Source organism: Humibacter antri (assembly GCF_054777235.1).
Map to the genome: position 1 here is coordinate 226,873 of NZ_BAAHAW010000002.1, position 57,533 is coordinate 284,405.

52 protein-coding genes are annotated in these 57,533 nt (G+C 68.3%); 39 read left to right on the forward strand and 13 right to left on the reverse strand.

The genetic code is table 11. The features are described 5' to 3' along the window. Nucleotides 1-211: 211 nt before the first annotated feature. The 5 genes from ACYVDK_RS01790 (at nt 212) to ACYVDK_RS01810 (ending at nt 6,907) form a co-directional block, all read left to right on the forward strand. Entirely contained in the window at nt 212-1,183 is a 972-nt protein-coding gene (locus ACYVDK_RS01790) for a carbohydrate ABC transporter permease (protein WP_460517366.1), read from the forward strand. Beyond that, the gene (locus ACYVDK_RS01795) at nt 1,180-2,151 is read left to right on the forward strand and encodes a carbohydrate ABC transporter permease (protein WP_460517056.1); all 972 of its coding nucleotides are present in this window, start codon (nt 1,180-1,182) and stop codon (nt 2,149-2,151) included. The genes ACYVDK_RS01790 and ACYVDK_RS01795 overlap by 4 nt, the downstream gene beginning before the upstream one ends. A 121-nt stretch (nt 2,152-2,272) precedes the next feature. Beyond that, the gene (locus tag ACYVDK_RS01800) at nt 2,273-3,622 is read left to right on the forward strand and encodes an ABC transporter substrate-binding protein (RefSeq protein ID WP_460517059.1); all 1,350 of its coding nucleotides are present in this window, start codon (nt 2,273-2,275) and stop codon (nt 3,620-3,622) included. A 254-nt stretch (nt 3,623-3,876) separates the two neighbouring features. Continuing rightward, nucleotides 3,877-5,667, forward strand: a complete 1,791-nt coding sequence (locus tag ACYVDK_RS01805; RefSeq protein ID WP_460517062.1) for a glycoside hydrolase family 35 protein — start codon at nt 3,877-3,879, stop codon at nt 5,665-5,667. 388 nt (nt 5,668-6,055) lie between these two features. Further along, complete coding sequence (locus ACYVDK_RS01810; RefSeq protein ID WP_460517066.1) at nt 6,056-6,907, forward strand: alpha/beta fold hydrolase; 852 nt, start codon at nt 6,056-6,058, stop codon at nt 6,905-6,907. A gap of 47 nt (nt 6,908-6,954) precedes the next feature. On the opposite strand, the gene ACYVDK_RS01815 is transcribed toward ACYVDK_RS01810, so the two are convergent. Next, complete coding sequence (locus ACYVDK_RS01815; RefSeq protein ID WP_460517069.1) at nt 6,955-7,551, reverse strand: MerR family transcriptional regulator; 597 nt, start codon at nt 7,549-7,551, stop codon at nt 6,955-6,957. 24 nt (nt 7,552-7,575) lie between these two features. Between ACYVDK_RS01815 and ACYVDK_RS01820 the strand changes: the two genes are divergently transcribed. From ACYVDK_RS01820 to ACYVDK_RS01840, 5 genes are all read left to right on the forward strand, one after another. Further along, a complete protein-coding gene (locus tag ACYVDK_RS01820) occupies nt 7,576-9,318 on the forward strand; it encodes an MFS transporter (protein WP_460517072.1) in 1,743 nt (580 codons plus the stop codon). A 118-nt stretch (nt 9,319-9,436) separates the two neighbouring features. Continuing rightward, entirely contained in the window at nt 9,437-9,634 is a 198-nt protein-coding gene (locus ACYVDK_RS01825) for a hypothetical protein (protein WP_460517075.1), read from the forward strand. A gap of 272 nt (nt 9,635-9,906) precedes the next feature. Further along, nucleotides 9,907-10,683 carry a thioesterase family protein gene (locus tag ACYVDK_RS01830; RefSeq protein ID WP_460517078.1) on the forward strand — a complete coding sequence of 259 codons (777 nt, stop codon included), beginning with the start codon at nt 9,907-9,909 and terminating at the stop codon, nt 10,681-10,683. Between the two features lie 151 nt (nt 10,684-10,834). Then, the gene (locus ACYVDK_RS01835) at nt 10,835-11,485 is read left to right on the forward strand and encodes a GrpB family protein (RefSeq protein ID WP_460517081.1); all 651 of its coding nucleotides are present in this window, start codon (nt 10,835-10,837) and stop codon (nt 11,483-11,485) included. Nucleotides 11,486-11,553: 68 nt separating this feature from the next. Then, nucleotides 11,554-12,798 (forward strand): alpha/beta hydrolase family protein, encoded by a 1,245-nt coding sequence (locus ACYVDK_RS01840; protein ID WP_460517084.1) that lies wholly within the window; start codon nt 11,554-11,556, stop codon nt 12,796-12,798. Nucleotides 12,799-13,014: 216 nt separating this feature from the next. On the opposite strand, the gene ACYVDK_RS01845 is transcribed toward ACYVDK_RS01840, so the two are convergent. Continuing rightward, nucleotides 13,015-14,283: a CynX/NimT family MFS transporter gene (locus ACYVDK_RS01845; protein ID WP_460517087.1), complete on the reverse strand. Its 1,269-nt coding sequence runs from the start codon at nt 14,281-14,283 to the stop codon at nt 13,015-13,017. A gap of 390 nt (nt 14,284-14,673) precedes the next feature. Then, nucleotides 14,674-16,572, reverse strand: coding sequence for a dihydroxy-acid dehydratase (gene ilvD, locus ACYVDK_RS01850; protein WP_460517090.1), 1,899 nt, complete (start codon nt 16,570-16,572; stop codon nt 14,674-14,676). Nucleotides 16,573-16,690: 118 nt separating this feature from the next. On the opposite strand from ilvD, the gene ACYVDK_RS01855 reads away from it, so the two are divergent. The 4 genes from ACYVDK_RS01855 to ACYVDK_RS01870 all read left to right on the forward strand — a co-directional run bounded on the left by ACYVDK_RS01855 (nt 16,691) and on the right by ACYVDK_RS01870 (nt 19,984). Then, complete coding sequence (locus tag ACYVDK_RS01855) at nt 16,691-17,485, forward strand: helix-turn-helix transcriptional regulator (protein ID WP_460517369.1); 795 nt, start codon at nt 16,691-16,693, stop codon at nt 17,483-17,485. A gap of 352 nt (nt 17,486-17,837) precedes the next feature. Next, nucleotides 17,838-18,818, forward strand: coding sequence for a class I SAM-dependent methyltransferase (locus ACYVDK_RS01860; RefSeq protein WP_460517093.1), 981 nt, complete (start codon nt 17,838-17,840; stop codon nt 18,816-18,818). Nucleotides 18,819-19,004: 186 nt separating this feature from the next. Next, the gene (locus tag ACYVDK_RS01865; RefSeq protein ID WP_460517095.1) at nt 19,005-19,655 is read left to right on the forward strand and encodes an HdeD family acid-resistance protein; all 651 of its coding nucleotides are present in this window, start codon (nt 19,005-19,007) and stop codon (nt 19,653-19,655) included. Next, on the forward strand, nt 19,652-19,984 hold the full coding sequence (locus ACYVDK_RS01870) for a hypothetical protein (protein ID WP_460517097.1): 333 nt from the start codon (nt 19,652-19,654) through the stop codon (nt 19,982-19,984). Before ACYVDK_RS01865 ends, ACYVDK_RS01870 begins: the two co-directional genes overlap by 4 nt. A gap of 155 nt (nt 19,985-20,139) precedes the next feature. Here ACYVDK_RS01870 and purB read toward each other — a convergent pair whose 3' ends face one another. Together purB and ACYVDK_RS01880 are read right to left on the reverse strand one after the other, a co-directional pair. Continuing rightward, nucleotides 20,140-21,525 carry an adenylosuccinate lyase gene (gene purB / locus ACYVDK_RS01875; protein ID WP_460517100.1) on the reverse strand — a complete coding sequence of 462 codons (1,386 nt, stop codon included), beginning with the start codon at nt 21,523-21,525 and terminating at the stop codon, nt 20,140-20,142. Continuing rightward, on the reverse strand, nt 21,522-21,980 hold the full coding sequence (locus ACYVDK_RS01880) for a low molecular weight protein-tyrosine-phosphatase (RefSeq protein ID WP_460517103.1): 459 nt from the start codon (nt 21,978-21,980) through the stop codon (nt 21,522-21,524). The genes purB and ACYVDK_RS01880 overlap by 4 nt, the downstream gene beginning before the upstream one ends. 266 nt (nt 21,981-22,246) lie before the next feature. On the opposite strand from ACYVDK_RS01880, the gene ACYVDK_RS01885 reads away from it, so the two are divergent. Beyond that, entirely contained in the window at nt 22,247-22,489 is a 243-nt protein-coding gene (locus ACYVDK_RS01885; RefSeq protein ID WP_460517106.1) for a hypothetical protein, read from the forward strand. A 5-nt stretch (nt 22,490-22,494) separates the two neighbouring features. Beyond that, nucleotides 22,495-23,979 (forward strand): hypothetical protein, encoded by a 1,485-nt coding sequence (locus ACYVDK_RS01890; protein ID WP_460517108.1) that lies wholly within the window; start codon nt 22,495-22,497, stop codon nt 23,977-23,979. Nucleotides 23,980-24,059: 80 nt separating this feature from the next. Here the strand turns inward: ACYVDK_RS01890 and ACYVDK_RS01895 are convergent, their stop codons facing one another. Beyond that, nucleotides 24,060-24,452 (reverse strand): phage holin family protein, encoded by a 393-nt coding sequence (locus ACYVDK_RS01895; RefSeq protein WP_460517111.1) that lies wholly within the window; start codon nt 24,450-24,452, stop codon nt 24,060-24,062. Between the two features lie 94 nt (nt 24,453-24,546). Here ACYVDK_RS01895 and ACYVDK_RS01900 point away from each other — a divergent pair, with 94 nt between their 5' ends. The 6 genes from ACYVDK_RS01900 (at nt 24,547) to ACYVDK_RS01925 (ending at nt 30,145) form a co-directional block, all read left to right on the forward strand. Beyond that, nucleotides 24,547-25,653 carry a histidinol-phosphate transaminase gene (locus ACYVDK_RS01900; RefSeq protein ID WP_460517114.1) on the forward strand — a complete coding sequence of 369 codons (1,107 nt, stop codon included), beginning with the start codon at nt 24,547-24,549 and terminating at the stop codon, nt 25,651-25,653. A 5-nt stretch (nt 25,654-25,658) separates the two neighbouring features. Then, nucleotides 25,659-26,846 (forward strand): thiamine pyrophosphate-dependent dehydrogenase E1 component subunit alpha, encoded by a 1,188-nt coding sequence (gene pdhA, locus ACYVDK_RS01905; RefSeq protein ID WP_460517117.1) that lies wholly within the window; start codon nt 25,659-25,661, stop codon nt 26,844-26,846. A gap of 89 nt (nt 26,847-26,935) precedes the next feature. Further along, on the forward strand, nt 26,936-27,895 hold the full coding sequence (locus tag ACYVDK_RS01910; protein WP_460517372.1) for an alpha-ketoacid dehydrogenase subunit beta: 960 nt from the start codon (nt 26,936-26,938) through the stop codon (nt 27,893-27,895). A 69-nt stretch (nt 27,896-27,964) separates the two neighbouring features. Next, nucleotides 27,965-29,347, forward strand: a complete 1,383-nt coding sequence (locus ACYVDK_RS01915; protein ID WP_460517120.1) for a dihydrolipoamide acetyltransferase family protein — start codon at nt 27,965-27,967, stop codon at nt 29,345-29,347. Between the two features lie 181 nt (nt 29,348-29,528). Next, complete coding sequence (locus tag ACYVDK_RS01920) at nt 29,529-29,753, forward strand: type II toxin-antitoxin system Phd/YefM family antitoxin (RefSeq protein ID WP_460517123.1); 225 nt, start codon at nt 29,529-29,531, stop codon at nt 29,751-29,753. A gap of 2 nt (nt 29,754-29,755) precedes the next feature. Next, entirely contained in the window at nt 29,756-30,145 is a 390-nt protein-coding gene (locus tag ACYVDK_RS01925) for a type II toxin-antitoxin system VapC family toxin (protein WP_460517126.1), read from the forward strand. Between the two features lie 23 nt (nt 30,146-30,168). On the opposite strand, the gene ACYVDK_RS01930 is transcribed toward ACYVDK_RS01925, so the two are convergent. Beyond that, nucleotides 30,169-30,690, reverse strand: a complete 522-nt coding sequence (locus ACYVDK_RS01930; RefSeq protein ID WP_460517129.1) for an EXLDI protein — start codon at nt 30,688-30,690, stop codon at nt 30,169-30,171. Nucleotides 30,691-31,178: 488 nt separating this feature from the next. Between ACYVDK_RS01930 and ACYVDK_RS01935 the strand changes: the two genes are divergently transcribed. From ACYVDK_RS01935 to ACYVDK_RS01950, 4 genes are read left to right on the forward strand one after another with little or no spacing between them, the layout of a single operon-like run. After that, nucleotides 31,179-32,978 carry an ABC transporter substrate-binding protein gene (locus ACYVDK_RS01935; RefSeq protein ID WP_460517131.1) on the forward strand — a complete coding sequence of 600 codons (1,800 nt, stop codon included), beginning with the start codon at nt 31,179-31,181 and terminating at the stop codon, nt 32,976-32,978. A gap of 50 nt (nt 32,979-33,028) precedes the next feature. After that, nucleotides 33,029-33,973, forward strand: a complete 945-nt coding sequence (locus ACYVDK_RS01940; RefSeq protein ID WP_460517133.1) for an ABC transporter permease — start codon at nt 33,029-33,031, stop codon at nt 33,971-33,973. Continuing rightward, nucleotides 33,970-34,902 (forward strand): ABC transporter permease, encoded by a 933-nt coding sequence (locus tag ACYVDK_RS01945; RefSeq protein ID WP_460517136.1) that lies wholly within the window; start codon nt 33,970-33,972, stop codon nt 34,900-34,902. The genes ACYVDK_RS01940 and ACYVDK_RS01945 overlap by 4 nt, the downstream gene beginning before the upstream one ends. 28 nt (nt 34,903-34,930) lie before the next feature. Further along, complete coding sequence (locus ACYVDK_RS01950) at nt 34,931-37,129, forward strand: ABC transporter ATP-binding protein (RefSeq protein ID WP_460517138.1); 2,199 nt, start codon at nt 34,931-34,933, stop codon at nt 37,127-37,129. 133 nt (nt 37,130-37,262) lie between these two features. Here the strand turns inward: ACYVDK_RS01950 and ACYVDK_RS01955 are convergent, their stop codons facing one another. Continuing rightward, a complete protein-coding gene (locus tag ACYVDK_RS01955; RefSeq protein WP_460517141.1) occupies nt 37,263-38,213 on the reverse strand; it encodes a 5'-3' exonuclease in 951 nt (316 codons plus the stop codon). 298 nt (nt 38,214-38,511) lie between these two features. On the opposite strand from ACYVDK_RS01955, the gene ACYVDK_RS01960 reads away from it, so the two are divergent. The 12 genes from ACYVDK_RS01960 (at nt 38,512) to ACYVDK_RS02015 (ending at nt 50,188) form a co-directional block, all read left to right on the forward strand. Then, nucleotides 38,512-39,510: a metal ABC transporter solute-binding protein, Zn/Mn family gene (locus tag ACYVDK_RS01960; protein WP_460517144.1), complete on the forward strand. Its 999-nt coding sequence runs from the start codon at nt 38,512-38,514 to the stop codon at nt 39,508-39,510. A gap of 77 nt (nt 39,511-39,587) precedes the next feature. Continuing rightward, nucleotides 39,588-40,469 carry a metal ABC transporter ATP-binding protein gene (locus tag ACYVDK_RS01965; RefSeq protein ID WP_460517375.1) on the forward strand — a complete coding sequence of 294 codons (882 nt, stop codon included), beginning with the start codon at nt 39,588-39,590 and terminating at the stop codon, nt 40,467-40,469. Continuing rightward, on the forward strand, nt 40,466-41,386 hold the full coding sequence (locus ACYVDK_RS01970; protein WP_460517147.1) for a metal ABC transporter permease: 921 nt from the start codon (nt 40,466-40,468) through the stop codon (nt 41,384-41,386). Before ACYVDK_RS01965 ends, ACYVDK_RS01970 begins: the two co-directional genes overlap by 4 nt. 34 nt (nt 41,387-41,420) lie before the next feature. Further along, complete coding sequence (locus tag ACYVDK_RS01975) at nt 41,421-41,819, forward strand: Fur family transcriptional regulator (protein ID WP_460517150.1); 399 nt, start codon at nt 41,421-41,423, stop codon at nt 41,817-41,819. A gap of 536 nt (nt 41,820-42,355) precedes the next feature. Next, complete coding sequence (gene rpmB, locus ACYVDK_RS01980; protein WP_460517153.1) at nt 42,356-42,592, forward strand: large ribosomal subunit protein bL28; 237 nt, start codon at nt 42,356-42,358, stop codon at nt 42,590-42,592. Beyond that, entirely contained in the window at nt 42,592-42,759 is a 168-nt protein-coding gene (gene rpmG, locus ACYVDK_RS01985) for a 50S ribosomal protein L33 (RefSeq protein WP_146321261.1), read from the forward strand. The genes rpmB and rpmG overlap by 1 nt, the downstream gene beginning before the upstream one ends. 3 nt (nt 42,760-42,762) lie before the next feature. Further along, nucleotides 42,763-43,068, forward strand: coding sequence for an uS14 family ribosomal protein (gene rpsN, locus ACYVDK_RS01990; RefSeq protein WP_460517157.1), 306 nt, complete (start codon nt 42,763-42,765; stop codon nt 43,066-43,068). Nucleotides 43,069-43,634: 566 nt separating this feature from the next. Next, nucleotides 43,635-43,922: an HU family DNA-binding protein gene (locus ACYVDK_RS01995; RefSeq protein WP_146321257.1), complete on the forward strand. Its 288-nt coding sequence runs from the start codon at nt 43,635-43,637 to the stop codon at nt 43,920-43,922. Between the two features lie 506 nt (nt 43,923-44,428). Beyond that, nucleotides 44,429-46,462, forward strand: coding sequence for a cytochrome c oxidase assembly protein (locus ACYVDK_RS02000; protein WP_460517160.1), 2,034 nt, complete (start codon nt 44,429-44,431; stop codon nt 46,460-46,462). Then, nucleotides 46,459-47,775, forward strand: coding sequence for an ATP-dependent DNA helicase (locus ACYVDK_RS02005; RefSeq protein ID WP_460517163.1), 1,317 nt, complete (start codon nt 46,459-46,461; stop codon nt 47,773-47,775). The genes ACYVDK_RS02000 and ACYVDK_RS02005 overlap by 4 nt, the downstream gene beginning before the upstream one ends. Before the next feature lie 413 nt (nt 47,776-48,188). After that, a complete protein-coding gene (locus ACYVDK_RS02010) occupies nt 48,189-49,547 on the forward strand; it encodes a serine hydrolase domain-containing protein (protein ID WP_460517166.1) in 1,359 nt (452 codons plus the stop codon). 110 nt (nt 49,548-49,657) lie between these two features. Next, the gene (locus tag ACYVDK_RS02015) at nt 49,658-50,188 is read left to right on the forward strand and encodes a DinB family protein (protein WP_460517169.1); all 531 of its coding nucleotides are present in this window, start codon (nt 49,658-49,660) and stop codon (nt 50,186-50,188) included. A 97-nt stretch (nt 50,189-50,285) separates the two neighbouring features. Here the strand turns inward: ACYVDK_RS02015 and ACYVDK_RS02020 are convergent, their stop codons facing one another. The 4 genes from ACYVDK_RS02020 to ACYVDK_RS02035 all read right to left on the reverse strand — a co-directional run bounded on the left by ACYVDK_RS02020 (nt 50,286) and on the right by ACYVDK_RS02035 (nt 53,890). Further along, nucleotides 50,286-51,470, reverse strand: a complete 1,185-nt coding sequence (locus ACYVDK_RS02020) for an OmpA family protein (protein WP_460517172.1) — start codon at nt 51,468-51,470, stop codon at nt 50,286-50,288. A gap of 316 nt (nt 51,471-51,786) precedes the next feature. Continuing rightward, nucleotides 51,787-52,623: a hypothetical protein gene (locus ACYVDK_RS02025; protein WP_460517175.1), complete on the reverse strand. Its 837-nt coding sequence runs from the start codon at nt 52,621-52,623 to the stop codon at nt 51,787-51,789. 25 nt (nt 52,624-52,648) lie between these two features. Beyond that, entirely contained in the window at nt 52,649-53,053 is a 405-nt protein-coding gene (locus ACYVDK_RS02030) for a hypothetical protein (protein WP_460517178.1), read from the reverse strand. A 102-nt stretch (nt 53,054-53,155) separates the two neighbouring features. After that, a complete protein-coding gene (locus tag ACYVDK_RS02035; protein WP_460517181.1) occupies nt 53,156-53,890 on the reverse strand; it encodes a hypothetical protein in 735 nt (244 codons plus the stop codon). Nucleotides 53,891-54,187: 297 nt separating this feature from the next. On the opposite strand from ACYVDK_RS02035, the gene ACYVDK_RS02040 reads away from it, so the two are divergent. Next, on the forward strand, nt 54,188-54,763 hold the full coding sequence (locus tag ACYVDK_RS02040) for a hypothetical protein (RefSeq protein WP_460517184.1): 576 nt from the start codon (nt 54,188-54,190) through the stop codon (nt 54,761-54,763). Nucleotides 54,764-54,935: 172 nt separating this feature from the next. Here ACYVDK_RS02040 and ACYVDK_RS02045 read toward each other — a convergent pair whose 3' ends face one another. Further along, on the reverse strand, nt 54,936-57,404 hold the full coding sequence (locus ACYVDK_RS02045; RefSeq protein WP_460517187.1) for an HAD-IC family P-type ATPase: 2,469 nt from the start codon (nt 57,402-57,404) through the stop codon (nt 54,936-54,938). Nucleotides 57,405-57,533 lie beyond the last annotated feature (129 nt).

Sequence of the window (57,533 nt, forward strand, 5' to 3'; positions counted from 1 at the left end):
CGTATCCGCTCGCGAAAACAGGACATCGGGCCGAGAACAGGACGATTCGGCCTGTTCCCGACGGGGAGGCGCTTTCCTGCCTGTTCCCGGGTTGTGTGCCCATCGGGTGGACGCACCGCGTTCTGCAGACCGTTCCGCCGGATACCCATCAAATGTATGTTAACGTAAACATGTTTACGTGAACATCGATCGTTCCCAACGAAGGCAACTCGTGTCATCCCTCACCACTTCGTCTCCCAGGCGAAACTCGGCCGCCCCCGCCGGGGGTCAGCCGCGCGCCACTCCGCCCCCCGCCCGCCGCAAGCGCTCGACGCTCCAACGTCGCGTCTCGCTGGCCGGCGTCGGCTTCGTCACGCCATTCATGATCGGCCTCGCGCTGTTCATCGTCGCCCCGATCGTCTACGCGCTTGCCCTGAGCGTCTTCCGCACTCAGCTCGTCGGGGGCACCGCCTTCGTGGGCCTGGGCAACTACATCACGCTCTTCCAAGACGCGAAGTTCTGGGAGTCGTTCCTGCGCGTTCTGCTGTTCCTCGTCGTGCAGGTGCCGATCATGCTGGTGCTCTCGCTCGTCGCGGCACTCGCGCTCGACAGCGCCCGGCTGCACGGCGCCGGGTTCTTTCGCATCGCGATCTTCCTGCCGTACGCCGTTCCCGGTGTGGTCGCCGCGCTCATCTGGGGCTTCATCTACGGCGACCAGTTCGGCCTCACCGCCGCCGTGAACGACGCGTTCGGCTGGCACCTGGCGCCACTGGCCAAGTCGTGGATCCTCGGCTCGATCGGCAACATCGTCACCTGGGAGTTCATGGGCTACAACATGCTCATCTTCTACTCGGCGCTCAGGGTCATCTCCCCCGACCTGTACGAGGCCGCCGAGCTCGACGGCGCAGGCGCCTGGCGGACGATGTTCAACATCAAGCTGCCGGCCATCCGCGGATCCCTCGTGATCGCCGTCATCTTCTCGATCATCGGGAGCTTCCAGCTCTTCAACGAGCCCAACCTGCTGCAACCGCTCGCCCCGAACGCCATCAGCAGCAACTTCACACCGAACATGTACGCCTACAACCTGTCGTTCGCCGGCCAGCAGTTCAACTACTCGGCAGCCGTCGCGATCGTGATGGGCCTCATCACGGCCGTCATCGCCTACGTGGTGCAGGTGCGCGGAACAAGGGCGGAGAACCGATGACCAGCACGGCCACGACCACGCAGAAGGATGCCCGCACTCGGCAGACGGATGCCCGCGCGAGCCGGGCAGGCGGCATCCGTCGGCCCGCCACCGCGGTGCGTCGACGCCGGCCGGCGACCGCCGCTCGCCCGCGTCGCAACATCGTGCTCACCATCGTGATGGCACTCTTCGTCGTCTACTCCTTCGTGCCGCTGGCCTGGCTGCTGATCAACGCCACGAAGACGCAGGGCGACCTGTTCTCCACGTTCGGCCTCGGCTTCGGGCACCACTTCGCGCTGTTCCAGAACATCGCCGAGACCTTCGCCTACAAGGACGGCATCTTCCTGCACTGGTTCGGCAACACGCTGCTCTACGTCGTGGTCGGCGCGGGCGGCGCCACCCTGCTGGCGACGCTGGCCGGGTACGGACTCGCGAAGTTCGCCTTCCGCGGCCGTAAGGCCGTGTTCGCGGTGGTGCTCGGCGCGATTGCCGTACCCGGAACCGCGCTGGCCGTGCCGACCTTCCTGCTGTTCAGCCAGCTGGGGCTGACGAACACGCCGTGGGCGATCATCCTGCCCTCGCTGATCAGTCCCTTCGGCCTCTACCTGATCTGGACGTTCGCAATCGACGCCGTTCCCACCGAGGTGCTCGAGGCGGCTCGCATGGACGGCGCGAGCGAGTTGCGCACGTTCTGCACGATCTCGCTGAAGCTGCTCGCGCCCGGCATCGTCACGGTGCTGCTGTTCGCGATCGTCGCCACCTGGAACAACTACTTCCTGCCGCTGATCATGCTGAGCGACCCCACGTGGTACCCGCTCACCGTCGGCCTCAGCCAGTGGAGCGCGCAGGCGACCGGTGTGGGTGCGCAGCCCATCTTCAACCTGGTCATCACCGGAAGCCTGCTCACCATCGTGCCGATCGTCGTGGCCTTCCTGTTCCTGCAGCGCTACTGGCAGTCGGGACTGGCCGCCGGAAGCGTCAAGTCCTGAGCGGCGCGGGCATCCGCCGCCATCGGCACGCAGAGCCCACACCCGCCCATCCCGACGCAGAACTCCTACCCCATACCGAAGCAGAACCCCTACCCCATCCCGATGAAGTGAAAGGCATGAAATGAATCACAGCACGCGATCGTCGGCGCTCCGCCGGCTCGCATCCGTGGCGGCCGCCGGTGCGGTCGTCGCTGCCGCCCTGGTCGGATGCTCGTCATCCGGCAACGGGTCGGGCGCCGGATCGACGGACGCGGCCGCGGCACTCAAGCAGGGTGGCACCATCACGTACTGGACGTGGACCCCCGCCGCCAAGGCGCAGGTGGCCGCGTTCGAGAAGGCGTACCCGAAGGTGCACGTCAAGCTCGTGAACGCCGGTACCAACACCACGGAGTACACGAAGCTGCAGAACGCAGTGAAGGCCGGCAAGGGCGCACCGGATGTCGCCCAGGTCGAGTACTACGCGCTGCCGCAGTTCGCCCTCAGCGACTCCCTCGTCGACCTGACGCAGTTCGGCTTCGACAAGCTGAAGAAGGACTTCTCCGTCGGCCCGTGGAACAACGTCAACGTGCAGGGCAAGCTCGTCGGTCTGCCGCAGGACTCGGGCCCGATGGCGATGTTCTACAACAAGACCGAGTTCGCCAAGTACGGCATTCAGGTGCCGACCACATGGGCCGAGTACGTGGATGCCGCCAAGAAGCTGCACGCCGCGAACCCGAACGCCTACATCACCTCCGACAGCGGCGACCCCGGGTTCGCGACCAGCATGATCTGGCAGGCGGGCGGGCATCCGTTCCAGGTGAACGGCACGAAGGTGACGATCAACCTGCAGGACTCGGGAACCAAGAAGTTCACGTCCGTCTGGAACGAGCTCGTCGAGAACAAGCTCCTCTCCCAGACGCCCGGCTGGACGGACGACTGGTACAAGGGCCTCGGCAACGGCGACATCGCGACGCTGATCACCGGTGCCTGGATGCCCGGCGTGCTCGAGTCCTCGGTGCCGCAGGCATCCGGTCAGTGGGCCGTCGCGCCCATTCCGACCTACGACGGCAAGGCAGTGAACGCCGAGAACGGCGGCAGCTCCGAGGTCGTCATGAAACAGAGCAAGAACCAGGCGCTCGCCGCCGGATTCCTCAAATGGCTGAACGACAGCAAGCAGAGCGTCGACATCTTCGTGAAGAGCGGCGGAGGATTCCCGTCCACGGTCGCCGACCAGAACTCCGACTCGTTCCTGAACCAGGCACCGGAGTACTTCGCCGGGCAGAAGATCAACAAGGTGCTGGTCGAAGGTGCGAAGAATGTGCAGCCCGGCTGGCAGTACCTGCCGTACGAGGTGTACGCGAACAGCATCTTCGCCGACACGGTGGGCCAGTCCTACAGCAGCGCGACCTCGCTGGACACCGGTCTCGAGGCATGGCAGAAGCAACTGATCAGCTACGGCAACCAGCAGGGCTTCACGGTCAAGGCCGGCTAGCCCCGCCCCGCACCGCTGGTCGAGCTCGGCCCTGCCTCTGGTCGAGCGTGTCCGCACCGCTTCGAGCGTGTCCGCACCGCTGGTCGAGCGTGTCCTACCGCTGGTCGCGCTTGTCCGTACCGCTGGCTGAGCTCGTCCGTACCGCTGGTTGAGCTCGTCCTACCGCTGGTTGAGCTTGTCGAAACCCGCCTGCCCGGCTTGGTTTCGACAAGCTCAACCGGCGGTCTCCGCACCACAACCTGGAGTTCTCACCCATGGGTCGTTTCGAGATCGGATCGGACGCCTTCCTGCTCGATTCAGCGCCGTACCGCGTCATCTCGGGAGCGCTGCACTACTTCCGCGTGCATCCCGCGCACTGGCGCGATCGCATCCGTCTTGCCCGTGCCATGGGGCTCAACACCATCGAGACGTACGTTCCGTGGAACGAGCACGAGCCGTTGCCCGGCGCCTTCGTCGTGGATGACCCGCGACTCGACCTCGGTCGCTTTCTGGAGATCGTCGCCGAGGAAGGAATGTTCGCGATCGTGCGCCCGGGCCCGTACATCTGCGCGGAATGGGACGGCGGCGGCCTTCCCGGATGGCTGCTCGCCGACCCCGACGTGCGCATGCGCAGCACGGATGCCCGCTTCCTCGACCCTGCCAGACGCTACCTGCGTCACGTGCTCGGCGTCGTCGCCCCTCTGCAGGTGGACGAGGGTGGCCCGGTCATCCTCGTGCAGGTCGAGAACGAGTACGGCGCGTACGGCTCCGACAAGGAGTACCTGCGGGAGCTTACGGAGGCGACGCGGGCATCCGGAATCACCGTTCCGCTCATCACCGTGGACCAGCCGAGCGGGTCGATGATCGCGGACGGCAGCCTGCCCGAGCTGCACAAGACAGCGTCGTTCGGGTCGCACGCGGCAGAACGGCTTGCGCACTTGCGGCTTCAGCAGCCGACCGGGCCGCTGATGTGCGGCGAGTTCTGGTGCGGCTGGTTCGACCACTGGGGCGCGCACCACCACACCACCCCGGCACGGGCATCCGCCGCGGAGCTCGATGCGTTGCTGGCGGCGGGCGCGTCGGTGAACGTCTACATGGTGCACGGCGGTACGAACTTCGGCTTCACCAACGGGGCGAACGACAAGGGCGTCTACCAGCCGATCACGACGTCGTACGACTACGACGCCCCCATCGACGAGGCCGGGCGCCCGACCGAGAAGTTCTGGGCGTTCCGCGAGGTGATCGCCAAGTACGCGCCGGTGCCCGAGTTCGAGCGCGTCCCGGTCGCGGCTGCGCCGACGTTCGAGGTACTGCTCGAGCCTGCCGTCGGGCTTCTGGATGCCGCGGCATCCGACTGCTCCTGGGCCTCACACGATGGTCTGCCGGCGATGGAGGATCTCGGGGTGTACCGCGGGTTGGTCGCGTACCGAACAGCTCTGCCGAACCGGTCGCCGGCGGTGCTCGCGTTCGGCGAGGTGCGCGATCGTGCCATCGCTGTCGTGGACGGTGTGCGGGTCGGCGTGCTCGGTCGCGAGAGGCACGAGCGAGCGGTCGTGGTGCCCGGCGGAGACGAGCTTCTCATCATCGTGGAAGACGAAGGACGCGTCGACTACGGCCCCCGCATCGGCGAGCGCAAGGGTCTGATCGGCACCGCGACCATCGACGGCGTGCCACTCGAGCGGTGGGAGACGCTGCGGCTGGACGCGGATGCGCTCGCGTGCACGGTCGCTGCCGCGGCTGCCGTGGCGAGTGCAGTTGGAGCGCGCGACACCGTTGCGGGCGGCCGCAGCGACCCGTCGCTGCCCGCGTTCCACCGCGCCCTGTTCGAACTCGAGGAATCCGCCGACCTCTTCCTCGACACGGCTACCTGGGGCAAGGGTGCCGCCTGGGTGAACGGATTCCCGCTCGGACGGTACTGGAGCGCCGGCCCTCAGCGCACGCTCTACGTGCCCGCGGGCGCGACTCGGGCAGGCGAGAACGAGCTGGTCGTGCTCGAACTGGATGCGATGTCGTCGTCGACCGCGCGCTTCGTGTCCGCGCTGGGCCTGGGCCACACCGAGGTGTAGACGAACGCGGGTCGTGACATCCGATCGTCAGTCGATCTCGAGGAGTCGTCGCCTGTCGAGTGAGCGGGTTTCGTCGAGTGGGCAGGGTGCGGGCGAGTGGGCACGGTGTGGTCCTAGCGAGCGGGTGTGGTCGAGTGAGCACGGGAGCGACGAGCCGCCACGTTCTCGACGAGCGGGCACGCGAGCGACGAGCCACCATGAGGTGGACGTCCGGTCCGTGGTGGCTCGCCGCTCCCGTGGTGGCTGGTCCGTTCGGTGGTGGCTGCACCGTCCCTGCTCGGTGGTCCGCTTCGCGGTGCGTGGCGTGCTTCGGGCTCGCGGTGCGATCCGCGCCCAGTGCTGGGCGGATGCATGCACCCCACATAGCCGCGTGACTTACCGTGGGATCGTGCTCGGTCTACAACGTGGTGCGGTGCCGGGGCACGGCGCCGACGCGCCGCCACGCCTCGGACTCGACAAGTCGCCTGTCGGCCCCACCACCTGGCAGCACACGGTGGGCGACCTCCACGTCGAGGTGCGCGGCTCCGGTGCGCCGCTGCTGCTCATCCACGGCAACTCGGGCGATCTGCACTTCTTCGACCGCAACGTCCCGCTGCTCGCCGAGCACCGCCGCGTCGTGGCGATGGACTGCCGCGGCCAGGGTCTCTCGGCCCGCGGCAGCGGTCCGCTAACGCTGTCGCGCATGGCCGACGACGCCGCGCGGGTGATCCGTGCGCTCGGCGCCGGAACGGAGGCCGCGCCCGAGCCGTTCGACGTGATCGGCTTCTCCGACGGCGCGAATGTGGCGATGCTGCTGGCGGTGCGGCATCCGCAGCTCGTCCGCTCCCTCGTGCTCGCCTCCGGCAACCTCGGCGCGGGCGGTCTGCGGTTCGGCGCTCGCTGGGGAATGCGGATGCTCCACCTCGCCGCGATCCTGACCCCCGGCCCGTCCGCGGCCCGCGCTCGCAAGCTCGCGCTGCTGCGTCTCATGCTCGATCCGCCCGGCATCGGCATGCGCGATCTGCATCGCATCTCCGCGCCCGCGCTCGTGCTGGCAGGCCAGCACGATCTCATCCGCCGCGGGCACACTCGGATGCTCGCACGCAGCATCCCGCACGCCCGCCTGCTCATCGTGCGCGGCGGTTCGCACACCGTGCTGCGCGATCACGCCGAGTCGGTGACACCGCTGGTCGTCGAGTTCCTCACGAGCCGCCCGCCAACCCGTTCACGTCGCGAAGTCGGCCCTTTTGAGGCCGGATAAGGGCCGACTTCGCGACTCGAATGGAGAGCCTGGCCGAACGGGTGTCGCTACCGCGGTGCCCACAGCCGATCCGCTTCGCCGGCGGCGAGGCTTCCGCGATAGACGGCGATCTTGTGGTCGATGGTCTGCAGGTTCTCCTGCACCTCGGCGAGCTTCTCCAGCACGCTTGCGCGGTGTGCTTCCAAAAGTTCGAGCCGTTCCTGCTCGTTGCCCGGCCCGGCGGCCACGAGCTCCGCGTACTTGCGGATGCCCTTGATCGGCATCCCGGTGGCCCGCAGCTTGGTGCAGATCACGATCCACTTGAGGTCGATGTGGTGGTAGCGGCGGCTGCCACCGCTCGTGCGATCGACCGGTGAGACGACCAGGCCGGCTCGCTCGTAGTAGCGCAGTGTGTGGGCGCTCACACCGGTGCGACGGGTCGCCTCCGCGATGGTCACCCCGCTCTCGGGGAGGTCGCGCTCGTCCTTCGGGGGGCGAGCGGGATGCTTCGGGCGCGGAGAATCCGCCGAGCCGGCGGGATATGTCGGGCGCCGGGGACCAGTCTCGCCAACGGTCGGCTCCGGGCGCCGGGCATCCGCCTCGACGACGGTCGACTTCTGGCGAGTCGGATGCTTCGGTGCAGGCACCGTCTTGACTTCGAGCACGCTCTAAATCCTACGTTCGAAACCATGCGAGTCCCCACCCCGAATCCGTCAGCCGGCAGCCCGACCCCACCCATCGCCCCGGATGCTGCATCGCCGACTGCGGCAGCCGAGGCAACCGTGCACGCCACGGCAACCGCACTGCCCGCGCCGCAGTCTGCGATAACCGCCGCCTCGCCCGCGCCTCCCGAGCCGAGCCGGGGCAGGCGCCTGCTCATCCTGGCGGTCTGCTGTCTGAGCATGGTCGTCGTCGTGATGGACCTCTCCATCGTCAACGTGGCGCTGCCTGACATCCGTCGCGATCTCCACGTTTCGGCCGCCGGACTGCAGTGGACCGTCGACGCTTACGCCCTGGTACTCGCCGTCTTCCTCGTGCTCTCCGGTTCGCTCGCCGACCGGTTCGGGCGTCGACGGATGTTCCTCATCGGGCTCGTGGTCTTCGGCCTCGGTTCCCTGGCGTGCGCGCTCGCTCCCACGATCGGGTGGCTCGTCGCAGCGCGTGCGGCGCAGGCGGTCGGCGGCACGATGATGAACCCTGTGGCGATGGCCATCGTCGCGAACACCTTCACCGAATCGCGGGAACGCGCGCGAGCGATCGGCGTGTACGGCTCGATGAGCGGCCTGGCGCTGGCCCTCGGCCCTGTACTGGGCGGGCTGCTGGTCGACGCCTACGGCTGGCGCGCGGTCTTCGTGGTCAACCTGCCCATCGTGGTTCTCGCCGTCGTGCTCGTCGCCCGTTTAGTGCCCGAGTCCCGCGCCGCGCGTGCCAGACGCTTCGACCCGCCCGGACAGCTGCTGGTGGCTGCGCTGCTCGGCGGCGTCGTGTTCGCCGTCATCGAGGGCGGCTCGCTGGGCTGGGGGTCGCCGGTGATCCTCACGGCGGCCGCGACCTCGGTCGCGAGTGCGATCGCCCTCGTTTTCGTCGAACGACGAAGGCGGCAGCCGCTGCTGGAGCCCACGCTCTTCCGCAGTGTGCCGTTCGTCTCGGCCCTCGTCATGGCCATCCTCGCGCTGTGCGGATTCCAGGCGTTCCTTTTCGTCATCACCCTCTACCTGCAAACCGTGCGCGGTCTCCCCGCCTGGGTCGCCGGGCTCAGCCTGCTGCCGATCGGCGTGCTCGTGCTGGTGCTCTCCCCCATCTCGGGCCGCATGGTCGGCGGGCGGGGTCCGCGGAGGCCGCTGCTGATCTCCGGTCTCGCGCTCGCCGTCGCCGGCATCGTGCTGCTCTGGCTCACCCCGACGACCCGGATGCCCGCATTGTTCGCCGCCTTCCTCGTCGTGGGTCTCTTCCTCGGCTTCGTCAACCCGCCGATCAGTAACACGGCGGTTTCGGGAATGCCGCGATCCATGGCGGGGCTTGCTGCATCGCTGGCGTCCGCCGGTCGGCAGACCGGCACAGCGCTGGGCGTCGCGATCGCGGGCGTGGTGGTCGGGCCGAGTCTGGGGGTTCTGAGCGCGGGCATCCATCGTGGGGTTGCGGCGAGTGCGCAAGTGCAGGGCACGGCCTTCACCGATGCCGCCCGCGGCGTCTGGTGGATGCTCGCCGGCCTCGGCCTCACGCTCGCCGTGCTCGCTGTGCTGAGCACGGGTAACTGGGCGCGGGCGACGGCGCGGCGGGCAGCGGCCGGCTTCGAGAAGGCGTCCGAATCGACGATTGCCGAGACGGGCATCGGTGCCGGGCGCCGGTCGCCGGTTGCGGACGAGCCGCGACGCGCATCGGACGGCCGTGCGACTGGGAGCGTCACGGCGACGGTCGGAGGCGGGCGCTGAAAGCTCCTGCCCGCATTTCCATTATCCCGCACCGGCAGGGGCTTGCCGCAAGGGCCCCTCGCTGAGGCAGAATCGCTGGTCGCGCGTGAAATTCGGCGCAAGAGTGATGGGGCGATGGATGACGGTGGCTGCAGCGAACACGAACAGAACGGCAACGACGGCAACGACGGCAACGAAGAACTCGACCGAACACAACGGAACGGACACCTCGACCGAACACAACGGAACGGACACCTCGACGAGCGCCTTCGCGCTGCCGCCGCGACTGACCGCGAAGGCAGAACCGACGCTGATCGGCGCCGACGAAGAGCACTGAGCGGTCTCGCGGGATTGAGCGACTTCGCGGGCGTAACGACACACCGCGGGTTGAGCTCGTCGAAACCCGGGCGCTCCGGTTCCTTGGTTTCGACGAGCTCAACCGGCGGTAGCAACGGCGGTTTCGACGAGCTCAACCGGCGGTAGCAACGGCGGTTACGACGAGCTCGACCGGCGGGAGCGACGGCGGTTTCGACGAGCTCAACCGGCGGTAGCCACGGCGGTTTCGACGAGCTCGACCGGCGGAAGGCGCACCCTCGTTACGATCCAAAGGTGACTGCCTACTTCGAACGACTCGACGACTCCCGCTTTCGTGCGACCGAGGCGGTGGGCGGGGCGTGGGATCCGGCGGAGCAGCACATCGCGCCCGCGCTCGGCCTGCTCACGCACTTCGTGGAGCGCGCGTTCGCCACCCGCCTCGCCGACGGGCTGCAGCTCGGACGGCTGTCGTTCGACATCCTCGGCACGATGCCGATCGATGTCGTGGAGATCTCCACGCGGATGTTGCGGCCCGGCCGCACCGTCGAACTCGTCGAGGCGACGATGAGTCACGGCGGACGGGCATCCGTCGTTCTGCGCGCCTGGCTGATGGCCCGGCACGACACGGAGCAGCTCGCCGGGAACGCGTTCCCCTCGATGCCTGGGCGCGATGAGCTCGATCAGTGGCGCGGGTTCGACGCGTGGCCCGGCGAGTTCGTGCGCACCGTCGATGTGCACGGCAAGCACCTGGAGCAGGGTCGAGCGCAGGTGTGGCTGCGCCCGCGAGTGCAGCTGCTCGAGGGCGAGCCGGTGAGCGCGACGGGACGGCTGCTGAGCATCCTCGACATCGCCAACGGCATCACGCCGCGATTCGCGCCACAGGATGTTCTGTTCCCCAACATCGACCTGACCGCGCATCTGTTCGCGCAGCCGCAGGGCGAGTGGCTCGGGTTCGACACCACTGTCGCGTACGGGGCGAGCGGTCTGGGCGTCACGCAGACCGTGCTGCACGACGAGAACCGCGTGATCGGCACCTGCGCGCAGGGCCTCACGGTGCGCCCGCGCCGCTGAGGCGGCGTTTCAGCGGCGGAGCGCCGCCCACTTCGAGAAGGTCACGGGATGCTTGCACCCGGCATGCGTCAGGTCATAGCCTGGTGAACTTTGCGCCTTCGGAACGGACGCGAAAACGCGTTCGGAACGGACGCGAAAACAGGAGGTCGGAGTGCGCACGCAGCACGAGGAGCAGTACCCGGAGGAGCTCGTCCACCGGCAGCTCGGGGACGAGGATCAGCAGGACATCCGTTGGGTCGACGAGCCGCCGGCCGCCTTCGCGCCGATCGTCATCGTCGAGCCCGACCCCTCCTGGCCCGCCGAGTTCGAGCGCGAGCGGGCGAAGATCGCCGACGCGCTCGGCGACCTCATCGTGCGTATCGAACACGTCGGCTCGACATCTGTGCCCGGCCTTCCCGCCAAGCCGATCATCGACATCGACGTGCAGGTGCCCGACTCGTCCGACGAGGCCGCGTACGTTCCCGCGCTGACCGCTGCCGGGTACCGGCATCTCCTGCGAGAGCCATGGTGGAACGGGCACCGGATGCTGGTGGGCGCCGAAGGCGGTGTGAACGTGCACGTGTTCCAGGCCGGATCTCCAGAACCTCTGCGGCACCTCCTGTTCCGCGACTGGTTGCGCTCGCATCCCGACGACCGCGACCTCTACGCCGCGGCGAAGAGGCGACTCGCGGTCGAGACGGTCGACGACCCGGACGCGTACAACCTCGACAAGAACACCGTGATCGATGAGATCTACTCACGCATCTTCAGCGTGCCGCCGAACGAGCATCCGTCCTGGCCGGCCGGTGGGTTCATCGCGTAGCCCGCCTTCGCCGCCGCAACGCGCCCGGACGCCGAATGCAGCCTCTGGCGCGCTCATAGACTCGCAGCATGGTCACCACCAGACGCATGCAGGACCTCACGGTCGACGACCACACCATCACGGTTCCGCTGGTGTGGGATGACCCTGCGGATGCCCGCACCATCGAGGTGACGGCATCCGTCGTCTCGCGCGAGGGCGGCGAACGGCTGCCGTACCTGGTGTATCTGCAGGGCGGACCCGGCCACGAAGCGCCGATCCCGTTCCATGCTCCGGCCGGACCGATGTGGCTGGATGCCGCACTGGAGCACTACCGCGTCGTCATGCTCGACCAGCGCGGCACCGGACGCTCGACCCCGGTCGGCGACGCCGACCTCGCCCGCGGTGCCGGGGCGCTCGCCGAGCACCTCACGCACCTGCGCGCCGACTCGATCGTGCGCGACTGCGAGGCGATGCGCGAGCACCTCGGTGCGGGGCAGTGGAACGTGCTCGGCCAATCGTTCGGCGGGTTCACGACGGTGGCGTACCTCTCCACCCGCGCGGCATCCCTCGACACCGTGTACTTCACGGGCGGGCTGACCGCCGTTGGAAGGCATCCGGACGAGGTCTACTCGCTCGCCTACGACAAGATGCGTTCCGCATCGCTGGCCTACTATCGACGTTTTCCCGAGCACCGGGACCGGATGCGCCGCCTCGCCGACCTCGCCGCCGACGGTCGTATCGAGCTCACCACCGGAGAAGTGGTGTCGGTGTCTCGGCTGCGCTCGCTCGGCATGCTGCTGGGCACGAATGACGGATGGCAGACCCTCTGGTCGCTGCTGCAGCAGGATGCGAGCACCAACGCGTTCCGCCACGACCTCGCCGCCGCGCTCCCGTTCGGCGCCCGCAACCCGCTGTACTACGTGATCCATGAGTCCAGTTATGCCGATGGTTTCGCGACCCGCTGGTCCGCGGAGCGCGTGGAGCCGGAGGATTTCGCCGCCGACCCGACGCTCCTCACGGGCGAGCACGTGCGGCAGGAATGGCTCGACACGGTGCCCGAGCTGCGGCCGTGGCGCGAGACGGCACGGCGAATGGCCGAGGTCGAGTGGCCGCGGCTCTACGATGCCGACGCGTTGCGCGCATCCGAGGTGCGCGGTGCCGCTGCGGTGTATGCGGGCGACGTGTACGTGCCGCTGGAGTTCTCGCTGGAGACCGCCGCGCTGTTGCCGGGCGTGAAGCCGTGGGTGACGAGCGAGTTCGAGCACAACGGCCTGCGTGCCGGCGATGTGCTCGGCCGCCTGATCGACCTGGCGCACGACCGCCGCGTGCGCTGACCCATTCGCACCTAGAGGGTTCCCGCGGGTTGTGCGCGCCTCCCGCGGGTTGAGCGCACCTCCCGCGGGTTGCGCCTGTCTCCCGCGGGTTGAGCGCGCCTACCGCGGGTTGAGCGCGCCTCCCGCGGGTTGAGCCTGTCGAAACCCGGGCGCTGACGGGCGGTTTCGACAGGCTCGACCAACGGTAAGCGGTACGTCTTGTCGAAACCCGTGACCTCAACCGTGCAACGGCAGCAGCCGGTCGCGTGATCCGAGCATGCCGAACACGACCTGCACGACGACGACGCACAGCATCACGATGAGCGGCACGGCCCAGGCCCCGCTGGCATCGTGCAGGATGCTGATCACGATCGGGCCGGTCGCCGCCAGCAGGTATCCGATCGATTGCGCCATGCCGGAGAGTGCTGCGGACTGCCCGTGGTGGTGGGTGCGCAGGCCGAACAGGGCGAGCGCCAGCACGATGGATCCGCCCGAGCCGAGTCCGATCACCGAGATCCAGAGGAGCCCGAGACCCGGAAGCGTCAGCTGCCCGAGGATTCCGGCGAACATGAGCACGCTCACTCCGACGGCGATTGCGCGCTGGTCGCGGAGCCGGCTGATGGCAGCCGCACAGGCGATCGTGCCGATCAAGCCGAAGATCTGGTAGGCGAACTGGTGCCATCCGGCTGCGGCGGGCGAGACTCCGGATGATTGCTCGACGGCCGGCCACCAGGTCACGACCGTGTAGAAGATCGTCGATTGCAGCCCCATGAACAGCGTCACCTGCCAGGCGAGCGCAGTGCCCCACGGGGAGCGGTACGACCGCTGCGCGCGTGCCTGCCCGGTCGTCGACCCGTGAGCCGGTGCCGTCGGCACGGACTGCGCCTCCGGGCGCGCCACCGGGAGCCGTTGCGATTCGGGACCACGCCGAAGCTGAGGCAGGAACACGGCGAACGCGACGAGGGCGAGCCCGGCCCAGATGCCCAGCGAAAGGCGCCACCCGTGCTGCGAGGTGTCGGCGATCGGCACGGCGATGCCCGCAGCGATCGCGGCGAAGCCCGTCTGCACAGCGGAATAGGTGCCCGTCATGGTGCCGACCCGGTGCGGATAGTCGCGTTTCACGAGCGCCGGGAGCAGCACGTTGAGCACCGCGATCGCGAGTCCGAGCAGCACCGTTCCTGCCCAGATCGTCACCTGGCCCGGCCAGGACCGGGCGACGATGCCGATGGCGAGCACGATGATCGCGACGCCCAGCGTGCGCTCGATGCCCGGTCGCCTGGCGATCACGGGGGCGATGGGCGAGAACAGGCCGAACGCGACGAGTGGAATCGAGATCAGAACGGATGCCGTCACCGCACTGATTCCCAGATCGCTGCGGATGTCGCCGATCACCGGCCCCACCGAGGTGATCGATGCCCGCAGATTCGCGGCGACGAGCAGCAGCCCGATCAGCAGCGTGCCGCCGCGCGCCATGCGCAGGGCGCTGCCCTGGGATTCGGATGGCAAAGAACTCCTCGTTTCGGTAGACGACCTCTACGAGGTTAGGGCCGCCGCGGTCGGCCCATCGCCCGCCCCCGTTGGTTGAGCCGTCTCCCCCGTTGGTTGAGCTTGTCGAAACCGCAGCGCTGGGAGCGGTTTCGACAGGCTCAACCGGCGGTACCAGGGGTCATCTTGCGGGTCGAACCCGCAGCGCTGAGGACGGTTTCGACAGGCTCAACCGGCGGTACCAGGGCCATCCCAGCGGTTCCAGGGGCCATCTTGCGGGTCGAACCCGCAGCGCAGAGGACCGTTTCGACAGGCTCAACCGGCGGTTTCCGGTTGAACCTGGACGCCTGACCGTGCGTTGAGTCAGTCTCCGCCGCCGCTCGGGTGCCCAGGGAGCGAATCCGGTACGCGCTACGCGCCGACGGGCGCGGGCATCCGGCTCGCGGCCACCGCGGCCTCCAGCGCGTCCACGTCGCGCACCGCGCCGGTGTCGGCGGAGGTTGCCATCAGCGCGTATGCACGCAGTGCAGGCGACACCACGCGTTCCCGGCCGGTCGCACGGTAACCGCCGGCGTTCTCGATGGCGCGACGGCGGTCATCCAGAACCGTCTCGGCCACGTCGAGGGTGATCGCCCTGTTCGGGATGTCGATGACGATGCGGTCGCCATCCTCCACGAGCGCGATGGTGCCACCGGCAGCGGCCTCCGGCGAGACGTGTCCGATTGAGAGGCCGGAGGTGCCACCCGAGAAGCGCCCATCCGTGATGAGCGCGCACGCCTTGCCGAGCCCGCGCCCCTTCAGGAACGAGGTCGGGTAGAGCATCTCCTGCATGCCGGGCCCGCCACGCGGCCCTTCGTAGCGGATCACGACGACGTCGCCCTCCTTCACCCTCTTGCCGAGGATGCCCTCGCAAGCGGCCTCCTGCGAGTCGAAGACGACGGCCGTGCCGGCGAACGTGTGAATGGATGCGTCGACACCCGCGGTCTTGACGACGGCGCCGTTCTCGGCGAGATTGCCGCGCAGCACGGCCAGTCCGCCGTCGACCGTGTACGCGTGCTCCACATCACGGATGCAGCCGCCTTCGGCGTCGGTGTCGAGCGCCTCCCAGCGTTCCGACTGTGAGAACGCCGACGACGACCGCACCCCTCCCGGTGCGGCGTGCCACAGCTCGAACGCGATGTCGGATGCCCTGCCGCTGCGAACATCCCACTCGTCAAGCCACTCGGCGAGCGAGCGCGCGTGCACCGAGTGCACGTTCGTCTCGAGCAGCCCGCCGCGCCGCAGAGCGCCGAGGATCGCAGGGATGCCGCCCGCACGGTGCACGTCCTCCATGTAATAGGTGCGGGTGGCCGCGATGTTCGGTGCCACCTTCGCCAGGCACGGCACGCGTCGCGAGAGCGCGTCGATCTCGCTCAGCCCGAAGTCGACTCCGGCCTCGTGCGCGGCCGCGAGCAGGTGCAGGATCGTGTTCGTCGAACCGCCCATCGCGATGTCCAGAGCCATCGCATTGCCGAACGCGGCGGGCGTTGCGATGCTGCGCGGCAGAACGGATGCGTCGTCCTCGTCGTAGTACCGCTTCGCGATCTCGACGGTCAATGCCCCTGCCCGCTCGTACAGTGCACGGCGTGCGGTGTGCGTGGCGAGCGTCGAGCCGTTGCCCGGCAGCGACAGCCCGATCGCCTCGGTAAGGCAGTTCATCGAGTTCGCGGTGAACATGCCCGAGCACGAGCCGCACGTCGGGCACGCCGCCTCCTCGATACGCTGCAGGTCGGCATCCGACACGTTCTCGTTCGCCGATTCGGACATCGCATCGATCAGGTCCAGTGTGCGCACCGTGCCGTTCGCGAGCACTGCACGGCCGGACTCCATCGGACCGCCCGAGACGAACACCGTCGGGATGTTCAGCCGCAGCGCGGCCAGAAGCATCCCGGGCGTGATCTTGTCGCAGTTCGAGATGCACACCAGCGCATCGGCGCAGTGCGCGTTGACCATGTACTCGACGGAGTCGGCGATGAGGTCGCGCGACGGCAGCGAGTAGAGCATGCCGCCGTGGCCCATTGCGATGCCGTCGTCGACCGCGATCGTGTTGAACTCACGCGGAATCCCGCCGGCGGCGGTGATCGCCTCGGAGACGATGCGGCCGACCGGCTGCAGGTGCGTGTGCCCTGGAACGAACTCGGTGAAGCTGTTGGCAACGGCGATGATCGGCTTGCCGAAGTCGCTGCCTTTGACGCCGGCGGCGCGCAGCAGGGCGCGGGCTCCGGCCATATTGCGGCCATGGGTGACGGTGCGAGAGCGGAGTGCGGGCATGCTCACATGCTGTGGTCTCGCCGCCCGGAGTGGAAGACGCTCTGCATGCTAGTAGTCGGAGTACTAGTGTGAATCCGTGGCGATCTCGCAGCCCGCGGCCGCGGACAGTGTAGGAGCGATGGCCGGGCAGAGCAGGGCGGAGCTCGGCGGATTCCTGCGCGCTCGCCGCGAGAACCTCTCTCGAGCGGATGCCGGCCTTCCGCCGGTCGGACGAGCCCGCACCACCGGGCTCCGCCGCGAGGAGGTGTCGTACCTCAGCGGGGTGAGCGTCACCTGGTACACCTGGCTCGAGCAGGGGCGTGACATCCATCCGTCCCGGCAGGTTCTGGATGCCCTCGCGCGCACCCTGCGCCTCACCGTCACCGAGCACGCGTACCTGCTCTCGCTCGCCGGGTATTCGGCTGCCACCACTACCGGCCGCCCCCCGGTGGCGACCGCACCGCCCGCACTCCAGCGCTTCATGGATGCGCTCGCGGACTCCCCCGCCTACACCGTCACCGCGGACTGGCGCATCGCGGGCTGGAACGCCGCATACGCCGCGCTGTACCCCGGCGTCGCCACGGCACCTGCGGAGGATCGCAACCTGCTGTGGCTCGTCTTCACCGACCCGTTCGTGCGTGAGCTGCTTCCGGACTGGGACGTCACGAGCCGACGCTTCGTCGCCGAGTTCCGAGCGGATGCCGGCCCTCGCCTCGGCGATCCGGCCTACCTCGATCTCGTCTCGCGTCTCGAGGAGGCGAGCCCGGAGTTCCGCTCAGCGTGGGCGGCCCACGACATCGAGGGGTTCGCGTCGCGCGAGCGGGTGTTCCGGCATCCGACAGCCGGTCTGATCACGCTCGAGCACCACCAGTTCGTGCCGTCCGACCACCCCGACCTGCACGTCGTCGTGTACACGCCCGCCCCGCGCGGCTGAGCCACCACGGAACGGGCGGCCGAGCACTGAGCGGGCGGCCGAGCACCGAGCGGACGAACGAGCACCGAACGGACGAGCGAGCACGGAACGGACGAGCGAGCACGGAACGCATGAGCGAGCACGGAGTGGACGAGCGAGCACGGAACGGATGAACGAGCACGGAACGGGCGGCCGAGCACGGAACGGACGAACGAGCACGGAGAAGGCGTCGATTGCGTGCTCGCTCGTCCGTTCCGTGCTCGCTCGTCGGGATCGTGTCCGCTCGTAACGTTTGTGCCGGTCGGGTTCCGTGTCCGCTCGTCCGCCCCGTGTCCGTTCGTCGGTGTTGCGGCGGAGCCCTTACGCTCACCCCATGCCCGCCGTCCCCGCCGCCGTCCCCGCCGCCAACGACCCCGCCTCCTTCGACTTCGACGCCGTCGTCGCGCGCCTGCGAGCCGCCGGCTGCGTCTTCGCGGAGGATGAGGCGCGCCTCATCCTCGACGAGGCATCCGATCCGCGCGAACTCGAGGCCTTCGTCGCTCGCCGCGTCGTGGGCGAGCCGCTCGAGTACATCTTGGGCTGGGCCGAGTTCTGCGGGCTCCGAGTCAGCGTCGCGCCCGGCGTGTTCGTGCCTCGGCAACGCACCACGCTGCTGGTGAGGGAGGCGCTGCGAGTCGCGCCCCGGGCGCCCGTCGTGCTCGACCTCTGCTGCGGTGCGGGTGCGATCGGCGCGGGCATCCTCGCCGCCCGGCCGAGTGCCGACGTGCACGCCTCCGACATCGACCCCGTCGCCTCGGACTGCGCCCGCAGCACGCTGGTTGCCACACGGCTCGCTCAAGGGACGCCGAGCAGCCAGGGCGCGCCCGCCGAGGCCGATGCTGCGCCTGCGGGGACCGGAGCCGTGCCTGCCGGGACCGATGCTGCGCCCGCGGAGACCAATGCTGAGCCCGATCTGACCGACGCCGCGCCCGACCTGACCGACGCCGCGGCGGCCCCGCACGTCTACACCGGAGACCTCTACGAGCCGCTGCCTGCGTCGCTTCGCGGCCGTGTCGACGTCATCGTCGCCAACGCGCCCTATGTGCCGACGGATGAGATCCGCTTGATGCCGCCTGAGGCTCGCGAGCACGAGGCGCAGGCCGCACTCGACGGCGGCTACGACGGGCTCGTGCTCCAGCGTCGGGTTGCCGAGGGCGCCCGCGAATGGCTCTCGCCCGGCGGGCACGTTCTGATCGAGACGAGCAGGAGGCAGGCATCGGCGACGGCGGGCATCCTCGAGGCGGCGGGCTTCTCTGCTGCCATCGTGCGCGACGACGAAGTCGACGGCACGGTCGCCGTCGGGCGATACCGATAGCTGCCACCGCCAGAACCCGTCACCGCCGTCCCGCGTCGCCGCCCGCCCTCCCAGCTTGCCTGTGCTCTACGACGGGTAGAATCGTTTCGGCCTCGGCGCCGCGCAACCCTCTGTGAGCAGAATTCCGTGCATGCCGCCGGACGCCCCAAAAGACTCGTACCGTCCCATCCGCACGAAAGAAGTCACGTGAGCACAGCCGCGTCCCCGCGCGTCAGCCCGGATCGCTACTGGGTCGTTGCACTCGTGCGCGCGATCGTCGCCCTGGTCGCCGGCGGATTCATCACCTTCGATCCCGAGCACTCCGCGCGCATCGGGCTGCTCGTCTTCGGCAGCTACGCGCTCGTCGAGGGTGTCGTGATCGGCATCGGCGGCCTGCTGGTGAGGGATGCCCTCACCAAGTGGCTCTTCGTCGCCCAGGGCGCCCTCGGGGTCGTGATTGGCATCGCGGCACTGGTGCTGAACGACGCGGGTCTCGGGGTGCTGCTCTACGGCGTCAGCGTGTGGGCGCTGCTGACCGGGTTCGCGGAGTTCTACTGCGGATGGCGCGCCAGGCACCGATTCGATGCGTCGCGCGACTGGATGGTCATCGGCGGCCTCACGGTCATCCTCGCCGTGGTCTTCCTCGCCATCCCGGCGGACTCGCTGCTCGCGGTCGGACTGTTCGGCGCCTACGCCGTGATCGTCGGCGTCTACGTGGGAATCGGTGCGTTCACGATCAAGTTCGGGCTCGCGCAGGCGCACGACGACAGCGAACATCCCGGTAGCCGGGTCGCGGCAGGCGGCCAGAACCCCGGTGCCGGCGACACCGATCAGAACGCTTCGGAGAGACACGCGTGACCCACGACAACATCCCTGAGGACCGCCGGCCGAGCCTGCGCGATCGCATGAAGCCCGCGGAGTTCCTCGGCATCGCCGCGGTGCTCGCCGTGTTCGCCGGCGTCATCGTGCTGATGGCTACCCGCGAGCCCATCCTCGCGCTGATCTTCTTCGGCGTCGCCTTCATCGCCACCCTCGTCGTGCTGGCGATGTTCGCGCTCGGATTCAAGCCGGACGACGACGAGCGACGCGACCTCGCCGAGCAGAACGGCGAGCATCCTGAGCTTCCCGGCGGAACGGATGCCGCCCCCTCCGGCCCCGACGCCGGCCCCCGCAACCCGCACGACTGACTGGCTGCCTCAACAGGACAATCGGCCGAAAACATGCCAATCGGTCATGCTCTGGGCGGGAAAGCGCTTCATGTCCTGTTGACGCGATAGCGACAGATGTTGACGCGATAGCGACAGGCGAGGGTGGGCGTGGAGCGAACGCAGAGAGACCGCCGCTACCGCTCCACGTACTCCACCAGCTGCGAGGCCAGCCCCGTGTATGAGCCAGGCGTGAGCGCGAGCAGGCGGGCCTTGGCATCCTCGCCGATGTCGAGGGTGCGGATGAACGCGGCCAGAGAATCGCGGTCCACGCGCTTGCCGCGAGTGAGCTCTTTCAACAGCGCGTAGGGGTCGCTGATGGACGACCGTCCGGCCGCGACCTCGGCGCGGATGACCGTCTGGATCGCCTCGCCGAGCACCTCCCAGTTGGCGTCGAGATCGCGCGCGAGGGCATCCTCATCGATCGCGATCTCGGTGAGGCCGCGCTCGATGTTGTCGAGTGCCAGCAGCGAGTGGCCGAGCGCGACGCCGATGTTGCGCTGCGTGGTCGAGTCGGTGAGGTCGCGCTGGAGGCGGCTCGTGACGAGGGTGGATGCCAGCGAATCCAGCAGCGCGCTGGAGAGTTCGAGATTCGCCTCAGCGTTCTCGAACCGGATCGGGTTGATCTTGTGCGGCATGGTCGACGAGCCCGTGGCGCCGGCCTGCGGGATCTGCCGGAAGTAGCCGAGCGAGATGTAGGTCCAGACATCCGTCGCGAGGTTGTGCAGCACGCGGTTCGCGTGTGCGATGCGACCGTACAGCTCCGCCTGCCAGTCGTGCGACTCGATCTGGGTGGTGAGCGGGTTCCAGGTCAGCCCGAGCGACTGCACGAACTCCCTCGAGATCGCGGGCCAGTCGGCATCCGGATCCGCCGCGAGGTGCGCCGAGAACGTGCCGGTCGCGCCGCTGAACTTGCCGAGGTACTCGCTCGCCTCGACCTGCGCGGCGACGCGCTCGAGCCGATACACGAACACCGCGAGTTCCTTGCCCATCGTGGTGGGCGTCGCCGGCTGGCCGTGCGTGTGCGCGAGCATCGAGGCATCCCGCAGCTCGACGGCGCGGCGGCGCAGCGCGTCGATCACGGTGCGAAGCTTCGGCAGCCACACTTCGCGCACCGCTGCCGAGACCGTCAGCCCGTAGGAGAGGTTGTTGATGTCCTCGCTCGTGCACGCGAAGTGGGTGAGCTCGGCGATCGCGTCCAGCCCCAGCTCGTGCAGCTTCTCGCGCACGAGGTACTCGACGGCCTTCACGTCGTGTCGGGTGGTGGCCTCGAGCGTGGCGAGCCGGTCGATCTCCTGCTGTCCGAAGTCGGTGACGAGGGCGCGCAGAGCGGATGCCTGCACCTCGGTCAGCGGCTCGCTTCCGAACATGCGGTGCGAGGTGAGGTACAACAGCCACTCCGCCTCCACCTGCACGCGGGCGCGGTTCAAGCCCGCCTCGGAGAGGAAGTCTCCGAGCTCGGAGACGGCGGTCCGATACCGGCCGTCGAGCGGACTGAGCGGCTGAGGGGGGAGCGAGGTCATGACTTTCCTTGTTGTTGTGGCGGCGCGCGCAGAGCGGGCGCGAGCTGGGCCAGTAGCGCCCGGTCGGCTCGTTCGATCATGCCGAGCACCGCGGCGAAGAGCGTGTGGTCGGAGTAATAGGGATCGGGTACATCCAATGAATCGGATCGCGGCGTCTCGAAGCTGCGCAGCAGCTGCACTTTGCTGCGGTCGACGGCATCGCCCGCCCATGCCTTGAGGATGCGTTCATGGCTGCGGTCCAGCGCGACGACCAGGTCGAGATCGTCGAACCAGGAGGGGTCGAACTGCCTGGCGCGGTGCGTCGAGCCGTCGTAGCCGTGCGCGGTGAGTGCCTCGATGGCGCGCGGATCGGCCTGCTCGCCGACGTGCCAGTCGCCGGTTCCGGCCGACGAGACGGACACGCGGTCGGCGAGACCCGCGTCGGCGGCCAGCCGCCGCAGCACGACCTCGGCCATCGGCGAACGGCAGATGTTGCCGCTGCACACGAAGCAGATGCGGAATCGGGTCGCATCCGAGGTCATGTCTCCATTCTGCTGTACGACCGGATGCTCCGCCTCCGGCGTCCTTCCCTCCCCAGCCAGAGCCACCGAGCCGACATTCCCCATTCGGAGCCGACCGTACTCGGCGCCGAACCCGCCGACGCCAGGCTGATCGCATTCCTTTCGCATTCCGAGGAGGTGATCGTCTGGACGAGTCGGCGCTACGAGCCGCACAGGCGGCCGTGGACTACGTGCGCTCCGAGCTGGCCGCGCTCACCGCGCAGGTTCCGGATGCCGGTGCCCTGCATTGGCGGTCGCCTGCGCAACGCACTTTCCAATCCGGAATCGACGAACTGACCGGATCGATAGGCGACGCGATCGCCGCCCTCGATCATGCGGCCGACGAGCTGGCAGCCGTGCCGGTCGACCTGCTCGGTACGCAGACCTCGACAGCGGGCGCCGCAGCCGGCACGGGCGAGGGCTGAGGCACATGTCCGGCGACATCACCATCTCGGGCGGCAGTACCGAGGTCACCTCGGATGCGCTGCTGGTCGCGCACACCGCGCTCCGCTCGCTGAGCGGCACCCTCGACGAGCTCGTTCACGAGCTGCGCCCCGCGCTCGCGCTCGGCGCCGACCTCGTCCCGGGCATCACGCTGGTGTCGATCGCGGTGCAGGATGCCGCACGGCTCGCGCAGATCGCCGCCACGGGCATCCGCGCAGCAGCCGCGCGCTCGAGGCGGCTCGCCGACGGCCTGCTCGAGGCGGCAGGCCGGTATGACGACGCCGACCGCAACGCGGATGCCCGCATGGCCGATCTCAGCACGGTGGCCGGGTGGGCGTTCGGCCGGCTGGCGCCGCTGGCCGCCTTCGCCGCGATACTCGCACTGCCTGAGCTGCTCGCCACGTTCGGAATCGCGTTCAGCATCGGCAGCCTCGTCGCGGGCTCGCCACAGGCCTTCTTGAAGAACCTGGGCACGAACCTCGGCGACGTGGCGGGGTCCAAGGCGAGGCTGCTCCGCGACCCGAGGGCGGTGTCGTTGATCCGGTTCGCGGTCTCGGCGGCAGACGACGCGATGCTCGGCGCTGCGGGTCTTCCGCTGCCGTTCGCCGCGCTGGCCGACGATCGCGGGACGCGTACGTTCGGGTTGCGCGGGGGCGGCTCCGTCGTCGTCGGATCGGGGCACGCCATCGGCGCTTTCAAGGAGACAGCGGTGAGCGTGGAGCGCACGTCGACGGGCACCGTCGCACCGCCCGCCGGATTCGCCGACCTCGCCGCGCGCATCCCGCCGTCTCGCGCGGGCTCGCCGCAGATTCGTGTCGAACGCTACGCAGGGGCGGGCGGCGAGCCGGCATACATCGTCTACGTCGGCGGCACCGTCGACACCGGTCCGGTCGCCGGCGGCGAGCCGTTCGACATGACCAGCAACCTGAACGGTGTCGCGCAACTCGACCCGGCGTCGTTGCGCGCGACGCAGCAGGCGATGCGCGAGGCGGGCATCCGACCGGGCGACACCGTCATTCCCGTCGGATACTCGCAAGGCGGCATCGTCGCCACCTCGGTCGCGATGGCAGGCGATTACGACATCCCGGCGCTCGTGACGTTCGGATCGCCCACCGCCGGCGTCGACGTCCCGTCGTCCACCGTCGACGTCGCGGTCGAGCACAGCGACGACCTGGTGCCGGCGCTCGGAGGCATCCCGCTCGCCGCCGATCGCGGTGGCGGCGACCGCATCGTCGTCACGCGTCAGACCTACAGCGGCGGGGTGCCGCCCGGTTCGTCGCCGATCGATGCGCACCTGATGAACGAGTACGCGATCACGGCACACGAGATGGATGCCGCTCAGGACTCGCGTCTGGCCGCCGCGCTGGCGACGCTTCCGATCGGCGGCCCCGGCGGCGCCGAGCTGTTCCGCGGCATCCGGACGAGCCCTCGACCGGCCGCGGGCGGTGGAGGCGGGGGAAACGCATGGTGAGCCGGTGCCGTCGGATCGAGTGGTCGAATCCCCGCCATCGAGGGGCCGGGCCGGGCCGGCTCAACCCGCGGTGGTGCCGCTCACCGTCGCATGACCGGACGGAAGATGAGTCCCAGGAGCCAGCTGATGATCGCGAGGATCAGCGCCGCCCACACGCCGTCCCAGAAACCGTCGACGCGCAGGCCGAAGCCCATCGCGTCGCTGATCCACGACACGATGAGCAGCAGCAGGCCGTTCACGATCAGCGAGATGAGTCCGAGTGTGAGCACGTAGAGCGGGAATGCCACGATGCGGATGACCGTTCCGACGATCCCGTTCACTATTCCGAAGATCAACGCGATCAGCAGATAGGTCAGGATGAGCGGAAAATTGCCGCCGATCGGATCGTACGACGTCACAGTGACGCCACTGACGATCAGCGTTGTCACCCAGAGCGCGAAAGCGTTGATGATCAGTTTCAGCAGAAACCTCATCCGCACAGTGTTCCAGGTCGTGCGGGTCGGCGATACCCTCTGCATGCCGTTGCTCGCTCATCGCGCGCGCAGATCGCGACGGTAAGTTGGCCCTGTGGATGCCCAGAACGTCGAGCGGGTGCTGTTGCGCCCCGAGATCGCCAGCCTCGCCGCCTATGCCCAGGGCCGAGTCCCCCCGGCCGACGGGTTCAAACTCTCCAGCAACGAGAATCCGTTCCATCCGCTGCCCGGCGTGCTGGATGCCGTCGCCGCGGCGAGCACCCTGAACCGCTATCCGGACGGCGCCGCCCTCGCACTACGCGATCGGCTGGCCGAACGGTTCGGTGTCGGAACGACCGAAGTGCACCTCGGCGCCGGATCCGTCGCGCTGATCTCGCAGCTCATCAATGCCGCCGCCGGTCCGGGCGACGAAGTGCTGTACGCGTGGCGGTCGTTCGAGGCGTACCCGGGTCTCGTGACCGTGTCGGGGGCATCCAGCGTCACCGTCCCCCTGCTTCCGGATGCCCGCCACGACTTGGACGGCATGGTCGCCGCCATCACGGACCGCACGCGCGTCATCATCGTCTGCACGCCGAACAATCCGACCGGTCCGATCGTCACGGCCCGGGAGTTCGAGCGGTTCATGGCGGCCGTGCCCACCGATCGGCTCGTACTCCTCGATGAGGCGTACGTCGAGTTCATCACCGACCCGGACCACGTCGACGGTCGCGCCCTCGTCGGCCGCTACCCCAACCTCGTCGTGCTGCGCACCTTCTCCAAGGCGTACGGCCTGGCGGGCCTGCGCATCGGGTATGCGGTGGGCCCCGAGCGCCTGCTGAACGCGGCACGCTCAACCGCCATTCCGATGAGCGTCACCGACACGGCACAGGCTGCCGCGCTCGCCTCGCTCGAGCGCGAAGACGAGCTGCTCCAGCGCGTCGCCGTCATCGCCGAGCGCCGCGCGCGCCTGCGCACCGCGCTCCTCGAGCAGGGCTGGAACGTTCCGGATGCCCAGGGCAATTTCGTCTGGCTCCCCACCGGCGAGCACACCGCGCTCTGCATCGACCGGTTCTTCGATGCCGGGCTGGCCGTGCGCGGGTTCGCGCCCGACGGCATCCGGATCGGTGTCGGCGAGGAGGAATCTGTCGACCGCGTGCTAAAGATCACGAAAGAGCTTGTCGATCACCTACGGAAGAGCCCTCCAAGCGAGCAGTTAGGTTAGTGAGGATGTCTGCCACGAACGACCGATTCGCGTCGCCGGCCGGGCTCTCCGCGGCGACGGTGCAGGTACTGACCGAAGACGGCCGATTCGAGCCGACTGATGCCGCCGCCGAGTTCCTGCCGTACCTCGACCGCCTCAACGACGACGACTTCCGCCGCTTCTACCGCGACATGGTGGTGGTGCGCCGGTTCGACACCGAGGCCACCAATCTGCAACGCCAGGGCCAACTCGCACTGTGGCCGCCGAGCAGCGGGCAGGAGGCCGCGCAGGTCGGATCAGCACACGCGGCCCAGCCGCAGGACACCATCTTCCCGTCGTACCGCGAGCACGTCGTCGCGACGATCCGCGGCGTCGACCCGTTGGACATCATCCGGGTCATGCGCGGCGTCACCAACAGCGGATGGGATCCCACGGATCCGAAGAACGGCAACATGCGCATCTACACGCTCGTGCTCGGCACGCAGGTGCTGCACGCCACCGGCTACGCGATGGGCGTGAAGTTCGACGGCGCCTGCGGTACCGGCGAGAAGGCATCCGAGACGGCCGTGATGGTCTACTTCGGCGACGGCGCCAGTTCCGAGGGAGACGTCAGCGAGGCGTTCGTCTTCGCCGCGAGCTTCCAGACGCCACAGGTCTTCTTCTTGCAGAACAACCAGTGGGCCATTTCCGTGCCGGTGAAGACGCAGTCCCGTACCCCGCTGTACCTGCGCTCCAGCGGCTTCGGCATCCCGGGCGTTCAGGTGGACGGTAACGACGTGCTCGCCAGTTACATCGTCAGTGCGAAGCAGCTCGATGAGGCGCGCGGCGGCCATGGACCGAGCCTGATCGAGGCCGTGACCTACCGGATGGGCGCCCACACCACCAGCGACGACCCCACCAGATACCGCTCCTCAGACGAAGACGAGCACTGGCGCGGCCGCGATCCGATCGTGCGGCTGCGCACCTTCCTCACCGGCCGCGGTGTCGGCGACGAATGGTTCGACGCCATCGACGAGGAGGCCGCCGACTACGCGGCCGACGTGCGCAGGCGCACCCTGGAGATCACGGGGCCGACGGCGGAGGTCGCGTTCGAACACGTGTATTCGGAGCCGCATGCCGGTGTCGTCGAGCAGCAGGCGTGGCTCGAGCGGTACGAGAAGTCCTTCGCTGTGCAGGACCGGCAGCACGGCCAGGAGCAGGGGGTGAGGGCATGAGCGACGTGACGACGACCGAGGCGCTACGTCAGGCATCCGCTCCCGTGCCCGACGGGGTGCCTTTCCGCACCGGCGTCGAGAGTCTGCCGATGGCGAAGGCGCTGAATGCCGGACTGCGGCAGGCGCTCGCGGACGACCCCAAGGTCTTGCTCATGGGCGAGGACATCGGTCCGCTCGGCGGCGTGTTCCGCATCACAGAGGGTCTGCAGGCGGAATTCGGCCCGCAGCGCGTGATCGACACGCCGCTGGCCGAGTCCGGCATCGTCGGCACCGCCATCGGGCTCGCGATGCGCGGCTACCGAACGGTGTGCGAGATTCAGTTCGACGGCTTCGTCTTTCCCGCATTCGACCAGATCACCACGCAGCTCGCGAAGCTCACGGCGCGGCACGAGGGTGCGTTGCGGATGCCCGTGGTGATCCGCATTCCGTACGGCGGCCACATCGGCGCGGTCGAGCACCATCAGGAGAGCCCGGAGGCCTACTTCGCGCACACTCCCGGGTTGCGTGTGGTGAGCCCATCGACACCGAACGACGCCTACTGGATGATCCAGGAGGCGTGCCGCTCCGACGACCCGGTGATCTTCCTCGAGCCGAAGAGCCGCTACTGGCCCAAGGGCGAGGTGGACTTCTCGGGCAGTGCAGTGCCGTTGCACGCGAGCCGAGTGGTGCGCACCGGAACGGACGTCACATTGGTGGGTCACGGCGCGATGATCAGCGTGCTGCTGCGCGCCGCCGAGATCGCCGCGGATGAGGGAACGAGCGTCGAGGTCGTCGACCTGCGGTCCCTCTCCCCGATCGACTTCGGCCCGCTGCTGGGCTCCGTGCGCAAGACGGGCCGCCTGGTCGTCGCGCAGGAGGCGCCCGGGTTCGCCAGCCTCGGGAGCGAGATCGCCGCCACAGTGGCCGAGAGGGCGTTCTACTCGCTCGAGGCCCCGGTGCTGCGCGTCTCCGGCTTCGATACGCCGTTCCCGCCGGCCAGTCTCGAAGACTCGTATCTGCCCGACGCCGACCGTGTGCTCGAGGCCGTCGATCGCGCGCTCGCGTATTGACCGGCATCCGTCGCACGTTCCGCACAATCGCGAAGCCTTCCGCCTCGAAAACGCCGCCCAAGGAGAGCCATGAGTGAGTCCGAGTTTCTGCTGCCGGACGTCGGCGAGGGCCTGACCGAGGCCGAGATCGTGTCGTGGAAGGTCGGTCCCGGCGACACGGTGCACCTCAACGATGTGCTGTGTGAGATCGAGACGGCGAAGTCACTCGTCGAGCTGCCCTCGCCGTTCGAGGGCGTCGTCGACCGGCTGCTCGTCAGCGAGGGCGAGACGGTGGAGGTGGGCGCACCGATCATCGTCGTGGGCGCGGATGCCTCGGGCGGCACGGCGTCGGGTGCGGAGGGACTCGACAACGTGATCGAGGTCGACGAGACGGAACTCGAGCAGGCGACACACGCCGGCCCGGCTGCCGACGACGCCGATGCTTCGGTGCTCATCGAGCGCGAGGGCGACGAGCAGAAGCCCGGTGCGGTGCTCGTCGGCTACGGTTCGGCGGGGCACGGAGCGAGCCGGCGGCGCAGCCAGAACCGCGGGCAGACGCCAGAGGGTCGCCATGTGCCCGCTGCTGCCGACCTCGTGCCGGCCGCTCGGGCGGTGCCGGTCGTCGCGAAGCCGCCGATCCGCAAGCTCGCCAAAGACCTCGGCGTCGACCTCGGTCAGGTCGCCGGTACCGGCATCGCCGGTGAGATCACCCGCGACGACGTGATCAGGCAGGCCAGTCAGGCGAGCGTGTTCCGCAACATCCAGACCCCCGAGTGGCCTGATGCCCGCGAAGACCGCATTCCGGTCAAGGGCGTGCGCAAGGCGATCGCCGCGGCCATGGTCACCAGTGCGTTCACGGCACCGCACGTGAGCCTCTTCGTCGACGTGGATGCCACGCGCACCATGGAGTTCGCGCAGCGGCTCAAGAAGTCGCCGGACTTCGCCGGTGTGAAGGTGTCGCCGCTGCTGATCATGGCGAAGGCGATCATCTGGGCGGTGCGTCGCAACCCCACGGTGAACTCGACGTGGACCGATGAGGAGATCGTCGTGCACCACTTCGTGAACCTCGGCGTCGCCGCCGCGACACCGCGTGGCCTCATCGTGCCGAACGTGAAAGATGTGCAGTCGATGAGTCTGCTCGAGCTGGCGGGCGCCCTCGAGCAGCTCACCATCACCGCCCGAGACGGCAAGACGCAGCCGGCGCAGATGGCAGGTGGCACCATCACGGTCACGAACATCGGGGTGTTCGGGATGGACACCGGAACGCCCATCCTCAATCCGGGCGAGGTGGCGATCGTCGCACTCGGAACGATCAAGCAGAAGCCGTGGGTGGTCGACGGCGAGGTGCGCCCGCGTTTCGTCACCACGCTCGGGGCATCCTTCGACCACCGCGTCGTCGACGGGGATGTCGCCAGCCGGTTTCTCGCCGACGTCGCCGCGATCATCGAGGAGCCGGCGCTGCTCCTGGACTGAGGGCTGAGCCCCGGCGCACCGCGCCGGCATCGACGCTAGGCGTTCGCGCCGAGACTACCCGCAGTGCGCCTAGTCTCGGCTCACACGCGTAGTCTCGCGGAACTCCGCGTGGTCCGTCTCGCACGAGGAGAGGTAGACCAACCAGGTTGACCAACGTTGGTCGGCTCAGTACGCTCGATACATGAAGACGGTCAAGGTTCAGTACGCGAAGACTCACCTTTCCGCGCTGCTGCACGCCGTGGAGCGCGGCGAAGAGGTGACGATCGCACGCGGAGATCAGCCCGCAGCTCGCCTTGTACCGCTGGATGCGACCGAGGAGCGCGAACTCGGCTTCGTGCCGTACGACGTGCCGGCGTCGTTCTTCGAACCCCTTCCCGACGATGAACTCACCGCATGGGAAGGGTGAGCGTGAGGTATTTGCTGGACACGCACGCGCTGCTGTGGGCGCTGACCAGCCCCGAGCGGCTCGGTGCTGAAGCGGAGACGGCCATTCGTCCCAGATCATCCGAGTTGATCGTTTCGGCGGCATCCGCCTGGGAGATCGCGACCAAGAACCGGCTGGGCAAGCTTCCGCAAGCGGACACAGTGTTAGAGGGCTATGGGCGCCATCTCGACCGTCTCGGCGTGGAGCGGCTGCCGATCACCGACGAGCACGCGTTGCTCGCCGGTCGCCTCGACTGGCCGCATCGTGATCCCTTCGACCGAATGCTCGCCGCTCAGGCGATGATCGAGTCCGCGACGCTGCTCACCGCTGATCCGGTGTTCGCTGGCCTGCCCGGGATCGCCAGCTGCTGGTAACAGGGGCTCGTGTGCCGGCGCGATCAGATGTCGAGTTCTTCGACGTGCGGGCCGGCCAGGGCTGCCGTGACAGCTGCGACGAGCTCGTCGGGGAGTGAGCCCCTCATCGCGTCGGAGTCGGAGTACACGGTCAAGGTCCGACCGCCGGTCTGCCACCAGTCCCTGTTCCACGTACGAGGGTCGTTCCACGCCGAATCGTCCCCGTTCGGCGAAGACAGTGCGCGCCAATCCGGATCGTCGCGAACGTGGACGGCGAACTGGCCGCGCTCCGTCGCGTACACCCGATAGGTCTTGGAACGCACGCCGTCGTGGTCCTCGTAACGCAGGATGCGCCTCCCCGTGAAGCGCTTCACCGTGACGACCGGACCATCCTGCACTTCGACTTCGATCTCTTGCATCTGCGTCTGGCCTTCTTCCCGTTCTCGTTGCGCGACGTACAGGCGCAACCCGGCGGCGACCGCCGCCGACAGGCCGCCGGCGAGCTCAGCGGCGCGGTCGAACAGGCTCCCGTCGTCGGCCGACACGTAGATGTTTCTGGTGGCCATGTGTATAAGTATGCGCATATTGATGTCCTAGATCAATGGCATGGCGTGCGGAGTTCCGCTCGCAGCCGGTGTCGCTTGATCCAGCCGTCGGAATCGCCGAACCGGCACGAGGTGCAGACCGTGCGGTGGGCGGAATTGCGCTGCCGGCCGCAGCGCAATTCGGACTTGCACGGGCCGCTGAACGCGCCAGTCTGCGCGCGTCCAGCGCCGCTGACGGCCACTCGTCCGTTCGTGGCCGTCTCCTCTGAGATCGTGCTCACTCGGCGGCCGGAGCACAGGCACCGAGCGCCTGAGCAGGCGTGCAGAGACAGGCCCCGAAATGCAACCTGCCTTGCAGCCGATTCCCACGATCGCGTCCGCACTGTGGAGAAGAGAAGTTGCGCGAACTACCGCAAAGACGCGGGTAGCGCACGCATTGGCGGGAGGCCATAGCAATGAATCTTCGACAATCGGGCGCGCGGCGCCGACTTCTGTTCGCAGGGGTTCTGTTGTCTGCTGCATCCATGATCCTGGTCGGATGCTCGTCCAGTTCGTCGCCGAAGTCGGCGTCGGCGAGCGGGAACGCGCCGGGCAAGACGGCGAACACGATCTCGTGGGCGCTGCCGCCCGCGACCGTGCCGAACTGGATCTGGCCGTTCTCACCGATCGCGGACTTCTCCGTGACCAACTCCGAGATGCAGCTGATGATGTATCGCACGCTGTACTGGTACGGCGACAACGGCAAGACCGGCGTCGACTACTCGCTGAGCCTGGCCAAGAAGCCGGAATACAGCAACGGCGGCAAGACCATCACGATCAAGCTGAACCCGTACAAGTGGTCGAACGGCGAGAGCGTGACGGCTCAGAACGTGCTGTTCTGGATCAACATGGACAAGGCGGAGAAGGCGAACTACGCAGGGTACAACCCGGGACAGTTCCCCGACAACATCGTGTCGGCGACCGCACCGGACAGCTCGACGGTCGTGCTCACCACCGACAAGGCGTACAGCCAGGAGTGGTTCCTGATGAACCAGCTCAGTCAGATCACGCCGATGCCGGAGGCCTGGGACATGACCAGCGCCACGGCGAAGGGCGACTGCTCCACGAATGAGAGCGGATGCGCCGCCGTCTACACGTACCTGAACGCACAGAGCAAGGACCTGCCGACGTACGCCAGCAGTCCGGTCTGGTCGGTCGTGGACGGTCCGTGGAAGCTCTCCAGCTTCAACTCCGACGGGCACGTCACCTTCGTGCCGAACGCGAAGTACTCCGGCCCGGTCAAGGCGCAGGTGAAGGAATTCAAGATGGTTCCCTTCACCCAGGACTCGTCAGAGTTCAGCGTGCTGCGTGCCGGGAGCACCCTCGATGTCGGCTACATCCCGACGCAGGACATCAGCCAGGTCAAACCGGCCAGCACCGCGCCGGACGTGGGCGGCCCGAACCCGCTGAGCAAGAACTACAACCTCCAGCCGTGGTTCCTGTACTCGTTCAACTACTTCCCGATCAACTACAACAACCCGACGGTGGGGCCGATCTTCAAACAGCTCTACTTCCGTCAGGCGCTGCAGTCGGTGGTCGACCAGCAGGGCATCCTGAAGTCCGCGGCGAAGGGCTACGGCCTTCCGACCTACGGTCCCGTGCCGTTGTTCCCGTCGAGTTCGCTGATCTCCTCCTCGGAGAAGTCGAACCCGTACCCGTTCAGCATCGCGAACGCCACGAAGTACCTCAGCGACAACGGATGGAAGGTCGTCAAGAACGGCCAGACCACCTGTGAGAAGCCGGGTACCGCCAAGGGCGACTGCGGCGAGGGCATCCCCGCCGGCGAGGCGCTGACGTTCAACCTGCCGTACGCGAGTGGCCAGGCGACGATCGATACGGCCATGGCGTCGCTGAAGTCGAACGCGGCCCAGGTCGGCATCACGCTGAACCTCAAGGCCGAGCCGTTCAACTCGGTCACCGCGACCGCGGTGCCGTGCTCCGGAGCGACTTGCACCTGGGACATGGGCAACTGGGGCGGCGGCTGGACCTACGCGCCCGACTACTACCCGACCGGCGAACTGCTGTTCGCCACGGGTGCCGGCTCGAACTCGGGCAGCTACTCCAACTCCACACTCGACAACCTCATCGAGGCCACGAACGTGCAGAGCGGAGACGCCGTGCTGCACGCGTACGAGGACTTCATGGCGAAGAACGTTCCGGTCATCTACCAGCCCAACTACACCTACTCGCTCGTCGAGGTGGCCGGTGGGCTGAAGGGATTCCAGAACAACCCGTACGGGGCCATCAAGCCGGAGACGTGGCACTACTGATCCGGGCCGCGAAGGAGGGGGACGGCCTAGCGGGAGGCGGGTGAACGATCATGATCGGATACACCCTCCGGCGTCTCGCTCAGGCCGTGCTCGTGGTCTTCGTGGTGACCGTCATCGTGTTCATCCTGTTGCACTCCCTGCCGGGCGGGGCCGCGCGCGCGATCCTGGGGCCGCGCGCGACCCCGGCGCAGATCTCACTGTTCAACGAGCAGAACGGTCTGAATCAGCCGCTCGTGGTGCAGTACTTCACCACCCTGGGCGGATGGCTGACCGGTGACTTCGGCTTCTCGTACAAGCTGAACCAGTCGGTCGGGTCGCTCCTGGCCGAGCGGTTGCCGAAGACGATCATCCTCGCCGCGTTCGCTCTCGCGCTCACCGTGCTCGTCGCCGTGCCGATCGGCATCTACCAGGCGGTCCGCCGCAACAGGTTCCTCGACTACGTGCTCACCGGGGCGTCGTTCGTGTTCTACGCGGCTCCGACGTTCTTCCTCGGGTTGATCATGATCGAGGTGTTCTCGTCGACACTCGGATGGTTCCCGCCCGAGGCGCCGCAGTCCGACGGGGTGGTGCCGATCTTCCAGCAGTTCGACGCGATGGTGCTGCCCATCGTCACGCTCGCGCTGCTGGGCATAGCGGGGTTCTCCCGCTACATGCGGTCATCCGTGCTCGACAACATCAACCAGGACTACGTTCGCACGGCGCGCGCGAAGGGAGCTTCGGGAACCCGGGTGCTCTGGGGTCACGTGCTGCGCAACGCGCTCATCCCGATCATCACGCTGCTCGGGCTGTCACTGCCCGCGCTGTTCGCAGGCGCGCTGATCACGGAGTCCATCTTCAACTTCCCCGGTATGGGGCTGCTGTTCTGGAACGCCGCGCAGCAGTCCGACTATCCGGTGGAACTGGGAGTCGTCATCGTCACGGCGTTCGCGACGGTGATCGGCAACCTCATCGCCGACCTGTTGCTGCTGGTCGTGGATCCGAGAGTGAAACTATGACCCGACCGCTCGCACTGGAGACCGACGTCGGCCCCACGCCTCCCGCGGAGCCGATGCTCGGCGCGATCACCTCGACCAAGCCGAAGAGCATGTTCCGCCTCGGCTTCGAGGTGTTCGTGCAGAACCGCCTCGCCGTCGCGGGAATCGTCGTCGTGGCGCTCGCCGTGCTGTTCTGCTTCGTCGGGCCGCTGGTCTACCCGACGGACCAGGCGACCGTGCACCTGCTGAACGCCAACCTGCCGCCAGGGCCCGGGCATCCGCTGGGCACCGACAGCTCCGGCTACGACGTGCTCGGCCGGCTGATGGTAGGTGGCCAGGTCTCGCTGATCGTCGGGTTCGCGGCGGCTGCGGTCGCGACCATAGTCGGCACGATCTGGGGTGCCGTCGCCGGGTTCTTCGGCGGCGCCGTCGATGCCGTCATGATGCGCATCGTCGATGCCGTGCTGGCCATCCCGATCTTGTTCCTGCTGTTGTTCCTGGTCACGATCGTGACGCCTTCGCTGCCCGTGATGATCATCGTGATCGGGCTCACCGCCTGGCTCGTTCCTGCCCGGCTCGTGCGCGGGGAGTCGCTGACGCTGCGGGTGCGGGAGTACGTGCAGGCGGTGCGCGTGATGGGCGGCTCGAGCTGGCGATCGGTGACCAGGCACATCATGCCGAACGTGGTCGGCACGGTCATCGTGAACGCCACGTTCCAGGTGGCCGACGCCATCCTGCTCGTCGCCTACCTCGGCTTTCTCGGACTGGGGATCTCGCCGCCGGCCACCGACTGGGGCGGGATGCTCAGCAAGGGCACGCAGTTCGTCTTTCTGAACTACTGGTGGCTGATCTACCCGCCCGGCATCGCGATCATCCTGGTGGTGGTCGCCGTGAACCTCGTCGGCGACGGGCTCCGGGACTCGGTCGAGGTTCGGCTGCAGCGGCGTTGATGCGCACGGAATCGAGGGGAGGGTAGCCATGGCGTTGCTGGAGATCACGGGGCTGAGCACGGACATCCGGCTCAGCAAATCCGTCGTGCACGCCCTCGACGACGTGACGTTCAGCGTCGACGCGGGGCAGACGGTCGGGCTGGTCGGCGAGTCCGGCTGCGGCAAGACCATGACTGCGATGTCGATCGAGCGCCTGCTGCCGCCTGGCGGCCGCATCGTCGGCGGGAGCGTGATGTTCGACGGTGCCGACCTCGTCCGCGCGTCGGAGTCGACGATGCGGGAGATCCGCGGCGGCGACATCGGCATGATCTTCCAAGATCCGATGACGAGCCTCAATCCCGTGCAGACGATCGGCGACCAGGTGGCCGAGCCGTTGTTGCTGCATCGCGGCATGTCGCGCCACGAGGCGCGGGAGCCGGTGCTGGAGATGCTTCGGCAGGTGGGCATCCCGAACCCGGAACGCAGGATGAAGAGCTACCCGCACCAGCTCTCCGGCGGCCAGCGGCAGCGGGTGATGATCGCGATGGCGCTGATCTGCCGCCCGAAGCTGCTGATCGCGGACGAGCCGACCACCGCGCTCGACGTCACCGTGCAGAAGCAGATCCTCGAACTCATCGACGGGCTGCGCAGCGAGTTCGGGATGGCGGTGATACTGGTCACCCACGACCTCGGCGTGATCGCCGGGCGTGCCGACCGTGTGGTCGTGATGTACGCGGGCAAGGTCGCCGAGGCCGCTGGAACGCGCACGCTGTTCCGCGAACCGAGACACCGCTACACAGAGGCGCTGTTCGAGTCGCTGCCGGAGCGTGCCGCGGGAGCCGATGCCCGCCTTTACTCGATCCCGGGCCTGCCGCCCGACCTCGTCGACCCGCCGCCGGCCTGCCGTTTCGCCCCGCGCTGCCGCTTCGCCACCGACCAGTGCCGCACCAAGGTGCCCCAGTTCGACCGCATCAGGCACGACGACGGCATGCAGCAGTATGCGTGCTTCGTGCCGCGCACCGAGCCGCTCCCGTCCCCCGACGAACTCATGGCAAGGCATGCGGCAGAGGTGCGCCCGGTCGACACGGATGCCCGCACCTGGGTCGCGCCGACACGCTTCATTCCCGACGACGGGGTGCCTCTGCTGCAGGTGAAGGGTCTCGTGAAGGACTTTCCGGTCACCGCCGGTGCCGTGCTGCGCAGAAAGGTGGGCGCTGTCAGCGCCGTTGCGGATGTCGGCTTCGTCATCCCCCGTGGCCACACGGTCGGACTCGTGGGCGAGTCCGGCTGCGGCAAGACGACGCTCGGTCGGCTCATCGTGGGCCTGGAGACACCGACCGGCGGCGAGATCCTGTTCCGCGGACGACGTCTGGACCGGCGCCGGGGGCGCGACCGGCAGGAGGCGCGGCGCAACGTGCAGTTCATGTTCCAGGACTCGTATGCGTCGCTGGATCCGCGGATGCGCGTGCGCTCGATTCTGCGTGAGCCGCTGGAGATACAGCACGTCGGCACGTCGCGGGATCGTGACCGCCGCGTGGACGAACTGCTCGCCGACGTCGGTCTGTCTGCACGCGCCGGCGAGCGCTACCCGCACGAGTTCTCCGGGGGCCAGCGGCAACGCATCGGCCTCGCGCGGGCGTTGGCGCTCGAGCCGGGGCTGATCGTCGCAGACGAGCCGGTCTCGGCGCTCGACGTGTCGATCCAGGCGCAGGTTCTGAACCTCATGAAAGAACTCCAGGTGGAGCGCAGTCTCACCTATCTCTTCATCAGCCACGACCTCTCCGTCGTGCGCTACCTCTCCGACGTGATCGCCGTCATGTACCTCGGCAAGCTGGTCGAGGTCGGGCCGGCCGCGGAGGTGTACTCGATGCCGCAGCACCACTACACGCGCGGGCTGATCGACACCATCCCGATCGCCGACCCCGTCGTGGAGAAGGCGAAGGCGGAGCTCGGGGTGCGCGGCGAGATCCCGTCGGCCATAGACCCGCCGAGCGGATGCCGGTTCCGCACCCGCTGCCCGATGGCGCAGGAGATCTGCGCTCAGGTCGAACCCCTGTTGAGGGTCGGCGGCGGCAGCTCGCTGGAACCGACACCGGCTCCAGCAGGCACGGTGCCGCACATGGTGGCGTGCCACTTTCCGCTGTCGCCGAACACGGCGGCCGCTGCAGTGAACGCGTCGGTGCTGGGCGAGGTGCGCGCTACCGGCACGGCGCGCGCGGGTGGTGCGTCCGCGGCTCACGCCGCGTGACGCGGGTGGTGCTCATCGCGCCGAGACTATGGCCGCGGCGCCGAGACTACGGCTGCGGCGTCGACACTACGGCTGCGGCGTCAAGACTACGGTCATTGTCCGTAGTCTCGTCGCCGGACTCGTAGTCTCGGCGTCATCGTCGCGCGGCCGCGTCCAACGCCTTGAGCGCGCGGTCGAGCGCGCCGCCCAGGCCGTAACGCTCGCCGAGGGCGCGCACGGATGCGAGCTGCGCGGCATCCGGAGTCCGCAACGTGCCGTCCACCTCGGGCAGTTCCACCCGCTCGCCGACCGCGATCGCGGGCACCGCCCGGTCGAGGTACTCCGCGGATGCCGTCAGCTTCGCCCGCACGCCGGCACCGAGCGGCGTGGCCGGATCGTTCGCCGCCTTCAGGATGCCGTCCAGATCGCCGAACTCGCGCAACAGCCCGGCGGCGGACTTCTCGCCGATCCCGGCGACGCCGGGCAGCCCGTCTGACGGGTCGCCGCGCATCGCCGCGAATGCCGCATACTGCCGCGGCGAGATGCCGTACTTGGCCTCGACGACCGCATCCGTCACCAGCTCGAGCCTGCTCATGCCACGCGCGGTGTAGATGACGCGCACGCCGCCCGCGTCGTCCACCAGCTGGAAGAGGTCGCGATCGCCCGTCACCACATCGACAGGTCGCCCCGGCGCGACCTGTGCGGCACGGCGGGCCAGGCACCCGATCACGTCGTCGGCCTCGGCCTGTTCGGCGCCGACCACGGCGATGCCCAGCTTGCCCAGCAGCTCGCGGATGACCGGCACCTGCGGCACGAGTCCCGCCGGGGTATCTTCCACGTCGACCCCGCCCGGCACGAGCTCGGCCACGCGGTGCGCCTTGTACGACGGAATGAGGTCGACGCGCCAGCGCGGGCGCCAGTCGTCATCCCAGCACGCAACGAGTGCGGTCGGCCCGAACTCCGTGACGAGCTTGGCGACGATGTCGAGCAGTCCGCGGATGCCGTTGACCGGCATCCCGTCGGGCGACGTCACTCTCTCCGGCACGCCGTAGAACGCGCGGTAGTACAACGAGGCGGTGTCGAGCAGCATGAGGCGGCCGGTCATGCACTCGATCCTGTCACCGTCCGCAGTCGGCCGTCTGCCGTCCGCCGTCCGCCGTCCGCACGCCGGAACCTGGGGGCGGAACCGGCGGCGGGAGCCTCGGGGCGGAACTCGCGGCGGAGCCGAGGAGGGAGCCGAGGAGGGAGCCGAGGGAAGGAATCGGGGCGGCGTGCGCGGCTTGCTGCTTTTGAGTATCATTATCAATAAGCGGTTGTCGCCAGTCGCGACGTCGACCGCTCGACGGGACGGGCATCCGTCCACGTCTCACGAGAACCGCGACTTGGACAGGTATCCCACCTTCATGAAGCGCCCTGCCTTCATCCGCTCCCGCACCTTGCACCGCAGCGGGAGCCACGCAACCCGACGCAACCGGTCGACAGTGCTCGCGGCGACCGCGCTCGCCGTCGCCGCACTGACGACACTGACCCTGACCGGATGCTCCGCCACGGCATTCGACCCCCCGGCGCGTGCCGCAACGGGCCGCATCGACGTCGTCGCCTCCACCGACGTGTGGGGCGATGTCGCCAAGCAGATCGGCGGAGACAGGGTCGATGTCACATCGATCATCGACGACCCGAAGAAGGATCCGCACGAGTACCAGGCGACCGGTCAGAACCAGCTCGCCCTGTCGAAGGCCGAGATCGTGATCGTCAACGGCGGCGGATACGACGACTTCGCCGGCGAGATGCTCGCTGCGCTGCACACGAAGCCGGTCGTGTTGAACGCGGCGGATCTCTCCGGCTACGACCAGCATCCATCCGACGGCGAGTTCAACGAGCACCTCTGGTACGACTTCCCCACCGTCGACAAGGTGGCGCAGCGCCTCGCAGCGCAGTACTCGAAGGCTCGGCCGGCCGACAGGCAGACGTTCCAGGCGAACGAGAAGAAGTTCGAGGCATCGATCGCGAGTCTGCAGGCCACCGAGTCGCAGCTGAAGCAGCGGTACGCCGGCAAGGGGGTCACGATCACCGAGCCGGTGCCCCTCTACATGCTGAACGCGATCGGGCTCGTGAACAAGACGCCGGAGAAGTTCAGCGAGGCGATCGAGAACGACACGGATGTCGCGCCATCCGTACTGCAGCAGACCCTCGCGCTCTTCTCCTCGCGCTCCGTCGCCCTCCTGGCGTACAACGACCAGACGACCGGAGCGCAGACGCAGAAGGTGGTCGATGCGGCGAAGGCGAACGACATCCCGGTCGTTCCGGTGGCGGAGACGCTGCCCGCCGGCAAGACGTACCTCACCTGGATGCGCGCCAACCTCGACGCGATCGGCGCCGCTCTCGGAAAGGCGGGATCATGAGCACTCCCGACCGCACTTCGGCTCTCTCGGCCCGCTCTGCAATCGGCGACGAGCCTGCGGTGGCGCGATCGGCATCCATGGAGACGGTCCTCAGCCTCCGCGACGCGACGCTCGGATTCGCCGAGCGCACGCTGTGGTCGGGCCTCGACCTCGACGTGCACGCCGGGGAGTTCATCGCCGTGCTCGGCGCGAACGGATCGGGCAAGACGAGCCTGCTCAAGGTCATCCTCGGCCAGCAGAGACTCGTGTCGGGTTCGATCGAGTTCCTCGGTGAGCCGGTCACTCGCGGCAACCGGCGAATCGGATACATCCCGCAGCAGCGGATGGCCGACGAGGGCACCCCTCTGCGCGCCCGCGACCTGATCGGGCTCGGCGTGGACGGGCACCGCTGGGGCGTTCCGTGGCCGTCGAGGGGTCGACGCGAGCGCATCGACGGGCTTCTGGATGCCGTCGGTGCCGCCGCGTATGCGAGAGTGCCGATCGCGACGCTCTCCGGCGGCGAGCAGCAGAGGTTGCGCGTGGGGCAGGCGCTCGCCGGAGATCCGCGGATGCTGCTCTGCGACGAGCCCCTGCTCTCGCTCGACATAGCGCACCAACGTGCCGTGAGCGAGCTCATCGACCGGCACCGGCGGGAGCGGCAACTGGGCGTGCTGTTCGTCACGCACGACGTGAACCCGGTGCTCGACCTCGTCGACCGCGTGCTGTATCTCGCGGGCGGAAAGTTCCGTATCGGAACGCCCGATGAGGTGCTGCGCAGCGAGGTGCTCAGCGAGCTGTACGACTCGCCGGTCGACGTCATCCGCACCCGCGGCCGCATCGTCGTGGTCGGCACATCGGATGCCCCCGGCGCACACCCCGACGGATCTCACGCGCACCACGACGAGCATCACGATCCGCATCACGACGAGCGCGACCACGACGTTCGCGAGCACGACCTGTACGAGGAGGTGGGGCGATGATGCACGCGGATGCCGCCGCCTGGTGGAGCCAGATCTTCAACTTCACCGACTACGGGCAGTTGGTCGTGCTGCTGCACAACTCGATCCTGGCGGGGGCCATGCTGGGGCTTGTCGGCGGGCTGATCGGGGTCTTCGTGATGTCGCGCGACATGGCGTTCGCGGTGCACGGCATCAGCGAGCTGTCGTTCGCCGGGGCATCCGCGGGGCTCCTGTTCGGAGTCGGGGTGGTGCAGGGGTCCCTCGTCGGATCGCTGATCGCCGCGCTCCTGATCGGGGTGCTCGGATCGCGGGCGCGCGAACGCAACTCCATCACCGCCGTGCTGATGCCCTTCGGGCTGGGGCTGGGCATCCTGTGCCTGGCGCTCTATCCCGGGCGCTCGGCGAACAAGTTCGGCCTGCTCACCGGGCAGATCGTCGCGATCGACACCCCGCAGATCGGCGCGCTTCTGGTCATCTCGGTCGTCGTTCTCGCAGGGCTCGCTGTGGTGTGGCGCCCGCTCACGTTCGCGAGCCTCGACGCCGACGTGGCCGCAGCTCGCGGCGTGCCGACCCGCACGCTCTCGATCGTCTTCATGCTGCTGCTCGGTCTCGCCGTGGCAGTCTCCGTACAGATCGTCGGTGCGCTGCTGGTGCTCTCGATCCTGGTCACACCCGCCGCCGCCGCGCTCAAGGTATCGTCGTCGCCTCTGATCGTCCCGCTGCTCAGCGTCGTGTTCGGCGTCGTGTCGATGGTGGGCGGAATCATGCTCGCGCTCGGCGGATCCGTGCCCATCAGCCCCTACGTCACCACGATCTCGTTCCTCATCTACCTGGTGTGCCGCGGGATCGCCTGGGTGCGCAAGCGCAGGGGCGTCAGCGGCAGACGGATGCCCGTGGCCGCCGCCGATCGCGCCCCTGTTCTGGAGGTTTCGTCATGAAGCTCGGCCGTCGGTCGTGTGCGGAGGTTGGAGCGTGAAACGCAACACGTGGCAGCGCGAGGCGGTGCGTGAGGCGCTCGCCTCCAACGAGGGTTTCGTGAGCGCGCAGAGCCTGCACACCGAGCTGCGCGAGCACGGGTCGTCCATCGGACTCGCGACGGTCTACCGCGCGCTGGCAGACCTGGCGGCGGAGGGGGAGTCGGATTCGCTGCAGTCTCCCGACGGCGAGGCGCTCTACCGGGCCTGCTCGACGACCGGTCATCACCACCACCTGATCTGTCGCCGCTGCGGCCTCACCGTCGAGATCGCCGCAGACGACGTCGAGCAGTGGGCGCAACGCGTCGCCTCCGAGCACGGCTTCACGGATGCCCGACACGTCGTCGACGTGTTCGGCCTGTGCGACACGTGCTCGGCATCCTCCGACGCGCGCTGACGCGCGTCTGAGGCCCACGCTCGCTGGCGCGCGGCTGCGGCCCACGCTCGCCGGCAGCCGTCGCTCGCTGACGCACGGCTGTGGCCCACGCTCGCCTGCAGCTGGCGCTGACCTTCTGCCACCGCCAGCAATCCCGTCGTCGCCCCCAGCAATCCCGTCGCCACCGCCAGCAATCCCGTCGTCGCCCCCAGCAATCCCGTCGCCACCGCCAGCAATCCCGTCAACATGACTGTCCGCGCTCTCACGCCGAGAACATGCCGTTCTGGCATGCTTTCGGGCAGATGTCCTGTTGGTGACCCACGCGCCCGACACCGATTTGGGTGCACGCGGCGTGTCGCGTAGACTTGCTCTTCGTCTGCGCGGGCTCCTCTGCGCAGTTCGCACACGTCCCAACCACGGGGCGTGACCGACGGCCGAGATGGCCGTCGGCGCTGGCGTCGCGGCAAAGACCAGAAATGACCTTCGCTTGCTGTTCCAGCGCGCCGACAAGAGATCTTGGGAAGGGCATCCGCCCTTCGGTACTGATGGAGGAAATCATGGCAGCTGTCTGCCAGGTGACGGGAGCTGTGCCCGGTTTCGGGCACACCATCTCGTTCTCGCACAAGCGCTCGAAGCGCCGTTTCGACCCGAACATCCAGAGGCGCACCTACTACGTGCCCTCGCTGCGCCGTAAGGTCACGCTGAATGTCTCTGCCCGCGGCATCAAGGTGATCGATGCCCGCGGCATCGACGCTGTGGTGGGCGAGATCCTCGCCCGTGGGGAGAAGATCTGATGGCCAAGCAGCAGGACATCCGCCCGATCATCAAGCTTCGTTCGACGGCCGGCACCGGTTACACCTACGTGACCAAGAAGAACCGCCGCAACGACCCCGACCGCCTCGTGCTCAAGAAGTACGACCCCATTGTGCGCAAGCACGTCGAATTCCGCGAGGAGCGGTAGAGCATGGCTAAGAAGAGCAAGATCGCGCGCAACAAGCAGCGCAAGGTGGTCGTCGACCGTTACGCGGCGAAGCGGGTCGAACTGAAGAAGGCCCTCGTCAACCCGAACTCGAGCGACGAGGAGCGCGAGGCCGCCCGCGTCGGCCTGCAGAAGCTTCCCCGCAACGCTTCGCCGGTGCGCTTGCGCAGCCGTGACGCCGTCGACGGACGTCCGCGTGGCGTGCTGACCAAGTTCGGCATCTCCCGTGTTCGCTTCCGCGACATGGCTCACCGCGGAGAACTCCCGGGCATCACGAAGTCGTCCTGGTAGTCGCAGGCATCCACCGGTTCATCCGGTGACGCGTCAAAGGGGCGCCGTCCTTCGGGACGGCGCCCCTTTGCGTGCACGCCACCTCAGGGATGGCGTCCTTTCGCGTCTGTCCCGTGCATCGGCGTGGCGTCCTTTGGGTGTGCGCCGCGCATCGGGGCAGCGCCCCTTCGCATGCGCGCCTCGATCCCAAAACAGGACGATTGACTGAGAACAGGCCGGAACAGGGTGTTTTCAGCGTGAGAGCGCGATCCATCCTGCTTTCGTGCCGGTCGTTCGAGGGCCGGGGTTGCGCTGCGCAGCCGGGGTTGCCCGAAGAGCGAGCGAGGTCGAGTTCCCTGTGCATAACTCCGCCAAGGCTGTGCATAACTGCGGCCTCCGGCGCTCTCGCACGACATGAACGCCGCCAAATCGATCAGAAACCCCGAAGATCCGCGGAATTCCGCGGTTTCTTGGTACCTTGAGGGCGGTTCGGCAAGCATCTTGCCCCGAATCACTCCATGCGGCTCATGGCCGCGAACTTCACTACAAACGCTGCTCAGCAGCAGAACGTCCGAGGAGGACACTCAATGGCTGACAAGTCGCTGAACAAGACCGAACTCGTGGCGGCGGTCGCCGCGTCGACCGGTCAGAGCCAGGCCGCCGTGGGGGCTGTGGTCGACGCTTTCTTCGCGACCATCGCCGAGACCGTCGCAGGCGGGGGCAAGGTCACCATCCCGGGCTGGCTCGCCGCAGAGCGTACGTCGACGGCCGCGCGTACGGGCCGCAACCCGCAGACCGGTGCCGAGATCAAGATCCCGGCCGGCCACCGCGTCAAGCTGACTGCGGGCAGCAAGCTCAAGGCTTCCGTCAAGTAGCCTTTCCGCACACGAGAAGGGGATGCCGGTTCGCCGGCATCCCCTTCTCGTGTCTCGACGTCGAGAGCCGGGCCTTCACGCGGCCGGCGAGGGAGCACGCAGTTGACGAGGGAGCGCGGCCGGCGAGCAAGCACGCTGCTGACGAGGGAGCACGCGGCTCGTCAGCAAGCACGCTGTTGACGTGCAATGCGTGGTGGTTCGTCGAAAGCGTGCTCGTTGGGCGAATGCGTGCTCGTTGGTCGTTTCGGCAGCGTGCGCGTTGACCCTTCGGACTGGCTGAAGTGGTCGCCGGGCCCGAAATGCGGCGAGGCCCCAACGTGAATTGCGGGGCCGAGACGCGTCGCCGGGCCGCGTGGACCCCGGCGGGCCCACGCCCGACCTCGGTGGGTGCGAAACGCCGAGCGGGCGTCACCGTTCCCTTCCTCCACAGCGCGGGTGACGAAGGCGAGTGCACACAGGCATCCGGTCTCGCCCGCCCTCAAGGTTGCAGCGCCTACGCTTGTCGGGTGAGAAGAGCGCAGCGCGTCGCGGGCCCCGTCGCACTCGTCGTGGCGGCACTGGCGGCCATCCTCGTGGCGCTCGCGTACGGCGGTGCGGCATCCGCTCCGGCGCTGCTCGACCCTGGCACTGTCGTGCGGTGGGGTCTGCCGATCGCGAACCTCTTCGTGAACCTGAGCGCCGCCGCGATGATCGGTGCGCTGTTCATGGCATGCTTCGCGCTCAGCCCCGGAAAGCCCGAGTATGACAGGGCTCTGGATGTCGCGGCCGGCTCCGCGGCGATCATGACGGTCGTCAGCGCCATAACCGGCATGCTCACCTACCTCGACGTGACGGGATCGTCGCTCGCGTTCGATCAGCAGTTCAGCGACGGCATCGGCCAATTCGCCACGCAGATCGCGATCGGGCAGGTGTGGCTGGCGATCACGCTGATCGCCGCGACCACCACGGTGCTCTGCTTCGCGGTGCGCAATCACACGGCCATCGCGTTCGTGACGATCGTGGCTCTGTGCACGCTCATCCCGATGGCTCTGAGCGGACACGCGGCCGGGACCGCCGGCCACGATCAGGCCGTCACGTCTCTCGGGCTGCATCTCGTGTTCGCGGCGATCTGGATCGGCGGCCTGGTCACGATCGTGCTGATCCGCAAGACGCTCGACAAGGACCGGCTCGTCACGGTGCTCGAGCGATTCTCGACGCTGGCCATCATCTGTTTCGTCGCCGTCGCCTTCTCGGGCATCATCAACGCCGATCTGCGCATCGGCACGCTGCAGAATCTGCTCACCGCCTACGGCGTGCTCGTGCTGGTCAAAGTCTTCGCGCTCGCTGTACTCGGCCTGTTCGGCATGTTCTGGCGCCGCTACATGATCGACCGGCTGAGGCGGGTCGGCAGCCGTGGTCCGTTCTGGTGGATCGTCACCGCAGAACTCGCGTTCATGGGCATCGCCTCCGGCGTCGCTGCCGCACTCGCCCGCACCGCCACTCCGGTCGCACAGGTGCCGGTCTCACAGCCGACTCCGGCGGAGGTGCTCACCGGCGAGCCGCTGCCTGCGCCGGTCACGCTCGCCCGCTACCTGTTCGGCGTGAACATCGATCCGCTCTGGCTCATCGGATGCGGCTTCGCGATCTTCTTCTACCTCGCAGGCGTCGTTCGGTTGCATCGCCGCGGCGACAAATGGCCCATCGGGCGCACGATCGCGTGGATCGCCGGCATTCTGGCGCTGCTCTGGGTGACCAACGGCGGCATCAACGTCTATGAGAAGTACCTCTTCTCCAGCCACATGCTGGCGCACATGCTGCTGACCATGGCCGTGCCCGTTCTGCTCGTTCCCGGCGCGCCCGTGACGCTCGCTCTGCGCGCGATCAAGAAACGCACAGACGGGTCGCGCGGCGGACGAGAGTGGGTGCTGCTGGTCGTGCACTCGAAGATAGCAGCGTTCCTCACGCATCCGATCACCGCGGCAGTGCTCTTCTCCGGATCGCTCTGGGTCTTCTACTACTCGCCGCTGTTCAGCTGGGCGACGACCGATCACATCGGACACGAGTGGATGATCATCCACTTCCTGATCACCGGCTACCTTTTCGTGCAGTCGCTGATCGGCATCGACCCCGTGCCCTACCGCTTCTCCTATCCGATGCGCCTCGTTCTGCTGCTGGCCACCATGGCGTTCCATGCCTTCTTCGGCCTTTCGATCATGACCACCGACGGGCTGTTCCTGGCCGACTGGTACGGCGCCATGGGGCGCACGTGGGGTGTGTCACCGCTGGCCGACCAGCAGCTGGCAGGCGGCATCGCCTGGAGCATCGGCGAGATCCCCACAGTCGCCCTCGCGATCACGGTGGCGATCCAGTGGAGCCGAAGCGACGCCAAGGAGACGAAACGCCGCGACCGGCAGGCGGATCGCAGCGGCGACGCCGACCTCGTCGCCTACAACGCGATGCTGCAGCGCATGGCATCCGACGGTCCCGATCCACGGGTCGGCGCCGATCTGCGCCACGACGACGGGGCGCAAGCCGATGCCGCGAAGGAGCCCCAGCGGTGAGTACGGTGACATCGGATGCCGTCAGTCTGACGAGCGAACAGGCTGCGGTATTCGATGCGATCGAGCACACCCGCGACCACGTGTTCGTCACGGGCCGCGCCGGAACGGGCAAGTCCACCCTGCTGAACCATCTGGCATGGAACACCGAGAAGCAGCTGGTCATCAGCGCACCCACCGGGGTCGCGGCGCTGAACGTCGGCGGGCAGACGATCCACTCCCTGATGCGACTGCCGATCGGCGTCATCGCCGACAATGAGCTGGACCAGCCGCGCGAACTGGTCAGAATGCTGAACAGCATCGACACGCTTGTGATCGACGAGATCTCGATGGTCAACGCCGACCTGATGGATGCCATCGACCGAGCCCTCCGCCAGGCTCGCCAGCGTAGATCGGAGGCCTTCGGCGGCGTGCAGATCGTGCTGTTCGGCGACCCCTATCAGCTCGCTCCGGTTCCCGGAGATGCCGAAGAGCGCGCGTACTTCGCCGACCACTACCGGTCGATGTGGTTCTTCGACGCGAAGGTGTGGGAGGAGGCATCCCTTCGCCGGTTCGAACTGAGCGAGATCCACCGCCAGCACGAGCTCGACTTCAAGCTCATGCTCAACGCCGTTCGCCACGGGCGCGTCACGAAAGAGATCGCGGACCGGCTCAACGCGATGGGCGCGCGTTCACAACCGGAAGACGGGACGATCACGCTCGCCACCCGGAACGACACGGTCAACCGCATCAACGCCACCGCCCTGCGGAAGCTGTCGGGCCGAGCGCTGACGGCCAAGGCGGAGATATCGGGCGACTTCGGGCAGCGCAACTTTCCGGCAGACGAGACGCTGGAGCTGAAGGTCGGCGCACAGGTGATGTTCCTGCGCAACGACACCGGCCAGGGCTTCGGAACGGGCCAGGGCGGCGACGGTCCGCGCTGGGTGAACGGCACCATCGGTACCGTGGTGCGCATCGACACCAACGTGTGGGTCGACGTCGACGGTGAGGTGCACGAGGTGGAACCGGCGGTGTGGGAACGGTTCAAGTACACCTACAACCCGCTCACGAAGAAGCTCACGAAGGATGTCGCCGCCGAGTTCACGCAGTTCCCGCTGCGGCTCGCGTGGGCGGTCACCATCCACAAGTCGCAGGGCAAGACCTACGACAGCGCCATCGTCGACCTCGGTGCGCGGGCGTTCAGCCCGGGTCAGACCTACGTGGCCCTGAGTCGTCTCACCTCGCTCGAGGGGCTCTATCTGACCCGTCCGCTCCGGCCGAGCGACATCATGGTCGACCCTGACGTCGACAGGTTCATGCGCGCGGACCGGAGCTGAGCGGAGGCCCGGTGGGCCAACGTCGCAACGCCGACGCCGAGACACCGGCGCCAACGCGGCCGGCGGAAGCCACTACGGACGCCGCAATGCCGACGCCGCAATGCCGACACCGACGCCAACGCGGACGCGGCCGGCGGAAGTCAATGCGGCGAGCCCGACGCCGACGCCGACGCGGCGAGCGGACGCCGAACCCGACCCGGCGCGCCGGCGTGACGACGCCGCGGCTATCAGCAGCCGAGGACAGGCGCTCGATCCGTGTGGTCCGACCACAGCTCATCCCATCGGATGATTTCCGCCCACCCGTTGTCGTCTCGTTACCGCTCGCTGCACGTAACCGACACGTGTCGACATAGGCTGGAAGACAGGGCGGTCTTACGACACGTCCGGGGCCCGGGGGGACCTGAGGGGGAGCTATGTCACGGCGTGAGGGGCGCAACGGGCGGTTCGCGCTGCTCGCTGCGGGGGTGGCGGCAGTGCTGACCGGGTCGCTCGCGCTGGCCGGGTGCACCAGCCACGGGGCGTCCGCGCCGGTGCCGTCGCAGGCATCCGTCACACTGCCGTCCGACGAGGCGAGTGCGCTGAAGACCGCGGTGACCGATGCCATGAAGCCGGCGGGGGCATCCGGCGCGATCGTGGGCGTGTGGGCGCCATGGGCTGGAAGCTTCACCGCGGGCCTGGGCACGACGACCGCGAAGGGCAAGGATCCCGTGACGCCCGACATGGCCTGGCGCGTCGGCTCCGTGACCAAACCGATGACCTGCACGGTGCTGCTGTCACTCGTGCAGAAGGGCGAGGTGTCGCTCGACGATCCGGTGTCGAAGTACCTGCCACGGTTGGTCGGCGTCGACGACCTGCGGCTGGGGCAGCTGTGCCAGAACACCTCGGGCCTCGGCGACTACTCCGCCGCCCTCGCGCCGCAGTTCGTGGACAACCCCCTGCGCAGCTACGTGCCGCTGGAGCTCGTCTCCAGTGGCATGGGCGAGCCGCGCGCCGGCACACCTGGGCAGCTCTGGTCGTACTCGAACGCCGGTTTCATCCTGCTCGGCATGGCGTTGCAGGCCGCGACCGGCAAAGACTGGGCGACCCTCTACCGCGACGAGGTATTCAACCCGCTCGGCATGTCGTCGTCGAGCCTGCCGAGTTCGTCGAGCCTTCAGGGATCAGGGCTTCACGGATACGCCACGTCACTGGATGGCGTGACCGGCGCACCGCAGTGCGGCACCGTGATGGACGACACCGGCCTCGCGCCCAGTGCCACCTGGACCGCGAAGGGCGTCGTCTCCACCCTCGGAGATCTGAAGACGTTCGCGCAATCGTTCGCGACGGCATCACTGCTCCAGGGCGACGCCAAGAAGGTCGCGTGGAAGACCGTGCCGCTGGGCGCGAACGTCGCGGGCTGGCAGCGCTACGGAATGGGCGGCATCCAGCTCGGCCCGATGCGGGGGCACGACGGCGCAGTGCCAGGATTCATCACCGCGATGCTCAGCGACCCCCGGTCCGGGCTCACCGTCGTCGTCATGTTGAACAACTCGACGTCCGGTGCCGCGTACGCGCAGTCTCTGGCCATGGAGCTGAGCGCCATCGCCGCCGCGTTCAAGCCGGCGGAAGGTCGCAAAGCACCGACGATCTCGTTGCCGTGGAAGACGAGCGACGCCAAGGCCGCACTCGATCAGCTCGCGGTGTGCCGGCCGGCCGGGTCGCCTCCGGCACCTGCTCCGGCGTCCCAGACCTCCCCCGCCCCCGCGGTGTATCAGCCGCTGCCCGCGAACTGACGCGCGTGCCCGTGCTGCCCCGCTGCCGTGCCGATCATCGCTCACCGGCTCAATGCACCCGGGCCTGCGAGCGGCCGTTGGCGACCCTCGATCGCCGATAACCTCGAACCATGCCGATCATCCCCGAGACGAAGAGCTGGACCTGGGTGCTCGAGCGTCGCTGCCCGGAGTGCGGACTCGACGCCGGCACCGTGCCCTTCCGCGACATTCCGCGACTGACGAGGGAGAACGCCGCGCGGTGGATGCCCGTGCTCGAGCGCGTCGACGTCCGCGTGCGTCCCGACGAGAACACGTGGTCGCCGCTGGAGTACGCGGCGCACGTGCGTGATGTCTACGGTGTGATGGCGCGCCGGCTGCACCTCTTGCTGACGGAGGACGATCCCACGTTCGAGAACTGGGACCAGGATGCCACCGCGGTTGCGGAGGCGTACGGGGGGCAGGATCCCGTCGTCGTCGCCGCCGAACTCCGCGAGGCCGCTGACGAGATCGCGGATGCCTGGGAGGCGGTTCCCGACGCCGCTCTCGACCGAAGCGGCCGGCGCAGCGACGGGAGCGTCTTCACCGTCGAGTCGCTGGCCAGGTACTTCATCCACGACCCGGTGCACCACCTCTGGGACGTGCGCGCTGGAGCTGAGAGCTGAGAGCTGAGAGCTGAGAGCTGAGAGCTGATGCCGGCGCTGGCCTCCGCCGCGACGTCAGCGCTGATCGCCGTCTCGGCGATCGGTCGTGTGGACACGCTCAACCGCAGAGCGGCACGCCGGCGGAGGTCAGGATGACCGTGCGGTTCTGCTCGGCGAGCGCGTCGGAATACGCGCCCGTGGCATCCGTCTCGGGCTTGAACCCGCACCACGAATGGCCCACCCCGGCCGTCGCCAGCAGCGATGCTGGCACGCCGAGCGTCACGAGTGCCCGCTTGACGGCATCCGCTCGCTGTTTCGACAGGGTCAGATCGGCCGTATTGGTCGTCGCCTGGTCCTTCGAGGCCGTGCCTGTGATGGTGACGACGTGGCCGTTCTGCTCGATCGACGGAACGAGACCGCCGAGCACCTTCTGCGCCGCGGACGGGTTGGAGAACGTGGCGGTGTTCTTCACGAAGAGCAGGTCGCTGTCGCGCACCACGATGGGCTGCGACCAGTCCGTCTTCGTGGCGGTGGACGGAACGGGCACCGCGGTGACGCTGGGGAGACCTGGCGCCGCCGATCCAGATGCCGGCTCGGGCAGCACGGAGAGCGTGCCGCCCGATGCCTTGATGATCGCCGCCCAGATCGCCTGAAGGTTGCTGCGCGCCGTGATGGTGAGCGGCTGCTGGGCGCCCGCCACGTCGCCAAGGCCGGACCAGTAGACGGTGACGCCCTTCAGATCGGTCGGCAGCTCACCCTTCGACTTGAGGTCGGCGACCACCTGCTGCGCGTCGGCGGTGAGCAGGCCCTGTACGGCGAAGTTCAGCGGGTCGACGGTCTGCAGCCCGTTCCCGATCACGAGCACGCCCATCGAGTTCGCGCCGAGACCCCGCGCCGCCTGGTCGATGGCGTCGAGAAAGTCGACCTCCGGGCTGGATGCCTTCAGCGACTGGAGGTAGCTCGTCACCTGCGCGAGCCTGTTACGCTGATCGCTCTTGCAGACGATGTCATCGTTCGCGGTCGAGCCGAGCAGCGTCGTCCCTCGCGCCTCCGGCTTGCCCGATGGCACCACGATCGTGACGCTGCCGTTGCTCTCCCCCGCTGCCCGCAACTGCTGCGTAGCGGATGCCGGCAGTTGCGTCGCCGGCTCGTTCGCGGTGCTGCCTGCGACGACGCCGAGATTCCGCTTGTTCGCCTGACTGCACGGTCCCGTCGACGCCGCTGCAGACGAGCAGGCCGCGAGCGAGACGGCGACGAGGCATGCCGCGACGGCGGGGGCGATGAGGCGGAGCGGGTGTCTCACGTGGTGTCCTCTCGTGTGCTGCTGGTGGGGTGTGCTGCTGGTTGAGCGTCCCGCTGGTTGAGCGTCGCCGCTGGTTGAGCGTCCCCGCTGGTTGAGCTTGTCGAAACCAGGGGTCGGCGGTTTCGACAAGCTCAACCGGCGGTGGGGGGTCAACGGGCGGTGGGGGCTCGGTCGGCGGTGGGGGCTCAACCGGCGGTGGGGGCTCAACCGGCGGTGGGGGCTCAACGGGCGGTGGGGGCTCGGTCGGCGGTTGAGGGCTCGGTCGGCGGTTGAGGGTTCGGTCGGCGGCCCCAGGGTTCGGCCCGGCGGCCGGCGGTCAACCGGCGGTCGAGGGCGGCTCCCTCCTCAGCTTCAGCTCGTGGATGATCTGGCTGGTCTCCTGCGGATCGCGCTGCCGCTGCGCCAGCCGCGTCGCCAGCTGGGCGCGCACCTGCTCGAGCTGCGAGCGGAGCGTGTCCTGGGCGAGCTCGTAGCGCCGGCGATCCGCGGCATCCTGCGCAGCCTGCTGGGTGACCGCCTCGGCTGCCTTGAGCTGCTCGGCCAGCAGACGATCGCGGTACCGGCGCAACCGGGCGACCCGATGCCATCCGCGTTCCACCGCGGTGACCAGCGGGCGCGTCGTGAGCCAGGCCGTGACGAAGCTCAAGGCCCCGGAGGTCGCCAGCACGCCGAGCATGAGGAACGCCATGATCGTGTCGGGCGCCGTCCAGGAGAAGCCGGAGGTGGGAGTCGCGTTCCCGGCGCCGACGAGGCCGGAGAGGCCTCCTGCCGTCTGCGCGTCGATGCCCGCCTTGATCCGGGAGAGGGTGACGGTGACGAGGATGGCCGCCCACAGCACTCCGAGACCGACGACGACGGCAACCCAGCCGCGGGTGGTGATGCCGCTCTCGATGCGGCGGATGAGCACGGCGATCAGGTGCGGAATGGTCACGATCGCGGCCGAGATGCCCGCCGTGATGATGTACATGATCGCGCCGATCGAGCCGTACTGGCTGTCGCCCCGCAGGAGCAGCGTGAGCGTCTGCGAGAGCAGGTAGTAGTCGACCGCCATCATGCCGAGCAGCAGCACGTAGACCATCACGTGCGCGAACGGCGAGAGGCGGCCGAGCCGTGGGCCGCTTCGCGGCGGCTTCAGCACGATGTCGCGAGCCATGTCATCCCCCTCATCGGCCGTGAACTCAGGCGTAGCTGTGGAACTGCGGGTCGCGGGCGGCGAGCTTGCGTTCGAGCATGGCCGCCTCCGCTTCGGCTTTGCCCAGGTCGGCGTGCGCGGAGCGCAGCGCACCCTCGACGAGCTCGATGCGGCCGCGCGCGACGGTCTGCAACGCTTCGCACGTGGACTCGTGCCGGGTGCGCTGCCTGGCGAGATCGGCGAGGCCGGCGTTCTCGAACGCGGTGATCTCGTGCTCGAAGACATCCAGTGTCTCGACATCGAGCGACCGCTTCATGCGCCAAAGGCGCCAGCGCAGCCGTCGTGACAGGCGTTTCGCCTCCGGCAGCCGGTATTCGACGGTCTCGAGCCCGAACGCGTCGTGCGTGTCGACCACTGCGACGACGGCTCCCGATCGGTTCCGTTTCGACATCGTTCCCCTCCTATGACGCTTGTTGTCGGCAATTGGCGGTGCGGTGATGCGGCGGTCGTGCACAGGTGGTGCCGGTGTGCAATGCCGCGTTCGTGCGCAGGCTCAGCTTGCGGGCTCCGCCCTGTCGTTCCCTGTGTGTCCGGCTGCGATGGCACCGCCGAAAAGGTCGGTGCCGTGCCACAACTCCAACGCCCGGTGGCTGTCGTCGACCGTCAGCCACGTGGGCCGCGCCAGCGTCGGCGGCCGATCGCTGATGTTCTCGGCGGCAGGATGCACGCGCCGCAGCGTGCCCCAGTAGATGGCCGTCTTCTCGTCCGAGTAGTCGAAGTACCGACGAGCCCGCAGTCGCGCCACCGTGAACCTCGTGTGGATGATCGCCTTGAGGTGTGACGACCTTCTGTTGTCGCGCTGGATGCGCCGTTCGAGACGCCGGAGATCCTCATGGGCGGGACTGGTCGGGTCGGGCTGCGACGCGGCATCCGCCGTGGCACGCCGCAGCGCTTCGGTCGCCGCTCGCTCGAGGGCGCTGGAACGCTCGGTGTACTCGCGCTGCTCCCGCACGAGTGTGTCGGCGAGCGCTTCGTGCTCCATCCACTGCGAGCGCACATCCGTGAAGAACCGCTGGCCCTCCCGCTGCGCGTACGTCGCGGCGTGCGCCTGCAGCGCCGCGACCGTGGGGGTGGGATCGCCGACCGGCTCGGCTTCGTAGGCCGCCCGCGGCACGCCGGCTCGGGCATCCCGTTTCGCCAGTCGCCTCAGATGAGTGCGGGTGAACACACCGACTCGCAAAGGAGCGCGAGGGGTGCGCGGTGGGCGCAGCGCACGGGCATCCGACACGGGAACCTCCTCTTCGTCGCGGTCGGACCCGATCCGGCCGCACCGAGAAGACACACGGTAGGCGAGCCGGATGACAGATCGCCCTGAGCCTCATGAGCACGGCGGAGCCACCGGCGAAGGCCCGGGGCCTTCGCCGCGACCCTCCTATCGCTAGGCGGTGACGCCCGTACGGCGCGCCGGAACCGGCGACGGAGCCCGGCGCGGAGATAGTTGTTCCGGCTCGGGTAGCCACCGGACGACGTATGCGGGCAGGATTGCATGGGTGAGCCCTTAGAGGCCGGAACTTAGGGTGAGAGCATGACCACGGGAACGCCCGCGAACGATCCGTCGCAGGTCTCTGCACAGTCCCGGGCACACTCCGGGGCGCACCCGGGTGCACAACCGGAGGCGGACCCGGACGCGGATACGTCGCAGGAGCCGGCGAGCTCACCGCAGCCGCCGGTACGGCATCGGCCACCTGCGGAGTTGATCGTCGTCGTCGTGCTCACCTACATCGCGGGGTTCCTCGCGATCGGGGTGGGCATCCTGTTCATCCTGCTGCGCTACGTGGTCGACAACGGCATGTTCGGCGGATCGTTCGGTGTCACGCTGATCGGTGCCGTGGTCATCCTTCTCGGGTTCTTCATCATCGCGCTGGCATCGGCCCTGACCAGGGGCAAGCACTACGCGCGCGTGCTGACCACCATCGCCATGGCGGCGGAGTTCGCGCTCGCGATCGTCGCGCTCGTCGTCGACGCGACGTCGTACTGGCTCGAGATCGCGCTCATGGCGGTCGCAGTGCTCACCACTGTGGTGCTGTGGGTGGGGCGTGGTGGGCGGTACTTCGCGCACATCAGCGCGCAGGATGCCGCACGCCGGCAGACCGGGATGTGACCCTCATCCGCAATACAGGCAAAACGCGCCGTAACAGGCAGATCGTGCCTGTTACGGCGCGGTAGACGCTTTCCTGCCTGTTGTCGTCGACCGGCCGGGCGCGTGGTGCGTGGTGGGACGGGCGCGATGTCTGCGGTGGATCGGACGCGTAGTCCCTGGCAGGGACGGCGGATCAGTAGTCGACGCCGCCATGACGGCGCACATAGCGGCGGTGAACGAAGCGCACCACCTCGACGCCGGCGATCGCCACGATCGAGAGGCCGATGATGAGGGCCGTCGTGATGAGCGAAGGGTCCGCGAACCCGAGGAATGTGCGCGCCAGCGGAACCGCGTAGACCAGGATCAGGCCGATCATCATGGCGCCGATGATGACGATCTTCCAGCCGTCGATGGGCCGGGAGAGCACCACGAGAATCCACAACCCGATGATCGTGAGGATGAGCGTGGCACCGGTGCGCAGTTCGTCCTGCTGGATGCCGGCGCCGGTGGCCGCCCACGCATACCACCACACCACGAGGCCGACGACCAGGCCGGCCGGAATGGCGAAGCTCAGTGATCGGCGCAGGAATCCCGGGATGTAGCGGCGCGTGTTCGGCATCAGTGCGAGGAAGAACGCCGGGATGCCGATCGTCAGACCGTCGACGATGGAGAGTTGCCGCGGCAGGAACGGGAACTGCATGATGCTGATGCCGAACACGATCGCCAGCACCGTCGCCCAGGCGGTCTTGGTGAGGAACAGCATCGAGACGCGTTCGATGTTCGCGATCACCTGACGTCCCTCCGCGACGACGCCGGGCAGGTGCTCGAACTTGCCGTCCAGCAGCACGATGCGCGCGACGGCCTTCGTCGCCGCGGAACCGGACTCCATCGCGATGCCGATGTCGGCCTCCTTGATGGCCAGCGCGTCGTTCACCCCGTCACCCGTCATCGCCACGGTGTGCCCGCTCGCCTGCAGCGCCTGCACGATGCCCTTCTTCTGGGTCGGGGTGACCCTGCCGAAGACCGTGTGGCGCTCGAGCTCGGCGGCGAGGGCATCCTGGTCGTCGGGCAGTTCGCGGGCGTCGAAGCCGGTCGGGGCGTCCAGGCCGACCTCGCGGGCGATCGCGGCGACGGTCTGCGGGTTGTCGCCGGAGATGATCTTCACCGCGACGCCCTGCGACGCGAAGTAGCCGAGGGTCTCGAGGGCGTCCGAGCGCACGCTCTCGCGGAAGGTGAGCAGCGTCACCGGGTTCAGGCCGGCCGGCAAGGTCTCGGCGTCGACGTGCTCGGGCGTGAGCGTCGAGTCGCAGTGTCCGAGCACCAGCGTGCGGCGCCCGGATGCCGCCAGCTGGGCCGACCTGCTTCGCAGCTCCTGATGCGCGGCACCCTGGAACACCATCTCCGGCCCGCCGAGCACCCAGGTGCCTTCAGCGGCGCCCGTGAACGACACGGCGCTCCACTTGCGGGCGGACGAGAACGGGATGCGCGCATCCGGTTCCAGCCCACCCTCCGCCGGGTAGGCGGCCGCGAGGCACCGCGCCGTGGCGTTCGCGTCGGGTTCAGCCCCGTACCAGGCCAGCGCCTGTTCCCAGCCGGCAGGCATCGACTGTTCGGCCGGAACGGCCCGCGCTTCCGCGGCGGATGGCGTGCCAGAGGCGGCCAGCGCCACCGGATGCGCCTGGTCGAAAACGATCTCGCCCTCGGTGAGGGTGCCGGTCTTGTCGAGGCAGATCACGTCGACTCGGGCTAGCCCCTCGACCGCTGGAAGCTCCTGCACGAGCACCTGCCGCGCCGCGAGCTTCACGGCACCTACCGCGAACGCGATGCTCGTCATGAGCACCAGTCCGAGCGGGATCATCGCGATCACCGACGCTATGGCGTTCACCGCCGCCTGCCGCCAGTCGCCGCTGCGGATCGCCTCCGGCCAGCCGCCGAAAACGAAGATCTGCGCGTTGAGAACGAGCAGCGCGACGGGACCGATGATCCAGGCCTGGAACCTCAGCACCTTGTCCACGGATCGCCGCAACTCGCTCGTCACGAGCGAGAACCTCTTCGCCTCGCTGGCGAGCTTGTTGGCGAACGAGTCCGCCCCCACCCTGGTGACGCGAACGGTGCCCTCGCCGCCCACCACGATCGAACCGCTCAGCACTTCGTCGGCGCCGTCCCCGTCGGCGGGCTGCTTGTCGACGGCATCCGACTCGCCGGTCAGCATCGACTCGTCGGCCTGCAGCCGGGATGACTCGATGACCACCCCGTCTGCGGCGATCTGGTCGCCGGCGCGGAGCACGAGGATGTCGTCCAGCACCACGTCGGCGATCGTCACCTCGCGCAACTGGCCGTCGCGCAGCACGCGCGCGGTCGGCGCATGCAGCAGCGCGAGCTTGTCGAGTGCGGCCTTCGCGCGGAACTCCTGTACCGAGCCGATGATCGTGTTGGCGATAGCGCTCAGACCGAAAAGGGCATCCTGCCAGCGCCCGAGAATGAGCAGCACCGCGAAGCAGGCGACGATGATGCCGTTGAACAGGGTGAACACGTTCGCGCGCACGATGCTCCACGCGGAGCGGCTCGTGGCATCCGTGTAAGCGTTCGTGCGCCCGTCGGCAACCCGTTCGGCGACCTCGGCCGACGTGAGGCCGAGCGTCGCGCCGGCCGTGTCGGTCATCGTCTCCCCTGTCGACGCTTTGGGTGTGGCCCTGAATGCGGGTTCGAGGCGCGCTCGGCGGCATCCGCCCCGCTCGATGCGAGCATAATGGAGCACTTTGCGAGGAGCGCTCTACGTCGTGCCGATCGT

Excerpts from the sequence above, each read along its gene's own strand:
- ACYVDK_RS01795 (WP_460517056.1), top strand. The coding sequence starts at position 1,180 with ATGACCAGCACGGCCACGACCACGCAGAAGGATGCCCGCACTCGGCAG.
- ACYVDK_RS01800 (WP_460517059.1), top strand. The coding sequence starts at position 2,273 with ATGAATCACAGCACGCGATCGTCGGCGCTCCGCCGGCTCGCATCCGTG.
- ACYVDK_RS01805 (WP_460517062.1), top strand. The coding sequence starts at position 3,877 with ATGGGTCGTTTCGAGATCGGATCGGACGCCTTCCTGCTCGATTCAGCG.
- ACYVDK_RS01820 (WP_460517072.1), top strand. The coding sequence starts at position 7,576 with ATGCGAGTCCCCACCCCGAATCCGTCAGCCGGCAGCCCGACCCCACCC.
- ACYVDK_RS01825 (WP_460517075.1), top strand. The coding sequence starts at position 9,437 with ATGACGGTGGCTGCAGCGAACACGAACAGAACGGCAACGACGGCAACG.
- ACYVDK_RS01840 (WP_460517084.1), top strand. The coding sequence starts at position 11,554 with ATGGTCACCACCAGACGCATGCAGGACCTCACGGTCGACGACCACACC.
- ilvD (WP_460517090.1), bottom strand. The coding sequence starts at position 16,572 with ATGCCCGCACTCCGCTCTCGCACCGTCACCCATGGCCGCAATATGGCC.
- ACYVDK_RS01855 (WP_460517369.1), top strand. The coding sequence starts at position 16,691 with ATGGCCGGGCAGAGCAGGGCGGAGCTCGGCGGATTCCTGCGCGCTCGC.
- ACYVDK_RS01860 (WP_460517093.1), top strand. The coding sequence starts at position 17,838 with ATGCCCGCCGTCCCCGCCGCCGTCCCCGCCGCCAACGACCCCGCCTCC.
- purB (WP_460517100.1), bottom strand. The coding sequence starts at position 21,525 with ATGACCTCGCTCCCCCCTCAGCCGCTCAGTCCGCTCGACGGCCGGTAT.
- ACYVDK_RS01880 (WP_460517103.1), bottom strand. The coding sequence starts at position 21,980 with ATGGCCGAGGTCGTGCTGCGGCGGCTGGCCGCCGACGCGGGTCTCGCC.
- ACYVDK_RS01890 (WP_460517108.1), top strand. The coding sequence starts at position 22,495 with ATGTCCGGCGACATCACCATCTCGGGCGGCAGTACCGAGGTCACCTCG.
- ACYVDK_RS01895 (WP_460517111.1), bottom strand. The coding sequence starts at position 24,452 with ATGAGGTTTCTGCTGAAACTGATCATCAACGCTTTCGCGCTCTGGGTG.
- pdhA (WP_460517117.1), top strand. The coding sequence starts at position 25,659 with ATGTCTGCCACGAACGACCGATTCGCGTCGCCGGCCGGGCTCTCCGCG.
- ACYVDK_RS01910 (WP_460517372.1), top strand. The coding sequence starts at position 26,936 with ATGGCGAAGGCGCTGAATGCCGGACTGCGGCAGGCGCTCGCGGACGAC.
- ACYVDK_RS01915 (WP_460517120.1), top strand. The coding sequence starts at position 27,965 with ATGAGTGAGTCCGAGTTTCTGCTGCCGGACGTCGGCGAGGGCCTGACC.
- ACYVDK_RS01920 (WP_460517123.1), top strand. The coding sequence starts at position 29,529 with ATGAAGACGGTCAAGGTTCAGTACGCGAAGACTCACCTTTCCGCGCTG.
- ACYVDK_RS01930 (WP_460517129.1), bottom strand. The coding sequence starts at position 30,690 with ATGGCCACCAGAAACATCTACGTGTCGGCCGACGACGGGAGCCTGTTC.
- ACYVDK_RS01940 (WP_460517133.1), top strand. The coding sequence starts at position 33,029 with ATGATCGGATACACCCTCCGGCGTCTCGCTCAGGCCGTGCTCGTGGTC.
- ACYVDK_RS01945 (WP_460517136.1), top strand. The coding sequence starts at position 33,970 with ATGACCCGACCGCTCGCACTGGAGACCGACGTCGGCCCCACGCCTCCC.
- ACYVDK_RS01950 (WP_460517138.1), top strand. The coding sequence starts at position 34,931 with ATGGCGTTGCTGGAGATCACGGGGCTGAGCACGGACATCCGGCTCAGC.
- ACYVDK_RS01955 (WP_460517141.1), bottom strand. The coding sequence starts at position 38,213 with ATGACCGGCCGCCTCATGCTGCTCGACACCGCCTCGTTGTACTACCGC.
- ACYVDK_RS01960 (WP_460517144.1), top strand. The coding sequence starts at position 38,512 with ATGAAGCGCCCTGCCTTCATCCGCTCCCGCACCTTGCACCGCAGCGGG.
- ACYVDK_RS01965 (WP_460517375.1), top strand. The coding sequence starts at position 39,588 with ATGGAGACGGTCCTCAGCCTCCGCGACGCGACGCTCGGATTCGCCGAG.
- ACYVDK_RS01970 (WP_460517147.1), top strand. The coding sequence starts at position 40,466 with ATGATGCACGCGGATGCCGCCGCCTGGTGGAGCCAGATCTTCAACTTC.
- rpmB (WP_460517153.1), top strand. The coding sequence starts at position 42,356 with ATGGCAGCTGTCTGCCAGGTGACGGGAGCTGTGCCCGGTTTCGGGCAC.
- rpmG (WP_146321261.1), top strand. The coding sequence starts at position 42,592 with ATGGCCAAGCAGCAGGACATCCGCCCGATCATCAAGCTTCGTTCGACG.
- rpsN (WP_460517157.1), top strand. The coding sequence starts at position 42,763 with ATGGCTAAGAAGAGCAAGATCGCGCGCAACAAGCAGCGCAAGGTGGTC.
- ACYVDK_RS01995 (WP_146321257.1), top strand. The coding sequence starts at position 43,635 with ATGGCTGACAAGTCGCTGAACAAGACCGAACTCGTGGCGGCGGTCGCC.
- ACYVDK_RS02010 (WP_460517166.1), top strand. The coding sequence starts at position 48,189 with ATGTCACGGCGTGAGGGGCGCAACGGGCGGTTCGCGCTGCTCGCTGCG.
- ACYVDK_RS02015 (WP_460517169.1), top strand. The coding sequence starts at position 49,658 with ATGCCGATCATCCCCGAGACGAAGAGCTGGACCTGGGTGCTCGAGCGT.
- ACYVDK_RS02025 (WP_460517175.1), bottom strand. The coding sequence starts at position 52,623 with ATGGCTCGCGACATCGTGCTGAAGCCGCCGCGAAGCGGCCCACGGCTC.
- ACYVDK_RS02030 (WP_460517178.1), bottom strand. The coding sequence starts at position 53,053 with ATGTCGAAACGGAACCGATCGGGAGCCGTCGTCGCAGTGGTCGACACG.
- ACYVDK_RS02040 (WP_460517184.1), top strand. The coding sequence starts at position 54,188 with ATGACCACGGGAACGCCCGCGAACGATCCGTCGCAGGTCTCTGCACAG.
- ACYVDK_RS02045 (WP_460517187.1), bottom strand. The coding sequence starts at position 57,404 with ATGACCGACACGGCCGGCGCGACGCTCGGCCTCACGTCGGCCGAGGTC.